Source organism: Streptomyces sp. NPDC104309 (assembly GCF_055584025.1).
On the sequence record NZ_JBVJMV010000006.1, the window covers coordinates 1 to 55,798 of the forward strand.

Genomic DNA, 55,798 nt, shown 5'->3' on the forward strand with positions numbered 1-55,798 from the left:
CTGGCCGACGGGCTGCCGATGGGAAGGGGACTGCCTGGCCCCCTGGGCTCACGCACTCGCCGTTTGACTCTCCAGCTCATGGGATGTCTGTCAAGTCATTGTGTGCAGGTTGCGGGCCGCCGTTACTGGTGGCCTCTGGAGGGGACAGCCCGGCGTGTGACCACGACCGGTGGTTGGCGAGTCGGGCTGCGGCCTACTACTGCCGTACGAATGGAGCGAGGCAGGTGTCACTTTTCGAGATATGCGACACCTGATCTTGGTGGTTGACACCACCCTGAGAAACGCCGAAGCCGTACCGGATTTCGGCTGTGCCCGTTCCCGCGGCCCGCATGGCGCTAGCGTTGGGTCCCATGATCGTATGGCTCAACGGCACCCACGGCGCAGGCAAGACGACGACCAGTGCACTCGTGCAGGCACTCCTCCCTGATTCACGGGTGTTCGACGCCGAGAAGGTCGGTGAGACACTCATGGACATCACGCCGGGGCTGCCCTGGACGGGCAACTTCCAGGACTGGCCGCCGTGGCGGCCGCTCGTGGTCGAGACCGCCCGCCGCGTACTCGACTACACCGGCGGCACCCTGGTGATGCCCATGACTGTTCTGGTCGAGCAGTACTGGCGCGAGATCAGCACGGGGCTCGCCCAACATGCCATTCCGGTAAGGCACTTCGTCCTCCACGCTGACCAGGACACCCTCCGCGGGCGCATCGCGGGCGACACTGTTCTTGGCCCCAACTCCCCGTTCCGTCTCAAATACCTCGAGCCCTACGCCGAGGCGGCCCGCACGTGGCTACACGACGAGGCCGAGGTCGTCGACACCACGCACCTCACGCCCGCCCAGGCCGCCCTGCAGATCGCAGAGGCCGTCAAGAGCTGAGGTCCGCCCGCGACGCGAAAACACGCTCGGACTCCAGGCAGGCACCGACCTGGCGCACTGAGCCGACCGACGTGTAGAAGGTCCGATCGCGCTTCGATCGCGACAGAGCACGGGCCGCCTGGCCGTGGCAGTGGCGTCCCGACCGAAGCGGCCGCAACGGCGCCTCGAACGTCAACATGGCGCCGGCCTCCTGCCGCCGCAGACCCGAGCTCGGCGTTGGCCCGACAAACGAGGTGTTCCGCAGCTCGGTCCGGCCGTCCCAGCCGGGTAGCGGCGCCCTGTCGCGGCCCAGACCCCGCAGGCCCAGGTCCTGCCACAACCCCCACGTCCGTGGAGTCAGCCACGACACCCGCGAACTCCGGGCACTCACCACCCGGTCTCGGTGTCGCCCCACATTCACCGACAGCGGAGTAACCCCCGCCCACCAGTAGAGCTGCATGGGTGAAGGTCGGTCCGTCCCCATTTCCCGGAGTCGGGATCGGGCCCGGACCGGAGCATGGATCTGAGGGCTTCGTCACGGTCGTGCTGGTCGAGGGCAAGGATCTGGTCCGCGGAGTGGGGAACAGCCGCTGAGGCGATGGCCGACGCCGGTGGCCGATCCCAGGTGTGCTGCCGGCGCTCACCAGGGAGGGCGTCGATCTCGCGACGGTGCATGGTCAGGTGATGCTCGACGGCCTTCGCGAACGGTGCGGGATTGAACTCCCTGGCCAGCGGCCAGGTGGCGAGGATGATCGCGGACAGGATCCGCAGGTCGCTGAAGTACTCGCGAGCCGCTTGCAGGACTACTGGCGCCGTCGAGAAGGGCGCCGATGCGGTCCTGCAGGTGCAGCAGGGCCGGCGAGGCGGCCGGCAGCCGGAGGCTTGGAGGAGGAGTGTCCAGGCGGGCGCCGCAGACGAGAGCGAGCACGTCCTGGTCCTCGACGGGATTGCGGCACTGAGCGGGTGGGGGCTGTTCCGCGGCCGGTTTGCCGGGCCGGCAGTCCGGGTGGTGCATGAGCCGCCGGATGGGGCGGCGTTCCACCTCACCTGCGGCATCCCTGAGCACCACGGCGCCGGCCTGCGGCTGAACGTCCTCAACCGTCCGCTCGACACCGTTGAGCCGGATCCCGGCTCCCGGGGCCGATGCCGGCATCCCGGCCGGCATCAGACCGCCCGCCCGGCGCCCGCCCAGACCAGCGTCGCACCGCTCAGCGGCTGGGCCGGCTCGATCGCCCGTCCTTGCCAGATCAGGTGAAAGGCGTGGGCGCGGGCCACCACCGGCAGCCGCGTGGCCTGCACCAGCTCGCCGAAGGCCACCGGGGCATCGGCGGCAATGGCAAGAAGCTCGTCCTGGACCCCGAGCGGTCATCGACAGGCCGGCGCTGGGCCGACAAGGCGTCCCGCACCGACCACACGTGCGGCCGCCGACCAGTCACCACCGCACAACGCCAACCACACGTCATCGCCGGCTCGTTGGACGCGGCGAACTTCAGCTCGCCTCGCCGATCCGCAGCCGTGGCCTCACGTCCAGTAGCCACCGGCCACCGTCAGCCATCACCGCCAGGAAGTCGGGAGTGTGCTCTGCCCGCCTCTCGGCATGCTCGAAGCTCAGCCGGAACGGCTGCGGCAGCACCTCCCTCACGCGCAGGAAGTCCGGTGCGAGCAAAAGGCGTTGCTCCTCCAGCGGTGCGAGCAAAAGGCGTTGCTCCTCCAGCGACTCGAACCCGTGGTGCCGACCCGTGGAGACCACGAACTGCAGCCCCGGCCGGTGCCGCTGCCTGGTCCAAACAGTGGTGGGGTCGTGGGGCTCTCCGATCGCATCGAAACGGATATGCCCGCACAGGCAGCCGCCTGTGGACACGACTGGTGTGGGGTCGTCGGCCATGGGCGTTTCCTCGCCGTCGCAGAGTTGTCGGGGGGGCACGCATCGTCGCGCCGCAGGGGGGCAGGCGTGCGTGCGGGGCGCAGGGCGGATGGGGGCGCCGCGGTGAGCGGCAGCCTGGCACGCCGACTCGGCAGTGGGGGTACGGCCGCACGGAATCGGCCATTGCCGCCACCATGACCCCGCGCGGCGCGCACCGTCGCCGCGCAGTTGCTGCCCAGGACAGCCGGGTTTTCAGGTTGGCCGGAATCTCTCCGAGGAAGCGGCCGAACGGGCGACCATCCCTCGAACGAGGGCGTTTCAAAGGACCCGCCCCAACGGCTCCTGGCATCAGCCAAGACATTCGTACAAACGTCCCGCATTCCCCCCGCCGTCACCCGTTACGGCGAGCAATGAGCCGCGTTTCTAGAGCACCCGTGCCATTCGACGACCTACTGGAGGACACAATGGATCCTGTACCCACCCACGCGCATCAGCCCCTCGGATTCGAACGGCGGCGGCCCCTCCCCGCTCTTCCCACCCCCGTAGTGCAGCAGGTTGACACCGTCGCCAGCCGCTCAGGACGACCGGATACGGGGTGGGCGGCATGAACGAGCCCACCGATGCATCAGCCGACAGCGTCCCGGGGCCGCGCACCACCCCGCCGCCGCCCGCGACGGTGAATTCCGGACCGACGAACGGACCGGGCGTCCCGCCCGAAACCATGCCGGGCGCCACCGGGGAGGCGACCGCTCCCGGGCCGCAGATGCGGTACGTGGACGTGACCGGCAGCCGTGAAGCGGCCGGCCGCTCGATCCGGATGAGCGACATGGCCAGGCGCCTCCCGCAGTTGGTGCGCCGGTCGCTGGCTCTCGCCTGGCGGGTCGACCGAGCGGCGACCGTCGGCCTTCTGCTGTGCCAGGCGGCAGCCGGCGTGATGCAGGCCGTGGGCCTGGTCGCGATCAGCGGCACCCTGACCGCGCTGCTGACCAGCGGGGACGTCTACCACCGGCTCCTGCAGGCGTGGCCGTCCGTGGCCCTGCTGGCCGGCGCATCCGGCGTGCGATCACTTCTGGGGATCACCGTCAACTGGCTCTCCTCCCGGCTGGGTCCGCTGATGTCGCGCGAAGCCGAGCAGATGCTGCTCATCGGCTGCGCGGAGGCGGAGCTGTGCGCCTACGACGAACCCGACTTCAACCGCGACCGCGAGGCCGCCGACCGCGGAGCGCAGGTCACCGGAGACCTGATCAACGAAGGTCAGGACCTGATCGCCTCGGCGGCCTCCTTCCTCGCCGGGGCTGTCGTGCTGGCCGGGGTGCACTGGGTACTTCTTCCACTCCTGGTGGCGGCCAGCCTCCCGCAGGCACTGGCCCAGGTCAGCGCCGCACGGGTGCGCTACCTGGCGAACCTTCGCAGCAATGGTGACAACCGGATGCTGTCGGTGCTGCGTTGGCACATTTACACCAAGGACGCCGCCGACCAGATCCGCGCAGGCACCATGGCCGCCTTTCTCTCCGGCCGGTACCGGCAGACGGTCGCCCGGATCAACCACGAGGACAGGGCCGCAGCCGACAAGGGGGCGCGCATGTCCCTGGTCGGCGCGCTGTGCGGAGGCGTGGGGTCGGCGGTCGTGTGGGCGGCGGTCGTGTGGCTTCTGGCAACCAGCCGCATCAGCGTCGGGCACGCCGGGACGGCCGTTTTCGCCTTGCAGACAGTCGGGCAGTCGGTACGGGGACTCGTGGCCGCCGGGGCGCGAGCCGTGCGCACGGGGCTGTACATGGACGACTGGAGCGGTTTCCTGGACAAGGCCGGCGGGTTCCGGATGCGCCGGGGCGCGCGCCGGCCCGAGCCGCCGAAGAAGATCGAAATCAAGTCGGTCTCTCACCGCTACGCGGGCAAGGACCAGAACGCTCTGTCCGACGTCTCGCTGACACTGCGCAGGGGTGAGGTCACCGCCCTGGTCGGTTTCAACGGCTCGGGCAAGTCGACGCTGTCGAAGCTGGTCGGCGGCCTGTACCTGCCCACTGACGGGCAGGTGCTGTGGGACGGCACCCCCACCGGCGACGCTGACCCGCAGGCGCTGTGGCAGCAGGTGGCCCTGGTGCCACAGGACTACGCGCACTGGCCCCTGACGGTGCGCGAGAACGTGACCCTGGGGCAGCCCACGGCGCGCGGCGACGCGGCGGTACGTGAGGCGTGCGAGGCCGCCGGCGCCGACGAGGTCGTTGACAAGCTCGGTGCCGGGCTGGACACGCTCCTCGCTCGCGAGTGGCTCAACGGGGAGGAATTGAGCGGCGGCCAGTGGCAGCGCATCGCCCTGGCAAGGGCGTTCTTTCGCGAGGCCGGACTGCTGGTTCTCGACGAGCCGACCGCGAACCTCGATCCCCGCGCCGAGTACCGGATCTTCCAGCGGCTGCGAGAACTGGCCCGGGAGCGGGTGGTGCTGCTCGTGACCCACCGCATCACCAACGTCGCCGTGGCCGACCGGATCGTGGTCCTCGACGAGGGCCGGATCGTGCAGGAGGGCACCTACCAAGAACTCGCCGGGCAAGAGGGCTTGTTCCAGCAGCTGCTGTCCTACCAGGTCACGTCCGGGCCGGACGGCGAGAAGCACGGGACCCGCACATGAGCCGCCCCGATGCCACTTCAGATGCCCCAGCCGCCGTGGGCGCGCCCACGGCGCCGTACTTCTTCGGCCGTCCCTCCGCCCTCCCGAGGCGATGACGTGCCGCCCACCCGCTCCCGCATCCGTGCGACCGCCGAGGCGTATCCGGCTCGGCGTCCGCATGAGCGGGATGTCGCTCGTCAGGACGCCGCACGACGGGACCCCACCGGCGGCATGGTGTGCAGCAGTTCCAGTCGGTGCTGAACGGCTTCCACCGCCCCGGCGCGCCGGCCAGGTACATGGCGGCGCAATGAGGCCAGGGGCGGGCCGAGTTCCCGGGCCCGCTGCGGGTCGCGAAGTTCCTGCCACTGGTGGTGGGCGCGGTCTACGGCGCCTTCTACCGCGGGGTCGTCCGGGGCCTGCTGCCGGGCGAGGCGGGCGTTGGCGGCAGCCATCCACACCTCGCAGCTGCGTGCCGGATCGCCGGCCAGGCGGGCGAGGTCGGCCCGGACCTCCAGCCAGTGGATCGCCTGCACGGAGCCCGCGCCGTAGGTACGCAGAGCCCATCCCTCCCACGTGGCTGCGAGCGTCGCGGCCTCGCCGTGCCGCCCGGCGTGGGCGGTGGCAAAGATCGCAGGCAGTGGATCCTCTTCGGCCACCTCGGTGTTTTCCGGAATCGGGGCAGGTGCCGTCGGATCGGGTGCAGGTTTCTGGTGTGGCAGGTTCGGTACCTGGACAATCGACGCTGCAGGAGAGGGGGCGGCTGTGTCGTCGACGGCGAGGAACAGCGCGTCGTCGGGGCCGGTCTGGGCGGCGACCTGTTGGTGGAGCTGGGCGAGCGGCGGTTTGATGCCGCTGCGCCAGGTGGTGGCGAGGGCCTTCAGGTAGACCGGTTCTACGATCCGGTGGCGGGGCGGCGGCGGGGCGATCCGGCCGAATACGCGGATCCCATAGCCGAGGACGAGACTCTCGGTACGGAGCTGCTGCCAGGCGTCCGGGGAAGCGACCAGATCGATGACGACGGTGGTGGTGCCCGGTCGGCGCAGCTTGAGTTCGCTGGCCAGCCAGTGCCAGGGCAATGCGGTGTAGCGCAGGGTGGTCGACGTGGTCCGGGCGAGTGCGAGGTGGATCAGGCGCTGTTTACGGTCGAGGTGGAGTTGTCCGGTGATGTAGAGGGAGAGTGGGCCTGGTTCGACGGCTGCGGCGCGGATGCGGGTGAGGACGGTCTGCGGGTGGGTCGGGTCGGCGAGTTCAACGATGGTGGCTGCCGTCGTGCTGGTCAGGGTGCTGGGCGGAACCGCCGCGAGCGTGGGCAGGACGCTGGTTGCGTCGATGAGACAGCCCTTGCCCGCCGGAGCTGCCGCGATCAACACCGCGGTACCGGATGCCGTGTCCTCCCTGTTGATCATCACAACTGCACCGTAGCGGCTGCCCGGCTTGTGCATGTAACCGGCGGCCAACTCCCGTCCGATGAGCAGGGCGTAGACCTACCCGGCAGGCGTTCGACCCCGGCGCGCGAGGAACGCCTGCCTCCCTTTCTGCTCGGGGAACGGCGCTCCGGGCTCCCTGAACACGGACGACCGTATCCGTGCCGTCCCCGGTACGGGATGCCACCGAGTACGACGCGATCGTTGCAGATGTGCCGATGATCCGGGTGCTGGGCGTTGTTGCGTCTGGTCGGGTGGTTCGAAGATACTGCCGGACCGGCGACGCTGAAGGTCCTTTGCTCGGATGGGCAGGATTCCTCTTGCGGCAAACGGAGTTCTTGTGTCGCGCAAGCGAGGCATCGCATGGAACTCATCGTCCAGACCGGGCTTGCTGCAGCAGTGGCGGTCGGAGCCGTCGCAGCGGCTGTCGCGCCCGCCTCCGCCGCTGTCAGTACCGAGAACGCCCGCGTGGTGGCCAGTACGCACGTAGTCGCGGCGGACCCGAAGGCGATCAGGCCGGCCGCGAACAACCAGGCCCGGAGCACCCTGGCCGACGCCGGGAGCCAGACGGGCGCAAAGTCCGCGGGCATCGCCCGCCAGGAGATCCCACCCGCGACCAGGTAGCGGATCCCATCGATCATCTGGCGGTGGCAGCATCCTTCGGGCTGCTCGCCCCTGCCCTGAAGGCAGGCAGGCACCGGCAGCAACGGCCGCACGGTCGCCCACACCGTGTCCGTCATGTCCGACGGATACTGGCGAACCCGGTCCAGGTGATGGGCCGCATTCTCGTACACGTGCGCGAGACAATCGCACGACACGGCAGCCGAGTTGAAGTCAACGGGCGCGGGCGCGTACAACCAGGACAACATGGCCTCCCGGCGTTGCTCGGTTCGGATTCGCATCCCCGAGCTACCAAGCGGCCCTGCCTTCATGCGCGCACAGCCGCAAGATCACCCGATCAGGCACCCTGTTCGACCCTCATGTCCCGTGATCGGTTGAGATACGGCTTCTCAGCTTGTTCTCCATCCTCCGGCCTCGAATGGTGTCTGGAACTGAGTCGCTCACCGGGGGATTCGCCTGGGGACCGCAGCCCGCCCGGCTGCGGCTTGCCTGCCGCGGCGCCGACCGTTCCGTCGCACGTCGTTCTCTTCTGTCAAACGGGCGGCAGGTCGAGCTCGGTGCGGGTTTCACCGATGAGGCGGTGTGAGCCGAGAACGACGATCAGGCCGCCGGGACCGGCGAGTTCGGTGGCCGAGCGCAGTGCCGAGGGGGTGCTGTCGGTGGTCAGGCATGGGCCTCTGCCCGCGGACGTGAGTTGGTCGCGCAGGGCGGTGGGCGCGGCGGCCTGGTGCCAGTTGGTGCGGGTGAGGATCAGCGGCCAGTGGGCGGGCAGCGGGGCGAGCATCCCGGAAATGTCTTTGCCCTGTGTTGCGGAGAAGACCAGCGCGGGCGGCGGACCTGTGCGGCCGTGGATGCGGGCGAGGCGCAGGATTTCCGGGGCGACCGTGGTGACGCCTTGCGGGTTGGTGGCTCCGTCGAGAAGGACACGACCGGTCCAGCCGTCCAGCCCGGCGTCGGTGATGAGTTCGAGGCGGCCGGGCCATCGGGTGGCGGCCAGTCGTGCGCGCAGCGGTTCGCTCTCCGGCTCGCGGATGTGGCCGCGTTCGACCATCGCGTCCACCGCGGCGATGGCGACGGCGAGGTTGTGGTGCTGGTGTACGCCGGGCAGTGGGCAGGGGAGGTCGCGGTGCACCGCGTGCGGAGTGGTGACGTCGACCAGGGTGGTCGGGGCGCGGTCGCCGGCGCCGCCGACGGTGCGCGCGGCGTAGTGGATTTCGTGGTCCATGCGCCACACGGACGTTCCGGCGCGCTCCTTGAGGACCTGCTCCGCAGCGGTGGCCGCTTCAGGGCCGAGCCGCCCCAGGACAACGTGGTCCCCGTCCTGCGCGGCCGAGATCTTGGCCCGGGTGATCTCCGCGAGGGAGCCTCCGAGCAGTCTGGTGTGGTCGAGACCGATGCCCGTGACGACCTTCACGTCCATGCCGAGTTCCCTGGCGGCGGCCCTGCTGCCGCCGATGCTCGCTTCGGCCACCGCCAGGCGCGCTCCGGCCCGCCGGAAGTGGACGGCGGCCGTGGTCGCGAAGATGCCCTGGGCCAGGACGGGCAGTCCGTGCCGTTCGACGGCCCGCCACACCTCGGTGAATGCCGCGGTGTACTCGGCGCGCGTGACGGGAACGCCGTCGATCCGGATCCGCTCCCTCGGCTCCTGCAGATGCGGGCTGGGCATGCTGCCCACCCGAGCGCCGGTGCAGGCCACCGCTGACACCGCGAACGCGCAGGTCGATCCCTTGCCGTTCGTCCCGACCACCAGCATCCCGCGCAGGTCACGCTCCGGTCGCCCCAGCGCCTCCAGCAGCTTGGCGACGTTCGCCTGCCGTACCCGCCGCGGTAACCGCTGTGGGTTCTCGTGCATTTTCTCAAGGATGTTCACGCAGTCCTGATAATCCACCCCACGATGATGCCTCGGCGGACACCACTCAGGTGCGCCGGTGCTCAACCTTCACGCTCCCGTGTCAGGGCACGTTGTCGAAGCCTGTGCTGCCGTGCACGGCTTCCTTCGTCGTCCGCCGGGAACTCGCCGTCGTCCACGGCTTGATGGCCGGGCCGCGCAGGCGTGCAACGGGACATCGGGGGCTGTGGCCGCCACCGCGCCCACGGCATGTGAGGGGTTCGCGTGGCGGCAGGCCGACCGCCGCTCTCGGCCATGAGGAGTGCCGCACCGATGTGTGCGACGAGTCAGGCGCCCCGCCGCTGGAGTTGAGCGGTGCAATCGAGTGGGGCCGCGTCCGGGCCGGACGTCCGGGCGCGGGCACGGCTGCCTGCGGACGGAACGACCGGCCCGGGACGCGTGGTTACTGCGCGGACGTGGTCGGGGACTGCGCCGCCGGCTGCCGGATCAGCAGCGAAGCGAGCAGGGCGAGCAACGTGACGCCCACAGCCAGGCCGAGCGCCGTGCGGTAGCCGCCGAGCGTGCCCGCGCCTGCCAGCGGGCCGACCAGGGCGATGCCGACCGAGGCGCCGATGCCGAAGCAGGCGCCGTTCAGACCGGGCAGCGCGCCGGGGCTCTCCTTGGGGGAGAGCACGACACCGAGGCCGTTGAGCATCGTCAGCGTCAGCCCGTTGTAGAAGACGCCGAGCGCGCAGCAGACCGCGAGCACGATCCAGCGGTCCCCGGCGAACATCGCGGCCACGGCGAGCGCCAGCGCCGAGGCGAGCAGTCCCGTACGCAGCATGGGCAGCCAGCCCTTGCGTGGCGCCAGCCAGCCGGCGACCGGGGCCGCGAGCAGCCCGATCGCCGCCGGGGGCGTGAGGAACAGCAAGGCGGCGAGCGTCGCCGACATACCGAACCCGACCTGCTCGTCCTGGCTCAGCAGCACGACCGTGAAGTTCATGGCGGCGAAGACGCCGATGAGGGTCAGCAGCGTCGTGGCCATCAGCGGCCACACCTGGCGGGAGCGCAGATCACGCACCGCGATCAGCGGGGTGCTTCCGCGCTTCTCGATCTGCCAGAAGGAGACGAACAGTGCCGCGCCGGCCACGGTGAGAACAGGCGGCCACAGGGAACCCCAGCCGTGCGCGGCGCCCTGGCTGATCGCCTGGTTGACGCAGACGATCGCGGCGGACAACGAGGCCGCGCCCCACCAGTCCATCCGCCCGGCGTCCTTCGCGGGCGGAGTCTCCGGCACGGCGCGCGCCACGCAGACCAGCGCGAACAGGCCGGTGACGAGGATCGTGCCGAAGATCCACCGGAAGCCGAGCCGGTCGGAGACGAAACCGCCGAGGAAGCCGTCCACACCGCCGACCCCGCCGTTGAGGGCGGTGATCACGCCGAGCGCGGTGCCGAAACGCTTCGGGGACATCGAGTCGCGCAGCAGCAGGTAGGTCAGCTGGAACGTGGCCCCCGACGCCCCTTGCAACACCCGCCCGGCGATGAGGAGTTCCACGTTCGGAGCGAGCATCGTCAGCACGGTGCCGACGCACATCACGAAGAGTGAGGCGAGCAGGATCACGCGCCGGCCGAGATGGTCGCTCAGCCGGGACAGCACGACGCCCGCGACACCGCCGACCAGGAAGAAGAGATTCTGCGAGAGCGCGACCGTACTCGGCGCGGCATCGAGCTCGCGTGCGATCTCCGGCAGCGCGGGCGTCACCATCGACGCGTTCAGCTGGAAGGCGACGACGCCGGCGATCAGCGCGGGCAGCACGAAGCGGTGCGTACGGATCCCGGTCGCGGCGCCCTGCAGCGGGACGCGGCTCATGCGGTGGTACCCCGACTCGTACGGATCCGCTCGACGAGCTGTTCGGGGAAGCGGCCGTCGGTCGCCAGGACGACCCGGGCGTTGGCGTCGGCCTGTTCGGGGTACGACAAGTACATCCCGCGGGTGTCGGCGACGAGGGCCCCGCGCGCCGGACCGTCGCCGGTCTCGACGCCGACGTGCAGCCGGGGAGCGAGCAGCGGGGTGACATGGCCGGCGGCTATCGCGGCGGCCAGCGGATCGTGGCAGGCCGAGCCCCGGAAGGGCAGCGCGACCTCCTCGTGGAAGTCGAAGTAGACGTCGAGCACCTGGGCGGCGAAGACGCTCGCCGGGGAACCGTGGGCGAGGAGGTCCCGCTGGGTGGTGGTGGTGAGGTTCTCCCGCATGGTGACGTCGAGCGGGACGATCGTCAGGTCCCAGCCCGCGTCCAGGACGAGCGCGGCGGCCTCCGGGTCGTTGCCGATGTTCGCCTCGGCGAGCGGCGTGATGTTGCCGGGGTGGTGGACGGCGCCGCCCATCACGGTGACATGGCGGATCAGTTCGGGCAGCCGGGGCTCGCGGCGCAGCGCGAGGGCGAGATTGGTGAGCGGTGCCGTGGCGAGCAGCGACAACTCCCCCTCCGCCTGCCGGGCGGTCTCGATGATCAGATCGACGGCGTCCTCGCTCACCACGGAGGCGGACGGGGCGGGCAGCCGGACGTTGCCGATCCCGTTGTCGCCGTGCACATGGGTGGCGTAGTCGGGCAACGAGCCGCGCAGGGTCCGGTCCGCTCCCACTGCCACGGGGATGTCCGTACGGCCCACCAGTTCGAGGACCTGGAGTGTGTTGACCGCGGCCTGCCGGGCGTCGGTGTTGCCGCCGACGGTGGTGACCGCCCGCAGATCGACATCGGGGGAAAGCGCGAGATAGAGGAGCGCGAGGGCGTCGTCGACGCCGGTGTCGCAGTCCATCAGCAGGGGTTGGCTTGTCGTCATGTCACATCGTCCTTGAGGTGCTCGGGTGGTTCTGTGCCGGGAAGCGGTACGCAGGAGTGGTACGGGAGACGGGGCTCGGGCAGCGGGCGCCGCGCCTCGCCTCCCCCGGCTCTGGCGGGATGGTTCAGCGGGCTTCGGCCGTCTCCTCGAAGCTCCGTCCCTGGGCGCCGCGCCAGGTCGTCGCGCGGGCACCCGCTGTGACGGCCGCCCGCAGGGCGTCGGCCGAGGAGTCCCCGGCGGCGAGCCGGGCGGCGAGGGTGCCGGCGAAGCAGTCGCCGGCCCCGGTGGTGTCGACGGCGTCCACCGTCGGCGGCACGGCCTCGTGCCCGCCCCAGCGGGCGCCCCGGGCGCCGAGGGTCACGCACACCGACCGGGCGCCCTCGCCGAGTGCCTCGCACTCGTGCTCGTTGACGACCACGGGGTCGGCCGACCGCAGCAGCTCCGGGGGCACCGCGGCGGCGGGTGAGGCGTTGAGTACGACCCGTACACCGGCCTGGTCGGCGAGCCGGGCAGCTCGTACGACGGCGGGCAGCGGGGTCTCCAACTGGAGCAGGAGCACTTGGGCCCCTTCCAGGGCTTCGGCGGCCTGGTCGACGTCGGCCTCGGTGACGGCCCCGTTGGCGCCGGGAATCACCACGATCGTGTTCTCGCCGAAGTCGTCGACGGCTATGTGGGCCCGCCCCGTGGGTTCGCCCGGGGTGGGGGCCACGCCTCCGGTGTCGACGCCATCGGCAGCCAGCACCGCGAGGTAGCGGCGGCCTCCGTCGTCGTGGCCGATCCGGCCGAGCATCCTCACCCGCGCCCCGGCGCGTGCCGCGGCCACCGCCTGGTTGGCGCCCTTGCCGCCGGGCAGCGCGGTCAGGCCGCGGCCGAGCACGGTCTCACCGGAGCCGGGATGCCGGGCCACGCGGGTCACCAGGTCGATGTTGAGTGACCCGAGCACCACAACAGTGGGCCGCTGGTCGTGCATTGTCAGACCTTTCACAAAGGAAGAACGAGCCATTTCTGATGATTCAGGCAGCAGAGATGATGGCCAGAATTCAAGTTGTCTTACATCTCGGCCGTTGACTGGAGGGACAGTAACTCCACAGAAGGCCTGCGACAAGGGGGGAAGGTCGAGCAGGCGGCGCGGCGAGTATGCTCAACGGAGTCGAAAGACGTCCGACAACTGGGTGGGACGCCGGCCGAGGAGAGGGGAATCGGGGTGGCTCAGGGCCGTACGCGACGCCGTCAGCCGAGGGTCGAGCTCTATGAGCGGATCGTCGCCGCGATCCATGACGGCACCTATCCGCCCGGCACGAAACTCCCCTCCGAACCGGTCCTCGCCTCAGAGCTGGGGGTCGGGCGCCCCGCCCTGCGAGAGGTGCTCATCCTGCTTCAGGAGGACGGGGTCATTACCCGCAAGCACGGCGTCGGAAGCCGGGTGAACCAGCCCCCCACCACCCGCGGGATCGAACGGCTGGCCCCTGTCGAAGCGCTGCTCGGACCCGGGACCGCGGTCTGCCGCCGACTCGCCGCCGAACTCGACGAGCCGACCGACTTCTCCGGTTTCCACCTTCGCCTCCCACCCACCAGCCGCGCCTGGTTCTGGGAGACCCTGATCGAAATCGACGGCGTACCCGCCGGCTTCGCCCACGAATGGGCGGCCGACGCGTCGACGCTCGCCGAACTCGCCCCCGATTTCCTCGACTCGATCGACGAGCCGGCCCCACGGACGCCGTCCACCAGCATGCTCGCGCTCCTGCTCGCCACCGCCGACGACCTGACGCTCGGAGCCAAGAGCACCCTGGGCGCGACGATCCTCGGCAAGGAGCGGGGCAAGGCCATGGACCGACCGCCGGAGACCCCCGCGATCCTGATCACCCAGGTCGTGACCGCGGACGCCCGCCCGGTCCTTGCCGCGAAGTACCTGCTCCCCGCCGGCGCCCCACTGATCCACCTGACTCAGCGTCACTGACGGGTCTGTCGGCGACCGGTACGCTCCCCCCATGGGACTGGACATCAGCGTGCTGATCGCCGACTGGTCATGGCTGGGCGAGGTTCCTCCCCGCGAGCGGCTGGCCCGGCTGAGGGATGCCTGGTACGCCGATGAGACGGGGCTGTGGTGCGGCGAAGAGTCCGCCACAGAGGGCGAATGGGAGCGGCCGAAAGGACCCGACGGCGCGTTCTTCGACAGCTACGAGTTCCGTGGCACCTGCGGCTCGTTCAAGGCGCACTTCTGGGCCGGGCACCGCTGGGAACAGTTCCGCCAGCATGCCGATCCGGAGGTCCGGACCGGGCTGGACGCCTTGCTGTGCGGGCTGATCTGGGACGGGCCGGACGGTGAGGCACCGCACACGGACGCGGGCTTCTTCACCGACGATCCCGCCCTCTTCTACGGCGTGCTGCTCGCGCGATCGCCCGACAGCGTGCGGGAGCTGGCCGCGACCTGGGAGCGGGTACGACCCCGGCTCGGCGGGCTGTGCGGGCTCTTCGCCGAGTACGCGGCCGTACCCGGTGCGCGGATCGGGCACTTCGAGGAGTTCACCGACCTCCTGGAGGACTGGGGTCGCGTTCTGACCGAGGCCACCCGGCGGGGCTGGGGCGTCGTGGGGCTGAGCGAGTAGCGCGGAGCCGGGCGCCTCGCACGGCGGTGGCGGTCCCACGGCGTCTGCCGCGTACGCGGAGCGGTGGCGGTCCCACGGCGTATGCCGCGTACGCGTCGCCACAGCCATGTCCACGTCCGCCGCGCCGTAGCGCGCGTACGCGGGAAGCAGGGGCACGCATCGGCCACGCCCGGCGGTCCGGGCTCCGGACGACCGGACCGCGGGAATGCGTCCATGCGGGATGATCCCCTCATGGAGAGAGTTGTCGATCTCGACGAGGCGGCTGCCGTTCCGGTCGAGCGGGTGGCGGGCCGGCGATCGGCCGGCCTCGACGTGGGCGAGGTGACCTGGAGGGACGCAGCGGCGTCACGGCCTCAGCCACTGGAGATCGACAGGGACCGGGTGCACGACCCCCGGATCGTTCAGGGGGTCGCCGCGGACACGACGTAGACGACCGGGTTCATCGGATCGGTCATGTTCACGGTGATGTCCTGGGTGGGGCGCGGGCGCTCGTTGGTGTGCGTGGTGCTCGCCCACTCGACGCCGGGCCCGAAGCTCCAGCCCGAGATCTTCTGGTCGCGGGCGCTGATGCCGACCTTTCCGGCCTCCAGGGCGGCGCGGCCGCTGCCCATTCGGCTCAGGAACCGGTCGAGCCCGGCGGACGTGGTGCGGAACTCCACGTACAGCCGGCTGGCCTTCCAGTTGTTGGTCTCGTAGTACTGCACGTCCAGGGAGTTGCCGGGCATCGGCAGCTCGAAGATCCGGCGCTGCAACCGGGACGGCCAGCCCTCGCGCAGTCCCTGCACGGAGGCCTCGGCCTCCTTGTTCTGGCCGGAGCGGCGGCTCTGTCCGGCGGAGATCAGCAGATAGCCGGCCGGGATGCCGATGAGCAGCACGATGATGGTCGCCGTGATCAGACGGCGGCGGATCATCCGGCGCCGGTCCTGCGGCCGCTTGTCGTCGTCGGGCGGCGAGGACGGGCGCGGCAGGACGGGGTGCTCGGCTGCGGTCATGTCTCTGGGGATCCCTAGGAGGTGCGAGTGTTGCGCGTGTTTCGGATGGTGCTGGCGGCCTGGTCGTAGATCTGGGCGTACCGCTCGTACCGCTCGACGCGGCGACGGTTGGCACGGCGGAATCTGCGGGCCACCAGCCGGGCCAGGTCGGCGGCGCCGACCATACCTGCCTCCGGGCCCAGCTGGGCCTTCGCGATCCGGGCCTCGGGGCGGTAGCCGCGACCGGTGAGGTGGCGTTTGAAGGCGTCCCTGGCGGGACCGATCAGCAGGTCGTCGGCGGCGCTGACGCCGCCTCCGATGACGAAACAGGAGGGGTCGAGCGCGGCGGCGAGGTTGGCGATGCCGACACCGAGCCACTGGCCGATGTCCTGGAGGAGCTCGATGCACATCGCGTCGCCCTCACGGGCCAGTTCGGTGATGAGCGGCCCGGTGATGTCGGGAATGTTCCCCTTGACCCGCTCGATGATGCCGTGGGCCACCGGGGAATCGGCCGCGGCCAGTTCCTTGGCCTCGCGGACGAGCGCGTTGCCGGAGCTGTACTGCTCCCAGCAGCCGCGGTTCCCGCACGGACAGCGATGCCCTCCGGGAACCACCTGCATGTGACCGAACTCACCGGCGACGCCGTACTTGCCGCGCTTGACCTGACCGTCCTCCAGGATCGCGCCGCCGATGCCGGTACCGAGTGTGATCATGACGAGGTGGTCCTCGCCGCGGCCGGCTCCGAAGCGCCACTCCGCCCAGGCGGCGGTGTTGGCGTCGTTGTCGACCATGACGGGGACGACGAGGCGGGAGGCGAGGGCGTCGCGCAGCGGTTCGTCGCGCCAGGCGAGGTGCGGGGCGAACAGCACCTTGGAGCGGTCCGCGTCGACCCAGCCCGCCGCCCCGATGCCGACGGCGTGCACATCGTGCCGGTCGGAGAGGTCCAGCACCAGTTCGACGATGGTGTCCTCGACGACCTTGGGGCTCTTGGACTTGTCCGGCGTCTCGGTGCGCAACTGCTCCAGGATGTTGCCGTCGGCGTCGACGACGCCGGCCATCACCTTCGTGCCCCCGATGTCGATGCCGACGGTGGGTACCCGTGGCGCCGTGAGGTGCGAGCGCCGCTCCCGGGTGCCCACGGTCCGCAGGACGGTGGCGCGGGCGGAGCCGCGGTGTGTGAAGTCGCGGTACGTGCTCATCGTCCCTGCGGGGTCTGGAGGGCCGGAGGCGGTGCTCCCGGCGGCGGACGGCGCCCGTCGGACTCGATTCTGCCACTGCTGGGGCGCCGCGGCGGGCGGACCTGTGGGGGGAGCGTGGGTATCGGTCCGGGCTACCGCAGGTCGTCGCTGCCGCGGTGACCGCCGAGACGGGTCGGCCCCGGGGCCCGTTCCAGCTCGTGGCTGAGCTCCTCCAGCTCGCTGCCGCCCGCCATTTGCCGGGTCAGCTCGTCCAGGGTGATGTTCGCCCTGGTGTGGCTGCCGGACATGGCGCCCCGCTTGAGGAGGACGAAACGGTCGCCGACGAGAAACGCGTGGTGCGGGTTGTGCGTGATGAGGACCACGCCGAGACCCGCGTCGCGGGCGGCCGCGACGTACTTGAGGACGACCCCGGACTGCTTGACGCCGAGCGCGGCGGTGGGCTCGTCCAGGACGAGGACCTTGGCGCCGAAGTAGACGGCCCGCGCGATGGCGACGCACTGGCGCTCGCCGCCGGAGAGCGTGCCGATCGGCTGGTCGACGTCGCGCAGGTCGATACCCATGCGCAGCAGCTCGGAACGGGTCGTCTCACGCATCAGCCGCACGTCGAGCCGTTTGAACGGGCCCGCACCGGTGGTCGGCTCGGAGCCGAGGAAGAAGTTGCGCCAGACCGGCATCAGGGGGACGACGGCCAGATCCTGGTAGACCGTGGCGATGCCGCGGTCGAGGGCGTCGCGCGGGTTGGCGAGGGTGGTCTCCTCGCCGTCGATGAGAAAGGTTCCGGCATCGTGCCGGTGCAGCCCCGCGATGATCTTGATCAGGGTGGACTTGCCGGCTCCGTTGTCACCCAGCACGCAGGAGATCTCCCCCGCGTGGACCTCCAGCGAGACGTCCTGGAGTGCCTTGATGTTGCCGTAGAACTTGCTGACGCGGTCCAGCTCGACGAGCGCCCGCCGGGGCGTCTCCTGGTCGGCCGGTGCCTGGGGGGCCGTCACTTCGTCGCCTCCGCGCGCTTGCGTACCCATGCGTTGAGCAGGGTGGCCAGGAGCAGCATGGCTCCGAGGAAGAACTTGAACCAGTCCGGGTTCCACTCCGCGTACACGATGCCCTTGCTGGTCATGCCGAAGATGAAGGCACCGACCGCGGAGCCGATCGCGGAGCCGTAGCCGCCGGTGATCAGACAGCCGCCGATGACGGCCGCGATGATGTAGATCAGTTCGTTGCCGACGCCCTCGCCGGACTGCACCACGTCGTACGAGAACAGCAGATGCTGCCCCGAGACCCAGGCGGCGAAGGCGACCCCGAAGTAGAGCCCGATCTTGGTACGGATCACCGGGACGCCGACCGCGCGGGCCGCGTCGGCCTCGCCGCCGACCGCGAAGATCCAGTTGCCGAAACGGGTGCGGAGCAGGATCCAGGTGGCGATCGCGACGAGCACCGCCCACCACAGGATGGTGACCTTGAACTCGACGCCGCCGATGGTCCACTGCGAGGCGAAGACCTGACGGGCCGAGTCGAAACCCTCCATGTCGCCGATGGTCTTGGTCGACACGGTCCCGCTGATCAGCTTGGTGAAGCCCAGATTGAGGCCGGTCAGCATCAGGAACGTACCGAGCGTGATGATGAAGCTCGGCAGTTTGGTCCGGGTCAGCATGAAGCCGTTGAAGGCCCCGATGGCCAGTGTGACCAGCAGCGACACGAAGACGCCGACCCAGACGTTGGCCGTCATCTGGTAGCTGAACATCGACGAGATCAGCGCGGAGCTGGTGACCAGCACACCGGCGGAGAGGTCGAACTCGCCGCCGATCATCAGCAGCGCCACCGGCGCGGCCATGATTCCGATGGTGGAGGCCGCGTAGAGCACCGTGCCGAGGCTGGAGGCGCGCAGGAAGCTGTCGGCGACGATCGAGAAGAAGATGAAGACGGCCGCGGCGCCGACCACCGAGCCCAGCTCGGGGCGGCCGAGCAGCTTGCGCAGCGGCGAGGTGCGCAGCAGCCGCTCGTCGGCCGCGACCGGGACGGATGGACCGGTCACCGTGCTCATCGGGTGCCCCGCTTCGTGTACTCGGCGAGTTCGGCGGCGTCCTTCGAGGTGATGATCTGCGGGCCGGTGAGAACCGGCCGGCCGCCGCCGAGCACATTGCCGTTGTAGCGGTAGAGCCAGAGCAGGTCCACGGCCTCGTACCCCTGGAGGTAGGGCTGCTGGTCGACCGCGAAGCCGAGAGTCTTGTCCTGGAGGGCGGTGGCGACCTTGGCGTTCAGGTCGAAGGTGTCGATCTCGGCCTTGCTGCCGGCGGTCTCCTTCGCCTTGACGGCGGCGTCCGCGAACGGCGCGCCGAGCGTGACGACCGCGTCGATGTTCTTGTCGGCCTGGAGCTTGGCCTCGATGGACGCCTGGACGTCGGGCATGTTGGTGCCTTCGACGTACAGGTTCTGCATCTGCCCGTCGAAGGTCTTCTTCGCCCCGGCGCAGCGCTGCTCGTGGCCGACGTTGCCCTGCTCGTGCAGGATGCACAGGGCCTTCTTGCGGCCCCGCGCGTTGAGCTCGTCGCCGACCGCCTCACCCGCGATGGACTCGTCCTGGCCGATATGGGTGAGCGCACCGAACCGCTTGGACTCCGCGGAGCCCGAGTTCACCGTGATCACCGGGATACCGGCCTTGGTGGCCTTGGCGACGACGTCCTTCATCGCGTCGGGCTTGGCGAGCGTGACGATCAGCCCGTCGACCTTCTGGTCGATGGCCGCCTGGACGAGCTGGGCCTGCTGCTGTGCCTCGTCGTTGTGCGAGTACAGGAACTTGATGTTGTCCTTGACGGCCGCCTGCTCGGCGCCCCGCTGGACGATGTCCCAGAACGTGTCGCCGTCGCCCGAGTGGGTGACCATGGCGAAGGTCCAGCGGGGCGTGTTCACCGCGGACCGGCCCTCGGCGGCAGCCCGCGCCGCGCGCTCCTCCGCACGCTTGCCGCCCGTGCTGCTGCATCCCGCGAGGGAAGCCCCGAGCACCACCGCAAGCACGGCGCCCATCGCACGTACCCCTGTCCGAACCCTTGCCACGACGCCATGCCCTTCTTGTGCTGCTCGCTGTGCTGCCTGATGGGACCGGGGACGGTTCACGCCCTGCCCGGTCGGCCAAGTATCCCCGAGCCGCCGACGGCTCCGCCCGGCAGGGCGGAGGTCGACGTTCCGGTTGGTGCCCCTCCGGACGGGCGGGGCCCGTTCCCCGTCTGCCCCGTTCCCCGTTCCCCGGGCGGGAGAACGCGATGCCCGCCCCGGCCGCCGTCTCTTTCACACCGCCGCGCACGATGTCCCGCGAGCCACCGCCCTCCCCCGGGTCCGTATCCGTCGCGGGTCCGGGTGACCCCCGTCACCGTACGAGCAACTGGAAGTCGAAGGAATAGCGCGAGGCCCGGTAGATGTGGGAACCGAACTCGACCGCGCGCCCGGTGTCGTCGAAGGTGGCGCGCTCCATCGTCAGCAGCGCGGCCCCCTCGGTCTCGGCGAGTGCGGCCGCCTCCTCCGCGGTGGCGAGCCGGGCGCCGACGGTCTGACGGGCGCTGTGCAGGGTGATGCCGGCGCCGCGCATCATCCGGTAGAGGCCGGTGGTCTCCAGCCGTTCGGTCTCCAGGCCGACGATCCCGAGGGGCAGGTGGTTGCGCAGGAGTGCCAGCGGCTCGTCGTGCGCGTACCGCAGTCGCTCGACGAGGTGCACGTCGGTGCCCTCGGCGACCCCGAGCGCGTCGGCGACCCCGGTACCGGCGGGCTCGACGGTGTTGCGCAGGACGCGGGTCGTGGGGTGCCCGCCCGCCGCCTCCAGGTCGTCGTACAGGCTGCTCAGTTCGAGGGGGCGCCGGACCCGGCTGTGCACGACCTGGGTGCCGACGCCTCGGCGACGGACCATCAGCCCCTTGTCGACCAGTGACTGAATGGCCTGGCGGACGGTGGGGCGGGACAGGCCGAGCCGGGCCGCGAGCTCGATCTCGTTGCCGAGGAGGCTGCCGGGGGCAAGCCGGCCCTGCTCGACGGCCGCTTCCAGCTGCTGGGCCAGCTGGTAGTACAGCGGAACCGGACTGGTGCGGTCCACACCGAGTTCGAGTGCGGCGGGGTCGGTGGTGGGTTTGGGCACGCGTGGAGGGTATCCCTCACGTCAGAACCTCCGATAGTCCGGTCGTCCTGTTGTCCGGACAGCATGAACACCGAACAAGCCTCGCCTTGTCAGGACATATGGTTGACAGCGCAGTCGGTGGGCGGCACGTTGGGTCCATGCGCATCGGACTCATCGGCACCGGCCGGATCGGTTCCTTCCACGCGGGCGTGCTGGCCCGCCATCCCGCGGTCGACACCCTGGTGGTGACGGACACCGACAGGGCACGGGCGGCCGAGGTCGCGGACCGCCTCGGCGCGCGGGCCGCGGACAGCGCCGCCGAGGTGTTCGGCGCGGGCGTGGACGCCGTGGTGATCGCCTCGGCCACCTCGGCGCACGCGGATCTGATCGGGCAGGCCGCACGCGCGGGGCTGCCCGCGTTCTGCGAGAAGCCGATCGCCCTGGACCTGCCGGGGACGCTGGGCGCGCTGCGCGAGGTCGACCGGGCGGGCAGCGTCCTCCAGCTGGGCTTCATGCGCCGATTCGACGCCGGATACGAGGCGGCCCGCACCGCGGTGCGGGCCGGGGCGCTGGGCAGGCTGCACACCGTCCGGGCCATGACCATGGACCCCGCACCGCCGCCCGCCTCCTATCTGCCGCTCTCCGGAGGGCTGTACCGGGACTGCCTGGTCCATGACTTCGACATGCTGCGGTGGGTGACGGGCCGCGAGGTGACCGAGGTGTACGCCACCGGGTCGGACGCCGGACCGGGGATGTTCCGGGCGGCCGGTGACGTCGACACGGCGGCGGCCCTGCTGACCCTCGACGACGGCACGCTGGCCACGGCGACGGCCACCCGCTGCAACGGTGCCGGATACGACGTGCGGATGGAGCTGGCGGGCGAGCTCGGCCAGCTCACGGTCGGCCTGGACGACCGCACTCCGGTCACCTCGGCGGAGCCTCGGGGCCCCGCCGCGCCGCGCCGCCCCTGGCCGGGCTTCCTGGAGCGCTTCGCTCCGGCGTACGCGGCGGAACTGGACGCGTTCGTACGGGTGGTGCGGGGCGAGCTGCCCAATCCGTGCGACGGCCGGGAGGCGTGGTACGCGCTGCTGATCGCGGAGGCGTGCGAGGTGTCCCGACGGGAGCGGCGCCCCGTGGCGATCGCCGAGATCGCCGAGGGGGCGGCCGCCCTGTCCGGGGCTCACGCCGCGGGGTGAATCCGGCCCCGCCCCGCCCCCCGGTGGCCGGGAGCGGGGCGGAGGCGTGTCAGGACGGTGTGGCGGACAGTACGGTCCCCTGGGCGACCGCGCAGAGGGTCCGCGTCCCCTCCTCCCCCGTGGCGAACAGCTCGCAGCGGACCACGGCCTGGCGGCGGCCGGTGTGCACGACTTCGGCACGGGCGACGAGTGTGCGGCCGGTGGCGGGCCGGACGTACTGGATGGAGAAACCGCCGGTCAGCACGGCCGGGCCGAGGGTCGTCCCGGCAGCGAAGGTGATCGAGTTGTCGGCGGCGTAGGCCAGGACCCCGCCGTGCACGAAACCGTTCTGCTGCTGGAGCTCCTGACGGATGTCCACCTCCAGGGTGGCCGCGCCGTCCCCGAAGGCGGTGATCCTGGCCCCGACCAGCCCGCTGAACGGCTGGCTGTCGAGCACCTTCTGCGCCATCTGCAAATCAAGTCCCGTCATGGCAGAGCTTTTTACCTCACCAGCGGACGGGCAGCCCGCGCACCCCACGGATCAGCATGCCGGGGAGCCAGTCCGGCTCCCCGCCGTCCGTGTCCAGTACCAGACCGGGGCACCGCTCCAGCAACGACCGGATCGCGATCCGGCCCTCCATCCGGGCCAGCGGCGCACCCAGGCAGAAGTGGATGCCGTGCCCGAAGGCCAGATGCCCCTGGGCCTCGCGGCGGATGTCGAAGCGGTCCGGTTCCGGGTAGCGGCCGGGGTCGCGGTCGGCACCCGCCAGGGAGACCAGGACCGGCTCGCCCGCGGGAATGACCCGCTGCCCGACCTCGACCGTTTCGCGGGGGAAGCGGAACGTGGCGGTCTCCACCGGTCCGTCATACCGGAGCATCTCCTCGACCGCGCCGTCGATCAGACCGAAGTCCGCACGGAGATCCGCCAGTTGGTCCGGGTGGTCGAGCAACGCCCGTACCCCGTTGGAGATCAGGTTGACCGTGGTCTCGTGCCCGGCGACGAGCAGCAGGAAGGCCATGCCCACGAGCTCGTCGGGCGACAGCCCGTCCCCCTCCTCGTCACGTGCCCTGACCAGCGCGCTCATCAGGTCGTCACCGGGCGAGCACCGCTTGTCCTCGATGAGTTCGCCGAGGTATGCCCCCATGGCGGCCACGGCCTCGCGCTCCTGCTGCGGCGTGGCCGGGGTGACGATGTTGTTCGACAGCCGGCGGAAGGTGTTGCGGTCCAGGTCCGGCACACCGATCAGTTCGCAGATGACGGTCATCGGCAGCGGGAACGCGAGCGCGTCCACGAGATCGGCACGCCCGGCCGGCACCATCGCGTCGAGGAGTTCGTCGGTGATCTGCTGGACGCGCGGGCGCAGTGCCTCGATCCGGCGTGCGGTGAACTCCCGCGTGACGAGCTTGCGCAGCCGGGTGTGGTGGGGTGCGTCGAGCTCCAGCATGTTGGCGAAGATCGGATCGTTCCCCTCGGGCCGGTCCACCAGCCCCTGCCACGCCTTGCCGAACCGCTGGTCGGCAAGGACGGCGCGGCCCTCGTCGTACCCCACCACGAGCCAGATCCGCTCGAATTCGTCGGTACGGACGGTGTGCACGGGACCCGTGGCCCGCAACTTCTCGTAGTACGGATAGGGATTCGCGGTGAAGTCCTTGGCCCCGCGCAGATCGAAATCGACATGGGCACTGGCATCGGACATGGGATCGCCCCTCCCGGTCTGATCGGCTCGATCGCTGGCGATCGACCGGTTCAGCCTAAGCTGCCGGGCCCGCGCCGTCGTCGTCGAGCAGGCCCGCGTCATGCACCAACAGCGCGATCTGGACACGGTTGTTGAAATCGAATTTGGCCAGGATCCGGGACACCTGGGTCTTCACGGTCGCCACGCTGAGATACAGCGTGGCGGCGATCTCGGCGTTGGAACGGCCCTGTCCGACGGCGATCGCGACCTCGCGTTCCCGTTCGGCGAGGGCCGCGATCCGCTGCCGCGCCCGGTCGGCGCGGTCCACCCGGTCGCCTCGGCCGGACCCGGGGCCGGTCCCGGCGGCGCGGGCCATCAGCCGGCGGGTCACCGCGGGCGACAGCACCGGATCACCGGCCGCCACCCGCCGCACCGAGTCGACGATCTGCGCCGGAGGGGTGTCCTTCAGGACAAATCCCGCGGCTCCGGCGCGGATGGCCCGCAGCACCTGTTCGTCGGCGTGGAACGTCGTCAGGACGATGACCTCCGGTGCGTCGGGGCGGGTCCGCAGCACCTCGGTCGCCGTCAGCCCGTCCATGGCCGGCATCCGGATGTCCATCAGCACCACATCGGGGCGGAGCCGGTCGACGAGATCCACGGCCTCGGAGCCGTCGGCCCCCTCCCCCACGATGTCGATGTCGTCGGCGCCGCCGAGCATGAGGGCGAGCCCGGCCCGTACGAGCGGGTCGTCGTCGACGATGAGCAGCCGGACGGGCTGCGCCACGGGATCCATGGGCGTCGGGGTGGTCATGACGACAACCGTAGCCAGGCCCCGGCCCCTGTCGCGCCCCGGTCCGCGGCGGCCGTCGCGGACCGTGTGCCGCTCAGGCCTGCCAAGGCAGCCAGGCCCGGATGCCGAAGCCGCCGTCCGGCTCCGGCCCGTGATCGAGACGGCCCCCGGCCAGGGTGGCGCGTTCCGTGAGGCCGATGAGCCCCTGGCCGGAGCCGGGGACCTGCTCGAACGGTTCGGTGGGCGCCGGATTGCGTACCTCGATGGTGAGCCCGTCACCCGGACCGCCGGCAACGGTGACACCGACCTCGGTGCCGGGTGCGTGTTTACGGGCGTTGGTCAGGCCCTCCTGGGCGATGCGGTAGACCGTGCGGCCGGTGGCGGCGGGGGCCGCGGCGGGGTCGGTGACGCGGCTGTCGAGGGTGACCTTCATGCCGGCCAGCCGGGACTCGGCGATCAGGGAGTCCAGGGTGGCGAGGGTGGGCTGCGGCCGGTCGTCGTCGCTCTCCCCCGGGCTGCGCAGGACTCCGATGATCTCCCGGAGGTCCTGGAGCGCCTCGTGCGCGCTGTCCCGGATGACCCCGGCGGCCCGCGCCACCTCGGCCGGGGGTGCGTCGGGGCGGAACTCGAGGGCACCGGCATGGACGCTGAGGAGGGTCAGCCGGTGGGCGAGCACATCGTGCATCTCCCGGGCGATGGCTTCGCGGGCCAGCCGCTGCGCCTGCTCGGCGCGGAGCTCCGCCTCGGTCTCGGCGCGGCGGGCCCGCTCGCGCAGCGTGACGACGAGCTGGCGTCTGGACCGTACGACCATGCCCCAGCTGAGCACCAGCAGGGACAGCAGCACACCGACGATCGTGGACGCGGTGAACGAGGTGCCCGGGTCGGGACGCAGATACGGCTGTACGGGGGCCGTGATCAGAGCGAGTGCCCCGATGACCGCCACGGGGCGGAACGGCCGGTGCACGGCCACGCTGAACAGGGCCACGAGCAGGGCGCCCGCGGCGACCGGTTCGACGCCGGAGATCAGGATCAGGCCCACCGCGAGGCCGACCGGCCACCGCCGCCGCACCCACAGGGCGCAGCAGGCAGCGGCCCCGATCAGGCAGTCGACGAAGACGACGCCGTCCGGGGTGGTGTGGTCGGCGTCGATGGCCGCCGCCGCGAGCAGGCCGATGCCGGCGGCGCAGAGGAAGGCGGTGATGTCGACGATCCAGTCCCGCACGGTGCGGCGTGAGCGGCCGTCCTGGTCACCGGGCAGCTCCGGGTCGGCCATCGCCGAGGGCAGCAGCCAGGGGTACTCCGTACGCGTCATACGACAAAACTACCCAGGTCAGGCACCGGTTCCGACGCTCCCGGGCACAGCGGGACACCAAAGTCACCGAACGCGAGACTTTCGGCGCGGTGCGGCAGTCCGGTGGGCGACGCGGCGGGCGGACGGGAGCCGGGAGGCTCCCGCCATGAAGAAGATCTGCGCGTCGGTCGGCTTTCTCGTCTTGGCCCAGGGGGTCGCCGGACTCATCAGCGAATGGACGGGATGGTTCTGGTTCTGGGCGCTGGTGCGGCGGCTGGACCTCGTCGGTCCTTACGCAACCTTCGTGAACATCGTGCCGGCCGTGGCGGGTGCGGCGGTGATGGTGGCGGCCGACCGGCTCAAGGAGTAGCGGGGTTCACCGCCCGGCGCCCCCAGCCGGTGCCCACCAGGACCAGCAAAGCGCCCACCGCGCCGAGGACGCCGAGCCGCTCCCCGCCGATCGCGATGCCCACGGCGGCGGCCCACAGCGGTTCCGTACCGAGCAGCAGACTGACCCGGGACGGCGAGGTGCGGCGCACCGACCACATCTGCACGAAGAAGGCGAAGAGCGTGCAGAAGACGGAGAGGAAGAGCAGCCCGCCCCATTCCCGGACCCCGAAGCCCGCGGCCACCGTCCACGGCGCCTCCCCCGTGCCGGGCGCGGCCGCGAGCACGGCGAAGACGGCGACGGCGCTGCCGAGCTGGACCGTGGTCAGCGACAGCGAGTCCGCCCCCTGCACCGACTTGATGCGGGCCATGAGCAGCACGTGCACGGTACGGGCGAGGGCGGCCACGAGCATCAGCAGGTCGCCCACCGACGGGCTGGTGAATCCGCCGCCCTGGGTCAGCAGCGCCACACCGGCCACCGAGAGCCCGGCGGCGCCGAGAAAGGCCCTGGGCGGCCGGACACGGGTCACGGCGGCCTCGGCGAGCGGGGTGAAGATCATCGTGAGGCTGATGATGAGCCCGGCGTTGGTGGCCGAGGTGTGCACGACTCCGTATGTCTCCACCAGGAAGATCCCGCTGAGGACCAGGCCCAGCAGACCCGCTCCCCGCCACTGCGCCGCGCTCAGTGCCCGCAGGCCGCGCCGGCCGGCCACGGCCAGCACGGGCAGCACGACGACGAAGCGCAGCACGAGGACGGCGACGACGGTCTGGACGGTCGTGATGCCCTTGGCCGCGAGGTAGCTGGACCCCCAGACGACCGCCACGAGCAGTACGGGCAGATCGGTGAGCCAGGCACGGCGCGGCGGAGCGAGAGAGGGCACGGCGATCGAGGACACCTGGCTGGTTCTCCTGGTTCTCCACAACGGGAAGGGGGCGCGCGTCATGGGGAGACCTCGACGGCTCACACGCGGAGCGCTCACCGTACCGGGCCGCGCCCTACGGCAGGAACACCTGTCTCACCAGCGGGAGTTCCGCTGCGTCGAACCGGCTTCCGCGCACGCGGAGGAGGGGAGATCGCCGTCCGGGGAAGCGGGGTGGAGGCGGACGGCCGCGTCACCTCCGGAAGTGACCTCGGGCCGCGGCCGGCTCCGGAGGTGACCGGGCGCCGTCGGTCCGGCCGACGGCGGCGCGCGCCCCACCTGGATGTCCGTTTCCCGCCGGTGCATGTACGACACAAGGACTTTCCTTGTCCCTGTCGAACCAATGACCCGAGCACAAGGAACCCATCATGACCAGCACCGACAGCAGCACGACCAGGACCGCACTCGTCACCGGAGGCAGCCGGGGCATCGGTGCCGCGACCGCCCTGAGACTGGCCCGGGACGGCGCCGACGTGGCGCTGACGTACGTGCGGGACGAGGACGGCGCGCGGGCGGTCGTCAAGGAGATCCAGTCGTACGGCCGTCGCGGCATCGCCCTGCGAGCCGACTCGGCGGACCCGGATGCCGCCCCGGCGGCCGTGCACCGTACCGCCGAGGAGTTCGGCCGGCTCGACATCCTGGTCAACAACGCGGGCATCGGCGTACTCGGCCCCATCGGCAGCCTCACCCCCGCCGACGCTGACCGGGTACTGGCGGTCAACGTACGGGCGGTATTCCTGGCCTGCCGCGCCGCGGCGGGGCTGATGGAGAGCGGTGGCCGCATCATCTCCGTCGGCACGGCCCTGAGCCGGTACACGGGCGGTCCAGGCTCCACCCTCTACACGATGAGCAAGGCGGCGCTGGCCGGTCTGACCAAGCCGCTCGCCCGTGAACTCGGCCCGCGCGGCATCACGGTCAACCTGGTCCAGCCCGGCCCGGTCGACACGGACCTCAACCCGGCCGACGGCCCGATGGCCGCCGGGCAGCTCGCGGCGACCGCGCTGGACCGGTTCGGCACGGCGGACGAAGTGGCCTCACTGATCGCCTACTTGGCCGGCGCCGAAGCGGCGTACATCACGGGTACGGAGGTGACGGTGGACGGGGGCCACGCGGCCTGACCGGCCGCGTGACGGGGGCATTCCGGCCGGCACGCATGGCCCCGGCCGGATCCCGGGGCCATGCGTGCCACCGGGGAACCCGGGGGTCGGGCCCGTCGGCGTCCGTCCCGTCGGTGGGTCCGTGCCGGGCGACGCGGACGCGCCGACGCGCGGATCACCGCGAGCGCGGGGTGAGCTCCGTCATCCGGGACCAACCCTCGCCCGGCACCTCGACGTTGATGATCTCCGGGGTCGTGGAGACGAGATCCGCCATCCGGTCCATCGCCGCGGCGAAGTGCTGCGACGTCACATGGGCCTGACCGGCCTCGGGGGAGGCGAACGCCTCCAGCAGGACGAACTCGTCCGGGTTCTCGACACTGTAGGACCATTCGAAGAACAGATTGCCGGGCTCCTTCCGGGTGGCGAGGGTGAAGTCCTCGACGGCCGGGAGCCAGTTGTCGCGGTCGGCGCTGTGGACGGTGAACTTGACGGCGATGAAGATCATGCGATCAGAGTCCCACAAGCCCCGAACGCGGACATGTCGGGCACACCGGGACGGGGCCGGCCGGACCGGAACGCGCCCCGGTCCGGCCTCGATCCGCCGGGTGGGTGCTGGGGTCTTTCGTTGGGATCAGGCCGGCGTGATCCCAACGAGAGGCCCTAACCGCCGAGCTCGCGGTGGCGCGCGGCCAGTCGCGCGGCCCCCTCCTCGGTCGGTGATCCGAAGAGCCGCAGCCGGGAGATGCCGCCGTCCGGGAAGATGTCGATCCGGATGTGCGTGGCCCGCACCGCCTCGGGCAGAACGAAACGGTGGTTCGTGTCGGGCTGGAGCCGGGTCCGGGGCAGCACCTCGGTCCAGTCGCCGCTCTCCCCGTCGCGGGCGGAAAGGCTTGCCCAGCCCGCCGAGTTGCCCTTCAGATACGCGGTGTCGATCTCGACGGCGCGGATCTCCGCCTGCTCGACGAGGCGGTAGCGGATCCAGTCGTTGCCCCGGTCGCGCCGTCGGCGGGTCTCCCAGCCGTCGTCCATCTTGCGGGACCTGCCCGGCTGGATGGTGTTGGTGGCCGGCGAGTAGAACCGGTCGGAGGCGTCCTCGACCGTGCCACCGTTCTCCAGGGCGACCAGATCGAAGGTGCCGAGGGCGGCCAGCCAGCCGGGGTCGGGGGTGACCTCGCCGTACACCCGCAGTCGGGCTATCCCGCCGTCGGGGTGCTGATTGACCCGCAGGTGGGTGACGCGCTGCTCGCCCGCGACGACGAAGCCATTGGCGGCGTGTCCGCCGACGGCCGTACGCGGTACGAGCGTTGTCCACTTCACCTCGGGGGCGAGGAGGTCTTCGGGTGACGGGGAGCCGGGGACGCAGGCCGCCTCGACGGAGACCGCCTGCGGGTAGTTGCCGCGGAAGTGGGCCGTGTCGACGACGATGCCGCGTACGACTCCGGGCGCGCCGAGCCGTACCAGCGCCCAGTCGTGGTCCGCGTCCGCGGGGTGCGGCCGGTCGGCGCCCGCACCGCGCCGTCGGCGGGTCTCCCAGCCGTCCATGATCTTGCCCTTGTGGCCGAAGCGCTCGGGGTCGAACTCCGCGGGCTCCGGCTTCAGCAGGTTCTCGCGCTCGGCGAAGAACTCGTCGTTGGCGGCGATGACCCCCGCGCCGAGCCTCCGGTCGGCGAGGTCGACGAGGCCGGTGAAGGGGAAGACGGCCGTGCGGTAGTCGGCGTAGGGGTCACCGCCGCCGTACGGGTTCGCGTCGCCGGTGAAGCGGGCTGTCGCCGTCATGGTCAGTGCTCCCTTTCGAGGAGGCGCCCGGTGGGTTCGGCGACGCTGCCGTCGGCCGCGATCCGTACACCGCGCAGCCAGGTCGACTTCACGACGCCGTGCAGGATCTTGCCCGCGTAGGCGGTGACCTGGTTGCGGTGGAAGAGCTCTGCGGGGTCGACGGTGAAGGTCTCGTCGGGAGCGAGGACCGCGAAGTCGGCGTCCCGGCCGGCCTCGATGGCGCCCTTGCGGGTCAGCCCGGCCAGCTCCGCGGGGGCGGCCGACATCCAGCGGACGACGTCGTCGAGCGAGTGGCCGCGCCTGCGGGCCTCGGTCCAGATGGCGGGAAGGCCCAGCTGGAGGGAGGAGATTCCGCCCCAGGCGGAGGCGAAGTCCGGCGTCTTGAGGTCGGTGGTGCATGGCGAGTGGTCGGAGACGATGCAGTCGATCGTCCCGTCGGCCAGCCCCTGCCACAGCGTGTCCTGGTTGGCGGCCTCCCGGATCGGCGGGCAGCACTTGAACTCCGTCGCGCCGTCCGGGACCTCCTCGGCGGTGAGGGTGAGGAAGTGCGGGCAGGACTCGACGGTGACCCGTACGCCCTCGCGCTTGGCGGCGGCGATCAGCGGCAGGGCGTCGCTGGAGGACAGATGCAGCACATGGACCCGGGCGTTCAGTCGCCTGGCGTGTGCGATGAGTCCCTCGATCGCGGTGTTCTCGGCGTCACGGGGCCGGGAGGCGAGGAAGTCGGCGTACGCGGGCCCGCTGCGCTGCGGGGCGGACGCCAGATGGCGCGGGTCCTCGGCGTGCACGATCAACAGCCCGCCGAAGCCGGCTATCTCGGCCATGGACCGGGCCAGCTGCTCCTGATCGAGCTCCGGGAACTCGTCGACGCCGGAGGGCGAGAGGAAGCACTTGAAACCGAAGACCCCGGCCTCGTACAGCGGTCGCAGGTCCTTGACGTTGGACGGGATCGCACCGCCCCAGAATCCGGTGTCGATGTGCGCCTTGGGGGCCGCCACCTGCTGCTTGGTGCGCAGGTGGTCGACGGTGGTGGTCGGCGGGAGGGAGTTGAGCGGCATGTCGAGCAGAGTGGTGATGCCGCCTGCCGCCGCCGCGCGGGTGGCGGTGTAGAAGCCTTCCCACTCGGTGCGGCCGGGGTCGTTCACATGGACATGGGTGTCGACGAGTCCGGGCAGCAGGACGTCGTCGCCGAAGTCCTCCAGCCGGGCGCCGGCCGGCACCTCGCCGTCGTACGGCAGGACCGCGTCGATTCTCCCGTCGGCGACGGCGACCGCTGCGGGGCGCGTCCCGTCCGGGGTGACGACACGCGTCGAGCGCAGTACCAGATTCACGTCCGCACCGGACACCCGTGCTCCCTCATTTCGGACTTTCGACCACTACGAATTCAACGAACTGTTGAAGGAGTCTTCACTCGGGATTCGGACCCGTCAAGACCCCACTCTCCTCGTGGGACGACCGGTGGACCACCCGCACCCACAACTGGAGATTTCCACAAAGTAAAAGACCTATTCCGGAGAGCGGAACGTAACATGGAACCAGTGCGGCACCGCAGAACCGTCCCCCGGACTGCAGACACCAGGACAAACGGGCTCTGACCGGCCAGGACGCCGCACCCGGAGCAGTGGGCCGATCGGGAACCGCCCGGTAGGCTGCGGGGTGCCTCGCCGGGCGGGGCACCCGCACTTCCGCCTCGAAAGGACCGTTGACGTGCCGCCGTCCCACGCCAGCACATCCGACTCCAAGCCCGCCGCTTCGAGCGGTGGTGTGCAGTCCCTTGAGCGCGCATTCGATCTGCTGGAACGGATGGCGGACGCCGGGGGCGAGGTCGGGCTCAGTGAACTCGCCGCGAGCAGCGGGCTCCCGCTGCCGACCATTCACCGTCTGATGCGCACGCTGGTGATCTGCGGATACGTACGCCAGCAGCCGAACCGCCGCTATGCGCTCGGCCCGCGCCTGATCCGGCTCGGCGAGTCCGCGTCGCGGCTGCTCGGCACCTGGGCCCGCCCGTATCTCGCGCGCCTGGTCGAGGAGACCGGCGAGACCGCGAACATGGCGCTGCTCGACGGCGACGAGATCGTGTACGTGGCACAGGTGCCGTCCAAGCACTCGATGCGCATGTTCACCGAGGTGGGCCGACGGGTGCTCCCCCACTCCACGGGGGTCGGCAAGGCGCTGCTCGCGCACACACCGCCGGAGGAGGTACGCGCGCTGCTGGCCCGTACCGGCATGCCGGCCGCCACCGAGAAGACGATCACCACTCCGGACGGCTTCCTCGAAGCGCTGGAACAGGTCCGCAGGGCCGGTTACGCGGTGGACGACAACGAGCAGGAGGTCGGTGTGCGCTGCCTGGCGGTCTCGGTGCCCGACTCCCCCACGTCCGCCGCGATTTCGATCTCGGGTCCGGCCGGCCGGGTGACGGAGGCGGCCACGGAGCGGATCGTGCCGATTCTGCAGCAGGCCGCGAAGGAGCTGTCCGACGCGCTGGCCAGCAGCGGTACCACGGGCTGAGAAACCGGGGGCCGATACGTGTGGAGGGGCGGCCGGGCCGCCCCTCCACACGTGTCTCAGGCCGGTGTGGGCACCGTCAGACGGCCGTCGTCCATCGTGACGGCGCGGTCCGTCCGGTCCAGATGGGCCCGGTCGTGCGTGACCATCACCGTCGCCGTCGACCGCTGCCGGGTCAGCGTGACCAGCAGTTCGAGCACGGCGGCCCCCCGCTCGTGATCGAGCGCGCTGGTCGGTTCGTCGACGAGCAGCACCGCCGGCTCGTTCATCAGGGCCCGGGCGATGTTGATCCGTTGACGCTGCCCGCCCGAGAGCTGATGGGGCCTGCGGTCGGCCTTGTCCGCGAGGCCGACCGCGTCCAGCAGTTCCAGCGCCCGGCCGCGGGCTCCGCGCGCGGCCCCGCCCGACAGATGGGTCATCACCTGGAGCTGTTCGGCCGCGGTGAGGGACGGCAGCAGATTGGGCTGCTGGAAGACGATGCCGACGCTTTCGCGGCGCAGCGCCGCCTTTTCCGCGCGGCCGAGGCCCGCGGTGTCCGTACCGGCGACGACGACCCGCCCCTCGTCCGGTGTGACCAGGGTCGCCGCCACCGCGAGAAGGCTGGACTTGCCGGAGCCCGACGGTCCGACGACCGCGGTGAGCGAACCGGCGGGCACGTCCAGCGAGACCCGGTCCAGGGCGGTGAGCCGGCCGTCGCCGTCGGGGTAGGTGAGGGTGACATCGGCGAGGGTCAGGGTCATCGGGCACTCCCGAGTGCGGTGAGCGGGTCGACGGCGGTGATCCGCCGGATGGACAGCGCCGCCCCGACGGCACCGAGGATGATCATGACGGCGGCCGGAACGAGGACGGTCGCCGCGTCGAGGACGAACGGCACGGCACCGCCGCTGACCACCGCGCCGATGCCGGAGGCGAGCGCGGTGCCCACTCCGGTACCGATGGCGAGCATCACCACGGCCTGCCCGAGCGCGTCGCGCAGCAGATACGGGGTGGAGGCGCCGAGCGCCTTGAGGACGGCGACATCACCGCTGCGCTGGATCGTCCAGACCGTGAAGAAGGCGCCGATGACCAGGGCCGAGATGGCGAAGAGGAAGCCGCGCATCAGCTGGAGCGAGCCGTTCTCGGCCTGATAGGAGCCGATCGCGGTGAGGGAGTCCCCGAGGGAGAGCGTGCTGGTGCCCGCCGCCTTGTCGCCCGCGGCGAGGTCGGCGCCGCCGGTGGTGGTCAGGGCGATCACCGTGGCGTGCGGGGCGCGGCCTGCGCCGTCGGTCCCGAAGCGCTGCCAGTCGTGGAGCGAGGTCCACACCACCGGTGTATGGCTGTACGAGGCGTCCGTCGCGACCGCGGCGACGGTGACTTCGGTGCCGCCGAGGCGCAGCCGGTCTCCGGCCCCGGCATCCAGGTCGTCCGCGGCCCCTCGGGACAGCACCACCTTCCCCGTGCCGACGGACGCGGCACCCTCGGGCGCCAGTCCCGCGCCCGGCTCGATGCCGAACGCCGAGACGGCGGCCGTGCGCTTGCCCTCGACGGCGGCGGCGTTGAGGGTGCGGATGCCGAGCGGCTCCGCGTCGCTCACACCGGGCCGCTCCGCCCAGCTCCGCCAGGCACTCTCCTCGACGGTCGAATCGGTGAAGGACACCGTCTGGCCGTCGGGCGGGGCGGCGAACGCGAGGTGGTCGGCGTTCAGCCCCGTGACGGCCGAGGTGTTCTCCCTGGCCAGACCGGCCGTGAGACCGGACAACAGGCCCACGAGCAGCGTGATCAGGACCACGACCGTGCCCATGAGCGCGAACCGGCCCTTGGCGAACCGGAGATCTCTCCATGCGACGAACATGCTTCCAGCCTGGGGCGCCGACCCTCCGGAAACATCGCGCGGCGGTGGGGCTCGACATCAAACTTTCGATTGACCGGGCGCGGGCACCGCCCGTCTACGCTGGAGGAATCATGGATTCCCGTGCCCACCCCCCGGTCACCGCCGCGCTGCGGCTCTGTCTGCACGCCCTGCTGGTGGGACTGCTCGCTCTCGCGGCGGTACGGGCCGTCGGTGAGGGGACGCCGCACGCCACCGCCGTCGTCGTGGTCACCTGCGTGATGGCCGCCGGGTACGCGGCGGGCGCGCTCGCTCCCGTCGTGCGGCCGCACAGCCGCGCGGCCGCCCTGTGGCTGGGGCTGTTGTGCGCCCTGTGGCTGGTGCTGCTCGTGCTGTCGCCCGACGCCCTGTGGGTGGCCTTCCCGCTCTACTTCCTGCAGCTGCATCTGCTGCCGACGCGCTGGGCCCTGCCGACCGTCGCGGTCACCGCTGTCGCGGCCATCGCGAGCTTCGTGCTGCACGGCCAGCCCGTCAACCCCGGCACCTTCATCGGTCCGCTGCTCGGTGCGGCGGTCGCGGTCGCCACGGTTCTCGGGTACGAAGCGCTGTTCCGGGAGAGCGAACGGCGCCGCGAACTCATCGAGGAGCTGATGTCGACCAGGGCGGAGCTGGCCGAGGCGGAACGCACGGCGGGCACGCTCGCCGAGCGTGAGCGGCTGGCCCGTGAGATCCACGACACCCTGGCGCAGGGCCTGTCCAGCATCCAGCTGCTGCTGCGTGCCGCCGAACGCACCCTGTCCGCCGACGCTCCCGCCACCGCGCACGTCCGCCGGGCCCGGGAGGCCGCACAGGAGAATCTCGCCGAGGCCCGCCGCTTCGTCCGTGCCCTGTCACCGCCCGACCTGGAGAACGGCTCTCTGTCAGCCGCCCTGGAACGGCTCTCCTCCCGCACGACGGCCCCCGGCCTCGTGGTGCAGTTCGCGGTCAGCGGCAGCCCGGTGGAGCTGCCGACCCCGTACGAGGTGGCGCTGCTGCGCACCGCCCAGTCCGCGCTGGCCAACACGGTGCGGCACGCCGGGGCGCGGCGCGCGGAGATCACTCTCAGCTTCATGGACACCTCGGTGTCGCTGGACGTCGTCGACGACGGCCGCGGGTTCGCCCCCGGGAGCGGGCCGGTCGCCACGGACACCGACACCGGTGGCTTCGGCCTGCCCGCGATGCGTTCACGGGCCCGTTCGCTGGGCGGCACGCTCAGTGTCGAGTCGGCGCCCGGTCAGGGCACGGCCGTCGCCCTGACCCTTCCGCTCCCGCTGCCCGACGGCCGGCCAGGACAGGACGCCGCATGACCGACCCCATCAGGCTGCTGCTCGCCGACGACCACCCGGTGGTACGGGCGGGGCTGCGGGCCGTGCTCGACGCCGAACCCGACTTCCAGGTGGTCGCCGAGGCGGCCACCGCCGAGCGGGCCGTCGCGCTCGCCGCGACCGGCGGGTTCGATGTCGTCCTCATGGATCTGCAGTTCGGCACGGGCATGCACGGCTCCCGCGCCACCGCGGCCATCACGGCGGAAGAGGGCGCGCCCAGGGTGCTGATCCTCACCACGTACGACTCGGACGCGGACATCCTTGCCGCGGTCGAGGCGGGCGCCACCGGCTATCTGCTGAAGGACGCCCCGCCGGAGGAGCTGGCGGCGGCGGTACGCACGGCCGCGGGCGGCCGGTCGGCGCTCGCCCCGGCCGTCGCCCACCGTCTGATGGACCGCATGCGGACCCCGGCGCAGGCCCTGACCAAGCGGGAACTGGAAGTCCTGCAACTGGTCGGCGAGGGCCTGTCGAACCTGCAGATCAGCAAGAAGCTCTTTCTCAGCCAGGCGACGGTGAAGTCCCACCTGGTGCACATCTACGCCAAGCTGGGCGTCGACTCCCGGACCTCGGCGGTGGCGGCGGCGACGGCCCGTCGGCTGATCCGCCGCTGATCCGCCGCTCGCCCCGCCCGTCAGCCGCGCGGCGGCTCGCCGAAGAGATCCACGGCGACCCGTACGTCCCGGAGCGCGGAGGCCAGTGCGCTGACCGAGCCGATCGCCCCCGCGATCAGCAGCAGCGAACGGCGCAGGCGCGGAATCTCGGGTGCGCCGCTGGTCGCCATCTCGTCCAGCGCGGCCAACTCGTCCTCGGCGATCCCCCGGTCCGGGAACTCCGCGGGGTGCCCCGCGAGCTCACGGCGGAGTCGGGAGACGGCCGTACGCAGCTCCGTCACCCTCGGATCCTCACCACTGCTGGTCACTCGCGTCTGCCCCACGCTTCGCAACAAAGCACTCCCCCTCGCACATCTTTGTGCCAGTGTTCCGACCGGTTCCCGGACCGTGGTCAAGTGTCCGGAGATGCCCGCAAGTTAACGCCATGAAAGGTGTCGAGCGCCACTCCGCGGAGGGAAATCAGAGGGTCCCGTACGAGTGATGCGCGGATCGTTCCGTGGACGTCACCGCCCGGCCGTACGCCCGCTCCCGCCGGTTCCCGCTTGCGCGAACGGGGCGTGTCTGAGGTATCCAGTCCGCATGACTCGAACAACACAGGCACCGGAGGTCGCCGGGCTGCTGCTCGCCGCGGGCGGCGGGCGGCGGCTCGGCGGGCAGCCGAAGGCACTGCTCGAACACCGCGGCCGGCCGCTGGTGGAGCACGCGGTACGCATGCTGCGGGAGGGCGGCTGCCACCGCGTCCACGTGGTCCTGGGAGCCGCGGCCGAGGAGGTGGCGGCACGTGCCGACCTCGTCGGCTGCACGGTGACCGTCAACCCCGAGTGGACCGAGGGCATGGGCTCTTCGCTGCGGGCGGGACTGGGGGCGCTCTCCGGTACGGGGGCGGACGCGGCGCTCGTCCTCCTGGTCGACCAGCCCGGCATCGGCGCGGACGCGGTGGCGCGGGTGCGATCGGCGTACCGCTCCCGGACGAGTCTGGTGGCCGCCTCGTACGACGGGGAACGCGGCCATCCGGTGCTCTTCGGCGCGGACCGGTGGTCGGACATCGCGGCGGGAGCGGTGGGCGACCAGGGCGCTCGGGCGTATCTGCGGGCGCACCGCGATGCGATCACGCTCGTCGAGTGTTCCGATGTGGCTCAGGCGTACGACATCGACACGGTGGAGGACCTGAAGCACCTTGAGTGAACGGGCTGGCACGCTGCGCCAGCATCACCCCATTTCTGTCGACCCGGAGAATCTCGACATCAACAAACCATTGAACTTCCACCATGAGGAAACTACTATCCACTGGCCAGAAGCCCTTTGCACCTCAGACGGCGCCCACGGCCGTATCTCGGAGCCCTGGCACGCCGTGCCATTTCAGGCGACCCGGCGGCTGTGAGACGCCGCCCGCACCGCCCGCTGAAGGAGTGACAGCTCATGTCCGCACCAGCGCCGTCCCCGCTGGCCATCGTCGATGCCGAGCCCCTGCCCCGGCAGGAGGAGGTCCTGACCGACGCGGCCCTCGCGTTCGTGGCCGAGCTGCACCGGCAGTTCACGCCCCGCCGTGACGAACTGCTCGCCCGCCGTGCCGAGCGCCGCGCCGAGATCGCCCGCACGTCCACGCTGGACTTCCTGCCCGAGACGGCAGCGATCCGCGCGGACGACTCCTGGAAGGTCGCGCCGGCCCCGGCCGCGCTCAACGACCGCCGGGTGGAGATCACCGGTCCGACCGACCGCAAGATGACCATCAACGCCCTGAACTCGGGCGCCAGGGTCTGGCTCGCCGACTTCGAGGACGCGTCCGCCCCCACGTGGGAGAACGTGATCCTCGGCCAGCTCAATCTGATCGACGCCTACACCCGGAACATCGACTTCACCGACCCCAGGTCCGGCAAGTCGTACGCCCTCAAGCCCGCCGACGAGCTCGCGACGGTCGTCACCCGCCCCCGCGGCTGGCACCTGAACGAGCGTCACCTCCAGTTCGACGGCACTCCGGTGCCGGGCGCGCTGGTCGACTTCGGCCTCTACTTCTTCCACAACGCCCAGCGCCTCATCGACCTCGGCAAGGGCCCTTACTTCTACCTGCCCAAGACGGAGTCGCACCTGGAGGCCCGCCTCTGGAACGACATCTTCGTCTTCGCCCAGGACCGCCTCGGCATCCCGCGGGGCACGGTCCGCGCGACCGTCCTCATCGAGACGATCACCGCCGCGTACGAGATGGAGGAGATCCTCTACGAGCTCCGTGACCACGCCTCCGGGCTGAACGCGGGCCGTTGGGACTACCTCTTCTCCATCGTCAAGAACTTCCGTGACGGCGGCGCCAAGTTCGTCCTCCCGGACCGCAACGCGGTGACGATGACGGCGCCGTTCATGCGCGCGTACACCGAACTCCTCGTCCGCACCTGCCACAAGCGCGGCGCGCACGCCATCGGCGGCATGGCGGCCTTCATCCCGTCCCGCCGCGACGCCGAGGTCAACAAGGTCGCCTTCGAGAAGGTCAAGGCCGACAAGGACCGCGAGGCCCACGACGGCTTCGACGGCTCCTGGGTCGCCCACCCGGACCTGGTCCCGATCGCCATGGCCTCCTTCGACGCGGTCCTCGGCGAGAAGCCGAACCAGAAGGAACGCCTGCGCGAGGACGTCTCGGTGGCCGCGGGCGACCTGATCGCCATCGACACCCTGGACGCGACGCCCACGTACGACGGCCTGCGCAACGCCGTCGCGGTCGGCATCCGCTACATCGAGGCCTGGCTGCGCGGCATGGGCGCGGTCGCCATCTTCAATCTGATGGAGGACGCGGCCACCGCGGAGATCTCGCGCTCGCAGATCTGGCAGTGGATCAACGCGGACGTGGTCTTCGAGAACGGCGAGCACGCCACGGCGGACCTGGCCCGCACGGTCGCCGCCGAGGAACTCGCCGCGATCCGTGCCGAGCTCGGCGACGAGGCCTTCACGTCGGGCAAGTGGCAGCAGGCCCACGACCTCCTGCTCCAGGTCTCCCTGGACCAGGACTACGCGGACTTCCTGACACTGCCCGCGTACGAGCAGCTGGCCTGAGTCCCGCTCCGGCCCGCCGACGAGCTCCGCCCCCGGTATCGCACAGCACCGGGGGCGGAGGTGCGCCCACCATCGACGCAGGCCGGCCGGGAGCCGGCTGCCGCGCGAGGTCGGGCGCGGTCGGGGCGGGTGTCAGGCGGTCGCCGCGTCCCTGTCCGCCTTGACCGCCGACTCGTCCAGCGACTTGAGAACGGCGCCGGGGTCGCCGCCCTTCAGCACGGCCTGGCCCACATCGGTGCGTATCACGCCCCTGACGGCCGGCCAGGACTGCATGTTCACCGGCGCGAACTGCGCGTCCGCCAGCTGATCGATGAACGGCCACAACGGTCGCCCGGCGGACCTCGCGCGCGCCGCGTCGGACGCGGAGTACGTCACGGGAAGCGCGGACTGACCGCCCTCGTAGGTCAAGGCGGACTTCCCGCTGTAGAGGAAGGCGAGGAACGCGCCGCACTCCTTGCGGTGGCCGCCGCGCTTGAACGCCATCAGCCAGTCGCTGAGCCCCAGCGGCGCGGCGGCTCCGCCGTTCTTCTTGGGGAACGCGGCATGCGCGTAGGGGACCTTGGCCTGATCCGCCGCACCCATCAGCACGGGGTGGGCGATCAGCATCCCGATCTCGCCCTGCAGGAACTGTGCGTACGCGGCCGTCCTGTTGAGCTCCGCAGGGGCGGGGCCCGCCAGCCCTCCGGCGACGAGCTCGTCGCGCAGCCAGGTCAGGGCCTCGATGTTGGCCGAGGTCTCGAATTCGTACCCCGCGAGGTCCCCCGTATAGCCGCCTCCGGCCGCCAGCAACCAGGACAGGGCCTCGTCGTCGGCCGCCTCGGGGCCGAACTGGAGCCCGTACGGTGTCTTCACGCCGATCCCCTTCAGGGCCTCGGCAGCCGCTCGCAGCCCGTCCCACGACGTGGGGGCGCCACCGACGCCGGCCCGCCGGAAGAGCTTCTTGTTGTAGAAGAGCCGGGGCGTGCTGGCCAGGAAGGGGACCCCGTACGAGGCGTTGTCGACCGTGCCCACGTCCGTGAAGGACTGGATGAAGTCGGCCTGAGTGGCGATGTCGAGCAGCTGGGACATGTCGTACAGCCGGCCGTCCTCGGCATAGGGCGCGAAGACGTTCGACTGCGCGATGTCGGGCGCCCGGCCCTCCTCGACCCGCCGGGCGAGCGTCCTGTCGATCTTGCTGTACGGGACCCGCTCCAGGTTGATCCTGATACCGGCGTGCTGCTTCTCGAACGCGGAGACGGCGTTGTCCCACTGGTCGCCGAGCGAGGCGCCCACGCTCTTGTCGTAACTGGCCACGAGGACATCGAGTTTCACGTCCCGGTCTGCGGCGCATCCGGTGAGCCCGAACGCGGCCGTGGTGCCGGCGAGGCCGGCCGTCTGGAGAAGGAACTGCCGCCGACGCACCGCTCTTGCCACCCCTTGTTCGTACCGCACCTATCATTGGTGGCAGATTCTGCCACACGGGCATATTGCGCCTTTCTGAAGAGGTGTCTTGAGGGCATAACCTGATCCGTATGCAAGGTGGCTCTCTGACGGAACGGCGCAAGGCCGCGACCCGACTGGACATCGCCCGTACGGCGGCGGCGCTCTTCGTGGAACACGGCCTGCGAACCACGCGCGCCGAGGACATCGCACGTGCCGCGGGCGTCGCCCCACGCACCTTCTACCGCTACTTCGCGACCAAGGAGGAGGCCATCACCCCCCTGCTCACCACCGGGGCCTGGCAGTGGGTGGAGGCGGTGCGGGACGCTCCGGGCGCCCTGTCCGTGCCCGATGCGCTGCGGCGCGCGGCAGCCCGCACACTGACTCCGGACCCGGACGACGCGGCGGCCTCGGAGTCCTTGGACTGGGTGCGGTCCCTCCTGAGGATGGCGGTGGACAGCCCCGCCCTCCAGTCGGTCTGGAACGACGCGTGCCGCGACTCGGAGGTCACCCTGGCAGCGGTGCTCACCGCGCGTGCCGGACTCCCGGACGGAGCGGACCTGCTGGACATCCGGCTGACGGCCGGGGTCGCCGGCGCGGCGGTCCGGGTGGCGGTGGAGACCTGGGCGGCGAGCGACGCCCCGGCGGCGGGTCCCCTGGGACCCGCGGCGCTGGCCGAGCGTTGCCTCACCGCCGCCGAAGGCGCGCTGAAGAGCGCCTGATCCCACCGGTTCGCGGGCCCGCCCGGGTTCCGCGAACCGGCGACCGACGACCTGCCGCGTCGATTACTTCAGACCGGTGTCCAGCGCGTTGAGCAGCGTGCCTTGTGCCGTGTCACCCGACATCTCCCAGACCATCACCCCCAGCAGCCCCTTGGACTTCACGTACGCGGTCTTCCTGCCGATGGACCAGGTGTCGTCGAAGGACCACCACTGGTTGCCGGTGTAGCCGTACGTGGACACCGACTGCTCATCGTGATGGACCGTCATGGTCGGGTAGGCGCCGATCAGGTTGGCGTAGCCGCGGGTGCCGGCCTCCTCCGCGAACTGGCCGGGGGCCGCGCCGCCCGCGGGCTGCCATTCACCGGCGACGCCGCCGTCGGTGACGTTCTGCCAGCCGCGGCCGTAGAAGGGGATGCCGAGGGTCAGCTTGCGGGGTTCGACGCCCGCGTCCGTGTACGCCTCGATGGCGGCGTCGGCGCTGAAGTGGAAGCCGTAGGGGTCCTGGTCGTCGGTGTAGAGGTTGGCCTGGTGTCCGGTGCGGTTCGGTTCCCAGGAGTTGTCGCTGCCGGAGCCGTGGAAGTCGTAGCCCTGGACGTTGGCCACGTCGAGGGAGTCGAAGACCTTGCCCAGGTCCCAGCCGTCGCCGATCTTCTGCGGGTCGGCGGGGGTGAAGGCGGTGAGCAGGCGGTGGCCGCCGCCGAGGGCGTCCATCTGCTTACGGAACTCGGCGAGCAGGAGGATCAGGTTGTCCTTGTCGTTCGGCGAGTAGTGGTTGCCGGGGTGTCCGGTGCCGGTGCCCGGCCATTCCCAGTCGATGTCGAAGCCGTCGAAGATCCCCGCCGCGGTGCCGGGGCCGCCCGCGCCGTTGTACTCGGGCAGATTGCCCTTGATGTACATGTCCACGCAGGAGGAGACGAACTTCTTGCGGGAGGCGTCGGTGGCGGCCACGTCGGAGAAGTACTTCGAGTACGTCCAGCCGCCGAGCGAGACCACGATCTTCAGGTTCGGGTGGAGCTTCTTGAGCTTCTTCAACTGGTTGAAGTTTCCGCGCAGTGTGCCCCAGCCGTCGCCCGCGACGCCGTCGACGGACTGGGAGGCGCTGAACGGCCGGGCGTAGTCGGCGTCGGCGTCGCCGGCCCCGGTGCCCTGATCGGGGTCCTCGGGGTCGGCGGTGGTGCCCTTGGTGACGCCGTTCAGGCAGGTGAGGTTGTTGGGGTCGATATTGGCGAAGGCGTAGTTGACGATGTCGAGTTTGCCCGCGGCGCCGGAGTCCTGGAGGTTCTTGACGAAGTACTGGCGGCCGTAGATGCCCCACTGGACGAAGTAGCCGACCTTGGCGTAGTTGCCCGCGCCGACGATGTCGTCGGTCTTCACCGTGAGCATGTTGCTGGCCGGGGAGGCGTTGTCCGCCGCGTCACGGGCCTTGACGGTGAAGGTGTACGAGGTCGAGGGCGAGAGCCCGCCGATGGTGGCGGTGGTCGTCGTACCGGAGACCGTGGTGGCGAGCTGACCGCCCCGGTAGATGTCGTACGCGGCGACCCGCTGGTTGTCCGTCGCGGCGGTCCAGGCCAGGGTGACGGACGAGGAGTCGGCCGCCGTGGAGTGGAGCGAGCCCGGTGCGGTGGGCGGGGAGGTGTCGGTGGCCGGGTCGACGGTGGTGACCGTCAGCGGGGCGCTCTCGGCCGAGGTGTTGCCGCGGGTGTCCCTGGCCCGGACGGTGAAGGAGTAGGCGGTGGCCGGGGTCAGCCCGGTGACCGTGGCCGAGGTCGCCGCGGTGGCCGTGCCGACCACCTTGCCGCCGGCCAGGATGTCGTACGACGCCACGGGGAAGTCGCCCGCGGTGGCCGCCGTCCAGGACAGCGAGGCGGTGCGGGCGGTGACATCGGTCTGCTTCAGCCCGCTCGGCGCGCCCGGCGGCACGTCCGCGGAGCCGTCGCACTTGTCGCCGTTGATCCGGCAGCCGGTCGGTGCGGTGATCGGTCCGGTGGCCACGAACCAGAAGCTGTACGGCTCGGTGGTGCCGTGCGCGGCGACCGTGCCGTTGTAGTGGGCGTTGACCGCGGTGACGTGGCTGCCCCGAGTGGTGACGGTGCCGTTGTAGGAGGTGTCGATCGCGACCCCGGCAGGCAGGTCGAATTCGAGGCTCCAGCCGGTGACGGCGGTGTCGGTGTCGTTGTGCAGGACGTAGGTCCCCTTCCACCACGAGCCGTTGTCGGCGGAGGTGAACGAGGCGGTGAGCTTGCCCGCCGCGTGTGCGGGGGCGGCCTGCAAGGACAACAGCGCGAGGAGGAGTCCGAGGACGGCGACAAGGGCGGTCGCCGTTCTCCTTGTGAAGGTCATGTGCTCGAACATGGTTCTCCCTTGAGGCAGGGACCGGTGAGGCGGTCCTGAGGGGGAGCGGGATTCCTTGGTGCCATGGAGCACAGGGGAAACTAAATGGTCTGGACCAACTCGTCAATAGGTACAGACCACTTGTCGATTACCCGCAGTCCGCCGGCGCTGTCCGGGCCGGGCGTCGGCCGCACGCCGACCCGGCCGCGAAGCCGCCACCCGGGAGAGCAACCACGGTACTGGTGTGCGAATTTGATGCCGGTGCGACTATGATCACGCGCGGCAAGGCTGTAGCGCAGAGGTCGTCGCGCCCTAGCATCAAGCTGGAGGACGTCGGTTCGAATCCGACCGGTCTTGCCGCCTTTTCGTGGAGGAGAGTCGATGGCGTCGGTTCGTCCTGAGCGGGCGGACGCGGTCGTCCCCTCCCGGCCGGGTGCCGACGGGGGACCTGGGGAGTAGTGATGTTGCAGCCGATGCCCGTGCGCTGTCCCGCGATCGAGCACCCGGACATTCCGCTCGCCGACGCGGCCCTGCTGGATCCGCTGCTGGAGCGACTGGGAGCGGCGCACCCCGTCGAGTCCGACGAGACCTTCGCGCTCGGCGCGCTGCGGGCGGACGGACGGGTCGATCTCTGCAAGCAGGGACTCGGCGCGGTCGGCGCGGTCCGGGTGATGCCCGCGGTCGCCCGCTCCCCGCACGCCACGCATGTGCTGCTCGGCACCAACTCGCTGAGCGACGAGGGGGCGCGGGCCGTCGCCGCAGCACTGAGCCGGGGCGGCCACGGGCTGCGGACGGTCTATCTCGGCTGCAACCGCATCGGCACCGACGGGGTCACGGCACTCGCCGAGGCGCTGAGCGAGGACGACACCGTCAGGGCGTTGTGGCTGAAACGCAATCCCGTGACGGACGCCGGTGTCCGGGCGCTCGCCTTGATGCTGCGCCGCAACACCGTGCTGCGCACCCTCGATCTGGTGAACACCGGGCTCACCGCCGACGGGCTCGGCGCACTGCTCGCCGTGCTCACCGAGCGGCCCCGGCCGGTCGAGCGGCTGTTCCTCGGGGGCAACGGCCTCGGCGCCGACGCCGCCCCGCTGCTGGCCGCGCTGATCCGGGACGCGGGAGTGCGGGAGCTGTACCTGCCCTCCAACCACCTCGGCGACACGGGGGCAGCCGTGCTCGCGGCCGCCGCCGACCCCGCCCGCCCGATCCGGCTCGGTCTCGGCGGCAACGGGATCGGGCCCGTCGGCGCACGCGCGCTGGCCGACGCGCTCGACGGGATCGAGGCGCTCGATCTGGGGCGGCCGCCCTCGGAGCGCAGCCTCGGGGCCCGGTCCAATGTCACCGGTGACATCGGGGCCGACGCGCTGGCCGGTGCGCTGCGCGGCAGTCCGCTGCGGCGGCTGGAGCTGCGCCACACCGGGCTCACCGGGCGGGGCGCGAAGACCCTCCTCGCCGCCGTCGGCGCCGACTCCCGCCTGGAGTACGTGGGGTTGGGCCCCGGGCTGCCCCGCAAGGTGAAGCGGTCCTTCGCGGCGCGGTTGCGCCCGGACCACGGAACCCATGCGGACCTGCGCGCGGTCAGGAGCCTCTACCGATGAGCCGGGAGGCGATGGCGGAACTCTTCGATCCGGAGGAGACGGCGAGCCTGCGGCAGGTCCGCCGGTACGCGGTGCCCCGGTGGATGATCGAGGCGTCCGCCGAGCGGCGCGCGTCCGGGGACTGGCGGGGCGCCTGCGAGGCGGCCCGGTTCGATGTGGCGTTCGATCGCGCGGAGGTCACCGCGCGCTACGGTCCGGACGTGGCCGGAGCTCTTGAGTCCGATCTCCTCCACCTGGTGCCGGACCTGGTGCGCTGGCATCTGCCGCGCGTGCTGGGCGGGCGCTCGACGCTCGCCACCGACCTGACCGTGGTCCTGGCGGGTTACGGCGTCACGGCGGACGTGCCCGGGGCAACCGCCCCGTATCTGTATGTGCGCACTCCCGCGATGGTCGACGGCCCGCAGCGGGTCTCGCTCCGGTTCGGACCGCTGCGCCACGGTGACTCGCCCGGTACCTTCCGCGCGAGGGTCACGGACTGGCGGGCCTGCCGGTACCTGTGGGATGCCCGCCGCAGCGACGAACTGCGCGTGCGGGCCGGCGGGGCGGACCGGTTGCCCTTCCTCCGCGCCGACGGCACCCCGCTCGGGCCGGACGAACTGCCCGACGCGGACCCGGGCACCGGTGACCCGGTGGCCCGTGACGAGTGGGTGACGCTGCTGTACCAGCGGGGCCGGGTGGCCGACGCCCTGGCGGCAGTGGGCATCGAACTGGATCCGGCCGAGCCGGCCACGCCGCGGTGGTACCGGGGGGAACCGCAAGCGGTGCTGGCCCGGCTGGGTCTCGATGTTCCCCGGCTGGAGTCGGAGGCCCGGCGGTTCGCGGAGCTGTACCCGGCGGCGCGTGTCCAGATCGGTGAGGACTGGAGTGCCCGCGTCCTGCTGGAGTTCACGGGCAGCGACAGCGGGCTGCGGATCAGGCTCGTCGAGCGGAACGCCGCAGGGGACACCCCCTTCCTTCCCCCCGCGTTCCGGCAGCGGCTGCCGGACCTCGACCTGCTGCGGGCCGGTGCGGTGTCTCCCGCGCACCTGCACCCGCTGGTCGCCGGGGCCCTCTTCCCCGGCCTCGGCACGGCGGCGGGACCGCCGGGGCCGACGCCTCCCGCGCCGGTACGGGTCAGGTGCCGGGGTGAATGGCATGAGGTCGTCTTCCGTGACGGGAGGCTCGACTCCCCGCACAGCCCTCAGGAGCGACAGCGCGAGAACGCGCTGCGGGCCTTCGGCGGCGCCGTCACCGGCTGCTTCGCCGTGGAACACTCCTGCACCTCCGGCACCGGCCGACTACCCAAGGCCCTGCGGGCGCAGCGACGGGATCTCTTCCTGCGCGCCCAGCACGGGGACACACCGGCGGTCCTGGAACTCCTGGACGCGGGCGTCGACCCCCGGGTGCGGGAAGGCGGGCAGCGCAGTCTGCTCCATGTACTGCACCTCCTCGATCACGAGCCGCTGCTTCCCCGGCTCCTGGCGGCCGGTCTCGATCTGGAAGCCCTGGACCACCGGCAACGCACCCCGCTCTGCGTGGCGGTCGGCGACGGCGGCTCGGCGGAACTGGTGTCGGCGCTGGTCGAGGCCGGGGCCCGGATCGACGTCGTCGACCAGATGGAACTCTCGCTGGACCAGCTGATCCGCAGGTACCGCCGGACGGACCTGGACTTTCTCCGGGAACGGGTGGAGAAGGAGCATCCGGATATCGGGGCCGACTGGTGGGACGAGTGGGAGGAGGAGCGGGACGACGAGAACGAGGAGGATGAGGACGGGTGAGCACCATCGCGCCGGACACACCGGGACAGCCCCTTGTACCGCCGCCTCCCGCCGTACCGGGACAGCCGACCGTGCCGCCGTCCCCCGGCTCCGCGGCGGGGCCGCTGGACGCCGCCGACGAGCTGAACCGCAGGCTGCGCACCACGCGGACCGAAGCCGCCGTCAACCCTCAACTGGAGGCGCTTGCACTGGCGGTGACGGCCAATCAGCCGGTGCTGCTGTGGGGTGAGCCGGGCATCGGCAAGTCGGCCGGCATGGAGCAGCTCGCCGCCGGGCTCGGCCTCGGTCTCGAAACGGTCATCGCCAGTGTGCACGAGCCCTCCGACTTCGCCGGGCTGCCCGTCGTCGGTGAGGACCCGGCCGTGACCGGGGTGCCGATGGCCCCGCCGGACTGGGCGGTCAGGCTCGCGCGAACGGGCCGGGGGCTGCTGTTCTTCGACGAGTTGTCCTCCGCTCCCCCGGCCGTGCAGGCGGCCCTGCTGCGCGTCGTGCTCGAACGCCGCGTGGGCAGCCTGACGTTGCCGGATTCCGTACGCATCGTGGCGGCGGCGAACCCGCCGTCGAGCGCGGCGGACGGCTGGCACCTCAGCCCGCCGCTCGCCAACCGCTTCGTGCACCTCCAGTGGACGCACGATCCGCGCACCGTCGCGCGCGGCATGGCCGGTACATGGCCAAAGGTGGCCGTCCCCGTCGTCGATGCCACCAGGGTCGCGGGTTCGGCGGCGCGGGCCCGCGGCGCGGTATCCGGCTTCCTGACCGCGCGGCCGGGGCTCGTCCATCACATTCCGGCCGACGCGGAGAGCCGGGGCCGGGCCTGGCCGTCCCCCCGGACCTGGGACATGGCGCTGCGGCTGCTCGCCACCGGGTACGCGACGAACGCCGGACGGGAGGCACTGGCCGCCGCGCTGACCGGGGCCGTGGGGGACGGCGCGGGCATCGAGCTGCTGTCCTACCTGGAGAACCTCGACCTGCCCGACCCCGACCGCGTACTGGCGAACCCCGCCGCGTTCGCCCTGCCCGAACGCGGCGACCGGCAGCTGGCCTTCCTCATCGCGGTCGTCGCGGCCGTCCAGGGCGATCTCACCAGGCCTCGCTGGGAGGCGGGCTGGACGGTGCTGGCGAAGGCCGTCGACGCGGGTGTGCCCGACGTGGCGGCCAGGGCGGCGGTAGACCTGGCGACGATGCGGGACACCGACTGGCCGGTGCCGGAGGGCATCGACGCCTTCGTGGAACTGCTGCAGCTGTCCGGCGCACTGCCGCAGAGCGGCTGAGTCGGTAACACCGGTGCCGGAACCGGAAACCGCCCCGGAGCGGCCCCAGTTGGACATGACCAAGCTGCTCGCCGCCCGCTACCGGGCGGCGACCGACCGCCCCTACCTGGCGTCGGCCCTCTACGCCCTGACGGTGGTGGCGAGCACCGGGGTCCCGACCATGGGCGTGGACCGGCACTGGCGCTGCTATGTGTCACCCGGCTTCGTCGACGCGACACCGGTGGCGGAGCTCGCGGCGGTGTGGCTGCACGAGGTGGCGCATCTGCTGCGCGACCATCACGGACGCGCCGAACGGCTGCCCGCCGCCGACCAGCGCGACCACCACCGCCTCAACGTGGCCCAGGACTGCGAGATCAACGACGACCTGATCTCCGACGGGCTGCCGCTGCCGGCCGGCCGGATGGAGCCCCGGCTCTTCGGGCTGCCGACCGGGCAGCTCTTCGAGGCGTATCTCCCCGGTCTGCCCCTGGGCCCTCCCTCCCTCGACTGCGGTTCGGGCGCCCATGCGCAACCGGCGCCCTGGGAAGTGACCGGGGCCGACGGGCCGACCCGTCTCGGTCCGGTCGAGGCGGAGGCACTGCGCCGCCACACCGCGGAGGCCATGCGCGCGCACCGGCGCGGCCGGGGCACCCTCCCGGCGGGCTGGGAACGCTGGGCGGACCAGATCCTGGAGCCGACCGTCGACTGGCGGCAGGCACTCGCGGGCGCGGTCCGGGAGGCCGCCGCGTGGGCGGCCGGGGCGATCGACTACACCTACCGTCGCCCGTCCCGCCGCAGTGCGGCGCTGAAGGGCGTCGTGCTGCCCAGCCTGCGTCGTCCGCTGCCCCGGGTCGCCGTCGTCATCGACACCTCGGGGTCGATGGGTGACGAGGAGCTCGCCTCGGCTCTGGCGGAGGTCACCGGGGTGCTGCGGGAGGTGGGCGTCCGGGGCAATCGCGTCACCGTCCTGGCCTGCGATGCCGATGTGCGGAGCGTGTCCCGGGTGACGGCCGCCGAACAGATCACCCTGGGCGGGGGCGGCGGCACCGACATGCGTGTGGGCATCGCCGCCGCCCTCGCGGCACGGGACCGTCCGAACATCGTCGTCGTCCTGACCGACGGCTACACCCCCTGGCCGGACGAGGCCCCCTCGTGCCGGCTCGTCGCGGCGCTCATCGGCACGGACGCCCCGCAGCCCCCGAGGTGGGTGGAGACCGTTCGCGTCACCGGCTGAGCTTCCCGTCACCGGCTGAGAGCCTGTCGGGTGACCTCTGATCGGGCGGCCACGCCCTGGCACGCACGCTTCCCGTGTTGCCGAAACGCCCTGGTCGCTCCTTCCCCAAGCTCCCAAGGAGCAGGGGAGACCATATCCGAGGACATCTCGGCGCCTCGGAATCGCACGCACCGGACCGCGTCCGCTGTCCGATCGAAGGCCACCCGACAGGCTCTGAGCCGGGAGGGGAGCTCTCCTCCTCGCCGCCCGCGCCCCCGGGACCGATGGACCGTCCACGGGCTCAGTCGCCGAGCACGACCGTGCGCCGGGCGGAGAAGTCCCCCCACTTCCCGTCCGGGAGCTTGGCGCGGATCTTCATGGAGTAGCGGGTGCCGCGCGGGTCGCCGACGGTGAGCCGGTAACTCGCCCGGCCTGCGGGCGGGGTGGCGCCCCACACGATCGTGGTGGTCAGCCGGCCGTCCATGAAGAGCTGGTACGCGGAGATCTCGCCGCCTGTCTCGGGCTGCTTCCAGTCCAGGTCGACGGCGTACTCCTTGCCCTGCACATGGTTGCTGATCCGCAGGTCGGTGGGGGCGGTGCCGGCAGGTGCGCCCGGAGCGGACACGGTGGTGAGGTCGATGGCGTTGCTGTCCGGCGAGGAGGTGTCTGCGGCGTCGCGGGCGCGGACGGTGAAGGTGTAGACGGTGCCGGGGCGCAGTCCGGTCAGATGTGCCGTCGTCCGGGTGCCGGGCACGCTGTGGATCCGGGAGTCCTCCTGGTAGATGTCGTACGAGGTGACGCCGACGTCGTCCGTCGAGCCGCCCCAGGAGAGGTCCGCCGCCGTGCCGCCGTCCGCCGTGCCGCGCAGCTTCACCGGGCGTGTCGGCGGCTCGTGGTCGGCGGGGGTCGGGGCGGGTGTGGTGACGGTCGCGGCGGCGCTCGGGGCGGAGAGGTTCCCGGCGGCGTCACGGGCCCGGACGGTGAAGGTGTAGGCGGTGGAGGCGGTCAGCCCGTCGACGTCGGTCATCACCTTGGCCGCCGGGACGGATGTGACCCTCTCGCCCTTGCTGTAGACCTCGTAGCCGGTGACCGCCTTGTCGTCAAAGGCCCGCTCCCACATGACATGCACGGAGGTGGCGCTGCCGGCCTGCGCCGTCACATGGCCCGGCACCGTGGGCGTGCGGGTGTCCGCCTCGGAAGTGGAGCCGCAGGCGGTGAGCGCGGCGAGGAGCAGGGCGGCGGAGCAGACCGACGCGGGGGTTGCGTGGGGGCGTTGCACGGTCGAGCCTTCCATCCGGCAGCAATGGTCCAGACCTGTATCGCATGGCGTGGGGGTCGCCGACAAGAGGGTGGATCGGAACGTTCCGCAATGTGCCGGTGTGTGTGGGCGGTTCGTCGGCCGCCGTGGGCGCCGGGTGCCGGTGCGTGCCGCGGTCCGTCGCCGGGACCGGGTGTGACGTACCGTCGGCTGATGTTGTGCATACGTGGGGTCGTGCTGCCGGAACGCGAGGAACGGGTCTTCTGGATCGATGGCGAGGTGCTCCGCACGGGCAGTCCGCCGGGCGGCCTCGCGGGCCGGGACGCGGAGACGGTCGTCGACGGCGGCTGGCTGCTGCCCGGACTCGTCGACGTGCACACCCATCCCGGCGCACCGGAGCCCTGTGCGCCCTTCGACGAGGAGCTGCTGCGCAGGCAGTTGGGCGAGCACCGGGACGCCGGGGTGCTCGCGGTGCGCACCCCGGGCACCGCGCAGCGGATGCCCGCGTGGGTGGAGAAGGACCCCGACCTGCCGCACGTGACGTCGGCGGGGCGATGGCTGGCCACACCCGGCCGCTTCTTCCCGGGCTTCGGACGTGATGTGAGCGAGGCCGGGTTGGTACGGGCGGCCGTGGAGGAGGCGGCGGCCTCGTCGGGGTGGTGCAAGGTCGTCGGCGACTGGGCCCTGGACGAACCCGCCGTTCCGCAGGCCCTGTTGACCTCCGTGGTGGAGGCGGTGCACGCGGCCGGTGGCAAGGCGGCGGTGCACTGCCAGACCGCCGAGGGCACCCGCAACGCCGTACTGGCCGGGGCCGACAGCCTGGAGCACGGTATGCATCTGGACCCGGCGCTGCTGGACCGGATGGCCGCACAGGGCACGGCGTTCGTCCCGACGCTGAGCGTCTTCGGCGCGCAGGCGGACGCGATGCGGGCGCGGGAGCCGAGCGTGCGCCGTGATCTGTGGCTGGCCGGCTGGGACACCATGCTCGGCACGGTGCGCGCGGCCCACGAAGCAGGGGTGACGGTGCTGGCGGGAACGGACTCCTTCCCGTGCGGAACGGTCGCGGGCGAGATGGACTGGCTGGTACGGGCCGGTCTGCCGGCCCACGCGGCGCTGGGCGCGGCGTCCTGGACGGCGCGGACCTGGCTGGGCCTGCCGGGCCTCGTCGACGGCGCACCCGCCGATCTCGTCGCGTACGACACCGACCCGACCCTGGACCCGGCCGTACTGAATCATCCCGGCCGGATCGTGCTCCGGGGACGCGTCGTGCGCTGAGCGATCAGTTCCTGGCACCGGAGCGGTCTGCACTGTATGAACAAGCACACGGAGACGACCCCGACGATTCCCACGGTCGACCTGGAGCCCGCGGCCCGGCAGATCACCGATCTGCTCCCCGGCATCCATGAGCGGCAGCTGACCGGCCCCACGCCCTGTCCCGACTACACGGTACGGGAGCTGCTCGCCCATGTGGTCGGGCTGACCACGGCCTTCCGCGACGCGGCACGCAAGGAACTCGGACCGACGACCGACACCGTCCCGGACACCGCGCTCCCGGTCCTCGCCGAGGGCTGGCGCGAGGTGTTGCCGACGCTGCTGGACGAGCTGGTGACGGCCTGGCGCGACCCCGCTGCCCGGCAGGGGATGACCAGGGCAGGCGGCGTGGACCTGCCGGGCGACGTGGCCGCGGTGATCGCGCTGGACGAGCTGGTCATCCACGGCTGGGACCTGGCCCGGTCCACCGGCCAGAAGTACGAGCCCGACGAGGGGAGCCTGCGAGTCACGCTGGCCATGCTGACCCCCAGCGACACCGTCCCCCGGTCCGAGAGCATCTTCGGTCCGCCGGTTCCGGTGGCGGCCGACGCCCCGCTGGTCGACCGGGCCGTCGCCATGAGCGGCCGCCGTCCGGACTGGCAGCCGGGCGACTGACGGGCGGGCCACCGACGGGCGGGCGGCGGAGGCCGGCCGCTCGCCGAGGCCGATGGGCCGGAATGGAGGCGCCGTGCACCCGAAGCGGCAGGCCGGGACGGGCCGCCGCGCACCCGAGGTGGATGGGGCCGGGACAAGGCCGGTGCGCACACCTGAGGCAGGTTGCGGCGTCCGGTGACGCACGCCTGAGGCGGTGGGCCGCGACGCCGCCGGGGGCTTCCGAGGCCAGGAGCCCGGCCGATGGCGGCCGCCCCGCACACGGCTTCGTCCGTGTCGCCCCGGTCGTCGCCGCTCTGCTCTATTGTCCCGAGCAGGGCCAGGAGATCCTCCGTGCGGTGCCCGGCCCCGGCGAGCTGTGCCGGATACGGCACGGCGTGCGTCGTGGCCCCGTAGACCGACCCCTGGTGCAGGATGCTGCCGTACAGCTCGGAGACCGCCTCGGACGCGGCCTCCCCGTCCTCCCCGGCGAGCGCCCGCAGACAGTCGGGCACGTCGGCGGCGCTGCCGTAGGCATGCTGCAGTTCGGCCCACGGCCGGGCGTCGACATCGGCGAAGAACAGTGCGAGTTCCATGAAACGGATCATGGCGCCGGCACTGACAACGCCCCCGGCCGCTGTCGAAGGACCCGCAGGACGGCGCTCGGCGGCCGGGGCCCGTCAGCTGGTGAAGAACTCCGTGATCTGCTGGGCCACCTGGTCGGGGTGGACCTCGTGCACCCGATGACCACCCCCGATCGTGATCAGCCGGCAGTCGGGGATCAGCGAGGCCATGTCCTGCAGACGTCCCTGGGGCATGGTGGACTCCGGGCCGCCGGCGATCAGCAGCGTCGGCGCGACGATCTCTCCGAGTCCCGCCGCCCACTCCGGATCGGGGTCGGACACCTGGGCCCGGATGGGGGCGACGACGGCCCAGTCGTAGTCCACCGGCCCCTCCGGCTCGGCGGCCGGCTTCGGCTCGCTCGGGAACGGCGGCGGGGTCTCCACCAGCACCAGCCGCTCCACCCGGTCCGCGTGCTCCTGGGCGAGCAGATGGGCGACGACGCCGCCCATCGAGTGGCCGACCAGGCCCACCCGGTCGAGTTCGCACTCGTCGAGGAAGCCGAGTACGTCGTCCCGCATCAGCTCGAAGGAGTACTCGTCCGGCCAGTCGCTCTCGCCGTGGCCCCGCAGGTCGAGGGCGTACACCCGCCACTCCTCGCCGAGCAGGGCCCCGGCCGCCTGCCAGCTCGCGGCGGAGCCGCCGAGGCCGTGCAGCAGGACCACCGGCGAACCGAAGGGGTCGCCCCAGGTCCGATACGCCAGCCGTACATCGCCGACATCCACAACAGACTGATCTTCCATGGCCATGACGCTACAGCCGAATCGGTGCGGGCCGTTCCGCGCGGCCTGGCAGGGTGGGGGCATGAAGATCGTTCCGCGCCCGCTGGCCGCCGCCCGTACCGCCGCAGTCATAGCCGCAGTCATAGCCGTCTCCATGCTCTCCGGATGCTCGGCGGGCAGGTCCGCCGACGGGGGATCCGGCGCCGGGCTCGACGATCCGGCCAAGAAGGAGATCGCCATGCAGTTGGTCTCCAGCGCCGAGAACTCCTCGCTCGACTGGAAGGCCCAGTACAAGTACATCGAGGACATCGACGACGGCCGCGGCTACACCGCGGGCATCATCGGCTTCTGCTCCGGCACCGGCGACATGCTGAAGGTCGTCGAGCGGTATGTGAAGGCACGTCCGGGCAACCCGCTGGCACGGTTCGTGCCCGCCCTGCGGGCCGTGCGGGGCAGTGACGCGCACGACGGCCTCGGCCGCCCGTTCACCGAGGCCTGGGCCGAGGCCGCCGCCGACCCCGCCTTCCGGTCGGCGCAGGACGCCGAGCGCGACCGGTCGTACTTCGACCCCGCGGTCGCCCGCGCCGAAGCGGATGGACTCGGTGCTCTGGGGCAGTTCGTCTACTACGACGCGTATGTGATGCACGGGTACGGCGACTCGGACGGCGCGGCCGGCTTCCGTACGATCCGGCGCGAGGCGCTCTCCGCGGCCGCTCCCCCGGCGCGCGGCGGGGACGAGAGGGCCTATCTGAACGCCTTTCTCGACGCCCGTGTCGCGGCGATGCGGAAGGAGGCCGCGCACTCCGACACCAGCCGGGTCGAGACGGCCCAGCGGGTGTTCGTGAAGGAGGGCAGGCTCGGGCTTCAGACGCCGCTGCGGTGGCGGGTGTACGGCGACAGCTACCGGATCGACGCCCGTTAAACCCATGATCGACGGGCGCCGGAAGCATTCGGCCCGTTGACTGCGCACGCCGGTGCGCATGCCGTATGACCTGCGCTTTCACTCCCGCACAGAGGATGATCCGGACCCGTGACCCAAGGGTCGGCAGCGCCGTTGAGACCGACGAACGGCACACGCGGATGTGGGCCGGAGAACGGAGGAGAGATCCGCATGATGAAGAAGACGACGCTGGTCGCGTTGGTGCTGACCGCCGGTCTCGGGTTGGCCGTGAGCCCCGCCGCCCACGCCGTGCAGAGCCCCGCGGCCGCACCGGCCGCGAAGGCACCGGCCGCGGTCTGCACCGTCAACGACAACGGGGTGAACTTCCGCGGCGGGCCGGGCGACAACTACCCGGTCCTCGGCAAGGTGAACCGGGGCCAGAACCTCAACTACCGTGGCCAGCAGGGCAACTGGGTCATGGGCGACCTGTGGGGCGGTCCCACGGGCGTCTGGATCCACGTGGCGTACCTGAACTGCTGAGGCCCGCGCGTCTCGGCCCCGCACCGCGCCTGCCGCGCGGTGCGGGGCCTTCCCGCGTTCCGGCCGGATGTTCTCAACTCCCTTGTGCCGTAGGGGTGTACGGCACTCGCTCCATCCTGATAGGAAAGCTTCCTAACAGATGATGGAACGACGAACTCCCTTTGGAGGACTGGTGCACACCCCCCATAAGCGCACCGCACGTCGCAACACCCGCTCGGTACACATCGCGGTCATC

At 71.4% G+C, this 55,798-nt stretch carries 52 protein-coding genes and 1 pseudogene (1 of these 53 cut by a window edge); 24 read left to right on the plus strand and 29 right to left on the minus strand.

Going from position 1 to position 55,798, the window contains the following annotated elements; genetic code table 11:
- The first annotated feature begins 350 nt into the window (after nt 1–350).
- Complete coding sequence (locus ACZ68L_RS10510; protein ID WP_469575913.1) at nt 351–875, plus strand: P-loop nucleotide/nucleoside kinase family protein; 525 nt, start codon at nt 351–353, stop codon at nt 873–875.
- A gap of 1,143 nt (nt 876–2,018) precedes the next feature.
- Here ACZ68L_RS10510 and ACZ68L_RS10515 read toward each other — a convergent pair.
- Nucleotides 2,019–2,171, minus strand: coding sequence for a hypothetical protein (locus tag ACZ68L_RS10515; RefSeq protein ID WP_469575915.1), 153 nt, complete (start codon nt 2,169–2,171; stop codon nt 2,019–2,021).
- A 172-nt stretch (nt 2,172–2,343) separates the two neighbouring features.
- Nucleotides 2,344–2,739 carry a hypothetical protein gene (locus tag ACZ68L_RS10520; protein WP_469575917.1) on the minus strand — a complete coding sequence of 132 codons (396 nt, stop codon included), beginning with the start codon at nt 2,737–2,739 and terminating at the stop codon, nt 2,344–2,346.
- 742 nt (nt 2,740–3,481) lie between these two features.
- On the opposite strand from ACZ68L_RS10520, the gene ACZ68L_RS10525 reads away from it, so the two are divergent.
- Complete coding sequence (locus tag ACZ68L_RS10525) at nt 3,482–5,344, plus strand: ABC transporter ATP-binding protein (protein ID WP_469576400.1); 1,863 nt, start codon at nt 3,482–3,484, stop codon at nt 5,342–5,344.
- A gap of 176 nt (nt 5,345–5,520) precedes the next feature.
- On the opposite strand, the gene ACZ68L_RS10530 is transcribed toward ACZ68L_RS10525, so the two are convergent.
- Nucleotides 5,521–6,729 carry a hypothetical protein gene (locus tag ACZ68L_RS10530; protein ID WP_469576401.1) on the minus strand — a complete coding sequence of 403 codons (1,209 nt, stop codon included), beginning with the start codon at nt 6,727–6,729 and terminating at the stop codon, nt 5,521–5,523.
- 381 nt (nt 6,730–7,110) lie between these two features.
- On the opposite strand from ACZ68L_RS10530, the gene ACZ68L_RS10535 reads away from it, so the two are divergent.
- Entirely contained in the window at nt 7,111–7,371 is a 261-nt protein-coding gene (locus tag ACZ68L_RS10535; protein WP_469576431.1) for a hypothetical protein, read from the plus strand.
- A 5-nt stretch (nt 7,372–7,376) separates the two neighbouring features.
- On the opposite strand, the pseudogene ACZ68L_RS10540 reads toward ACZ68L_RS10535, so the two are convergent.
- The 5 genes and pseudogenes from ACZ68L_RS10540 to ACZ68L_RS10560 form a co-directional block, all read right to left on the minus strand.
- Nucleotides 7,377–7,679: pseudogene (locus ACZ68L_RS10540) on the minus strand (transposase); the annotation flags it as partial.
- Nucleotides 7,680–7,900: 221 nt separating this feature from the next.
- Complete coding sequence (locus ACZ68L_RS10545; RefSeq protein WP_469575919.1) at nt 7,901–9,220, minus strand: bifunctional folylpolyglutamate synthase/dihydrofolate synthase; 1,320 nt, start codon at nt 9,218–9,220, stop codon at nt 7,901–7,903.
- 439 nt (nt 9,221–9,659) lie between these two features.
- Complete coding sequence (locus tag ACZ68L_RS10550) at nt 9,660–11,066, minus strand: MFS transporter (RefSeq protein WP_469575922.1); 1,407 nt, start codon at nt 11,064–11,066, stop codon at nt 9,660–9,662.
- Complete coding sequence (locus tag ACZ68L_RS10555; protein ID WP_469575924.1) at nt 11,063–12,037, minus strand: nucleoside hydrolase; 975 nt, start codon at nt 12,035–12,037, stop codon at nt 11,063–11,065. The genes ACZ68L_RS10550 and ACZ68L_RS10555 overlap by 4 nt, the downstream gene beginning before the upstream one ends.
- Before the next feature lie 124 nt (nt 12,038–12,161).
- Entirely contained in the window at nt 12,162–13,007 is an 846-nt protein-coding gene (locus ACZ68L_RS10560; protein ID WP_469575926.1) for a ribokinase, read from the minus strand.
- Between the two features lie 234 nt (nt 13,008–13,241).
- Here ACZ68L_RS10560 and ACZ68L_RS10565 point away from each other — a divergent pair, with 234 nt between their 5' ends.
- From ACZ68L_RS10565 to ACZ68L_RS10575, 3 genes are all read left to right on the plus strand, one after another.
- Nucleotides 13,242–13,994, plus strand: coding sequence for a GntR family transcriptional regulator (locus tag ACZ68L_RS10565; RefSeq protein WP_469575927.1), 753 nt, complete (start codon nt 13,242–13,244; stop codon nt 13,992–13,994).
- Between the two features lie 31 nt (nt 13,995–14,025).
- Nucleotides 14,026–14,643 (plus strand): hypothetical protein, encoded by a 618-nt coding sequence (locus ACZ68L_RS10570; protein ID WP_469575930.1) that lies wholly within the window; start codon nt 14,026–14,028, stop codon nt 14,641–14,643.
- Nucleotides 14,644–14,874: 231 nt separating this feature from the next.
- Nucleotides 14,875–15,072 (plus strand): hypothetical protein, encoded by a 198-nt coding sequence (locus ACZ68L_RS10575; RefSeq protein ID WP_469575931.1) that lies wholly within the window; start codon nt 14,875–14,877, stop codon nt 15,070–15,072.
- Here the strand turns inward: ACZ68L_RS10575 and ACZ68L_RS10580 are convergent.
- The 6 genes from ACZ68L_RS10580 to ACZ68L_RS10605 all read right to left on the minus strand — a co-directional run bounded on the left by ACZ68L_RS10580 (nt 15,045) and on the right by ACZ68L_RS10605 (nt 20,933).
- Nucleotides 15,045–15,635: a hypothetical protein gene (locus ACZ68L_RS10580; RefSeq protein ID WP_469575933.1), complete on the minus strand. Its 591-nt coding sequence runs from the start codon at nt 15,633–15,635 to the stop codon at nt 15,045–15,047. The two genes, ACZ68L_RS10575 and ACZ68L_RS10580, sit on opposite strands and share 28 nt — an antisense overlap.
- 14 nt (nt 15,636–15,649) lie before the next feature.
- Nucleotides 15,650–16,813: an ROK family glucokinase gene (locus ACZ68L_RS10585; RefSeq protein ID WP_469575935.1), complete on the minus strand. Its 1,164-nt coding sequence runs from the start codon at nt 16,811–16,813 to the stop codon at nt 15,650–15,652.
- Nucleotides 16,814–16,944: 131 nt separating this feature from the next.
- Nucleotides 16,945–17,805, minus strand: coding sequence for an ATP-binding cassette domain-containing protein (locus tag ACZ68L_RS10590; RefSeq protein ID WP_469575937.1), 861 nt, complete (start codon nt 17,803–17,805; stop codon nt 16,945–16,947).
- On the minus strand, nt 17,802–18,854 hold the full coding sequence (locus tag ACZ68L_RS10595) for an ABC transporter permease (RefSeq protein ID WP_469575938.1): 1,053 nt from the start codon (nt 18,852–18,854) through the stop codon (nt 17,802–17,804). Before ACZ68L_RS10595 ends, ACZ68L_RS10590 begins: the two co-directional genes overlap by 4 nt.
- Nucleotides 18,851–19,864 carry a sugar ABC transporter substrate-binding protein gene (locus ACZ68L_RS10600; RefSeq protein ID WP_469575940.1) on the minus strand — a complete coding sequence of 338 codons (1,014 nt, stop codon included), beginning with the start codon at nt 19,862–19,864 and terminating at the stop codon, nt 18,851–18,853. The genes ACZ68L_RS10595 and ACZ68L_RS10600 overlap by 4 nt, the downstream gene beginning before the upstream one ends.
- Nucleotides 19,865–20,174: 310 nt before the next feature.
- Complete coding sequence (locus tag ACZ68L_RS10605; RefSeq protein ID WP_469575943.1) at nt 20,175–20,933, minus strand: GntR family transcriptional regulator; 759 nt, start codon at nt 20,931–20,933, stop codon at nt 20,175–20,177.
- A gap of 137 nt (nt 20,934–21,070) precedes the next feature.
- On the opposite strand from ACZ68L_RS10605, the gene ACZ68L_RS10610 reads away from it, so the two are divergent.
- On the plus strand, nt 21,071–22,108 hold the full coding sequence (locus ACZ68L_RS10610) for a Gfo/Idh/MocA family protein (protein ID WP_469575944.1): 1,038 nt from the start codon (nt 21,071–21,073) through the stop codon (nt 22,106–22,108).
- 49 nt (nt 22,109–22,157) lie between these two features.
- Here ACZ68L_RS10610 and ACZ68L_RS10615 read toward each other — a convergent pair whose 3' ends face one another.
- The 4 genes from ACZ68L_RS10615 to ACZ68L_RS10630 form a co-directional block, all read right to left on the minus strand.
- The gene (locus tag ACZ68L_RS10615) at nt 22,158–22,577 is read right to left on the minus strand and encodes a PaaI family thioesterase (protein WP_469575945.1); all 420 of its coding nucleotides are present in this window, start codon (nt 22,575–22,577) and stop codon (nt 22,158–22,160) included.
- A gap of 16 nt (nt 22,578–22,593) precedes the next feature.
- A complete protein-coding gene (locus tag ACZ68L_RS10620; protein ID WP_469575947.1) occupies nt 22,594–23,784 on the minus strand; it encodes a cytochrome P450 family protein in 1,191 nt (396 codons plus the stop codon).
- 55 nt (nt 23,785–23,839) lie between these two features.
- Entirely contained in the window at nt 23,840–24,574 is a 735-nt protein-coding gene (locus ACZ68L_RS10625) for a response regulator (protein WP_469575948.1), read from the minus strand.
- Nucleotides 24,575–24,647: 73 nt separating this feature from the next.
- Entirely contained in the window at nt 24,648–25,865 is a 1,218-nt protein-coding gene (locus ACZ68L_RS10630; RefSeq protein WP_469575949.1) for a sensor histidine kinase, read from the minus strand.
- Between the two features lie 145 nt (nt 25,866–26,010).
- Between ACZ68L_RS10630 and ACZ68L_RS10635 the strand changes: the two genes are divergently transcribed.
- Nucleotides 26,011–26,214, plus strand: coding sequence for a hypothetical protein (locus ACZ68L_RS10635; RefSeq protein WP_469575951.1), 204 nt, complete (start codon nt 26,011–26,013; stop codon nt 26,212–26,214).
- On the opposite strand, the gene ACZ68L_RS10640 is transcribed toward ACZ68L_RS10635, so the two are convergent.
- Nucleotides 26,204–27,127: a DMT family transporter gene (locus tag ACZ68L_RS10640; protein ID WP_469576402.1), complete on the minus strand. Its 924-nt coding sequence runs from the start codon at nt 27,125–27,127 to the stop codon at nt 26,204–26,206. The genes ACZ68L_RS10635 and ACZ68L_RS10640 overlap by 11 nt on opposite strands.
- 392 nt (nt 27,128–27,519) lie before the next feature.
- Between ACZ68L_RS10640 and ACZ68L_RS10645 the strand changes: the two genes are divergently transcribed.
- Nucleotides 27,520–28,269 (plus strand): SDR family oxidoreductase, encoded by a 750-nt coding sequence (locus tag ACZ68L_RS10645; protein WP_469575953.1) that lies wholly within the window; start codon nt 27,520–27,522, stop codon nt 28,267–28,269.
- A 154-nt stretch (nt 28,270–28,423) separates the two neighbouring features.
- Here the strand turns inward: ACZ68L_RS10645 and ACZ68L_RS10650 are convergent, their stop codons facing one another.
- The 3 genes from ACZ68L_RS10650 to allB all read right to left on the minus strand — a co-directional run bounded on the left by ACZ68L_RS10650 (nt 28,424) and on the right by allB (nt 31,370).
- Complete coding sequence (locus ACZ68L_RS10650; protein WP_469575955.1) at nt 28,424–28,753, minus strand: putative quinol monooxygenase; 330 nt, start codon at nt 28,751–28,753, stop codon at nt 28,424–28,426.
- Between the two features lie 155 nt (nt 28,754–28,908).
- Nucleotides 28,909–30,024, minus strand: coding sequence for an allantoicase (alc, locus tag ACZ68L_RS10655; protein ID WP_469575957.1), 1,116 nt, complete (start codon nt 30,022–30,024; stop codon nt 28,909–28,911).
- Nucleotides 30,025–30,026: 2 nt separating this feature from the next.
- Entirely contained in the window at nt 30,027–31,370 is a 1,344-nt protein-coding gene (gene allB, locus ACZ68L_RS10660; protein ID WP_469575958.1) for an allantoinase AllB, read from the minus strand.
- 361 nt (nt 31,371–31,731) lie between these two features.
- Between allB and ACZ68L_RS10665 the strand changes: the two genes are divergently transcribed.
- On the plus strand, nt 31,732–32,532 hold the full coding sequence (locus ACZ68L_RS10665) for an IclR family transcriptional regulator (RefSeq protein ID WP_469575960.1): 801 nt from the start codon (nt 31,732–31,734) through the stop codon (nt 32,530–32,532).
- Between the two features lie 56 nt (nt 32,533–32,588).
- Here ACZ68L_RS10665 and ACZ68L_RS10670 read toward each other — a convergent pair whose 3' ends face one another.
- Together ACZ68L_RS10670 and ACZ68L_RS10675 are read right to left on the minus strand one after the other, a co-directional pair.
- The gene (locus ACZ68L_RS10670) at nt 32,589–33,269 is read right to left on the minus strand and encodes an ABC transporter ATP-binding protein (protein WP_469575962.1); all 681 of its coding nucleotides are present in this window, start codon (nt 33,267–33,269) and stop codon (nt 32,589–32,591) included.
- Nucleotides 33,266–34,360 carry an ABC transporter permease gene (locus tag ACZ68L_RS10675; RefSeq protein ID WP_469575964.1) on the minus strand — a complete coding sequence of 365 codons (1,095 nt, stop codon included), beginning with the start codon at nt 34,358–34,360 and terminating at the stop codon, nt 33,266–33,268. Before ACZ68L_RS10675 ends, ACZ68L_RS10670 begins: the two co-directional genes overlap by 4 nt.
- Before the next feature lie 110 nt (nt 34,361–34,470).
- Here ACZ68L_RS10675 and ACZ68L_RS10680 point away from each other — a divergent pair, with 110 nt between their 5' ends.
- Complete coding sequence (locus ACZ68L_RS10680) at nt 34,471–35,682, plus strand: sensor histidine kinase (RefSeq protein WP_469575965.1); 1,212 nt, start codon at nt 34,471–34,473, stop codon at nt 35,680–35,682.
- Nucleotides 35,679–36,311: a response regulator gene (locus tag ACZ68L_RS10685; protein WP_469575966.1), complete on the plus strand. Its 633-nt coding sequence runs from the start codon at nt 35,679–35,681 to the stop codon at nt 36,309–36,311. Before ACZ68L_RS10680 ends, ACZ68L_RS10685 begins: the two co-directional genes overlap by 4 nt.
- Nucleotides 36,312–36,331: 20 nt before the next feature.
- On the opposite strand, the gene ACZ68L_RS10690 is transcribed toward ACZ68L_RS10685, so the two are convergent.
- Nucleotides 36,332–36,646, minus strand: coding sequence for a DUF5955 family protein (locus tag ACZ68L_RS10690; protein WP_469575967.1), 315 nt, complete (start codon nt 36,644–36,646; stop codon nt 36,332–36,334).
- Between the two features lie 244 nt (nt 36,647–36,890).
- Between ACZ68L_RS10690 and ACZ68L_RS10695 the strand changes: the two genes are divergently transcribed.
- Entirely contained in the window at nt 36,891–37,496 is a 606-nt protein-coding gene (locus tag ACZ68L_RS10695) for a nucleotidyltransferase family protein (protein WP_469575968.1), read from the plus strand.
- A 234-nt stretch (nt 37,497–37,730) separates the two neighbouring features.
- Nucleotides 37,731–39,350, plus strand: a complete 1,620-nt coding sequence (gene aceB, locus ACZ68L_RS10700; RefSeq protein ID WP_469575970.1) for a malate synthase A — start codon at nt 37,731–37,733, stop codon at nt 39,348–39,350.
- A gap of 132 nt (nt 39,351–39,482) precedes the next feature.
- Here aceB and ACZ68L_RS10705 read toward each other — a convergent pair whose 3' ends face one another.
- Complete coding sequence (locus ACZ68L_RS10705; protein WP_469575971.1) at nt 39,483–40,763, minus strand: ABC transporter substrate-binding protein; 1,281 nt, start codon at nt 40,761–40,763, stop codon at nt 39,483–39,485.
- A 98-nt stretch (nt 40,764–40,861) separates the two neighbouring features.
- On the opposite strand from ACZ68L_RS10705, the gene ACZ68L_RS10710 reads away from it, so the two are divergent.
- Nucleotides 40,862–41,491 carry a TetR/AcrR family transcriptional regulator gene (locus tag ACZ68L_RS10710; RefSeq protein ID WP_469575973.1) on the plus strand — a complete coding sequence of 210 codons (630 nt, stop codon included), beginning with the start codon at nt 40,862–40,864 and terminating at the stop codon, nt 41,489–41,491.
- 63 nt (nt 41,492–41,554) lie between these two features.
- Here the strand turns inward: ACZ68L_RS10710 and ACZ68L_RS10715 are convergent, their stop codons facing one another.
- Entirely contained in the window at nt 41,555–43,843 is a 2,289-nt protein-coding gene (locus ACZ68L_RS10715; RefSeq protein WP_469575974.1) for a glycosyl hydrolase family 18 protein, read from the minus strand.
- A gap of 440 nt (nt 43,844–44,283) precedes the next feature.
- On the opposite strand from ACZ68L_RS10715, the gene ACZ68L_RS10720 reads away from it, so the two are divergent.
- The 4 genes from ACZ68L_RS10720 (at nt 44,284) to ACZ68L_RS10735 (ending at nt 49,661) form a co-directional block, all read left to right on the plus strand.
- A complete protein-coding gene (locus ACZ68L_RS10720) occupies nt 44,284–45,420 on the plus strand; it encodes a leucine-rich repeat domain-containing protein (protein WP_469575975.1) in 1,137 nt (378 codons plus the stop codon).
- Nucleotides 45,417–47,177, plus strand: a complete 1,761-nt coding sequence (locus ACZ68L_RS10725; protein WP_469575976.1) for an ankyrin repeat domain-containing protein — start codon at nt 45,417–45,419, stop codon at nt 47,175–47,177. The genes ACZ68L_RS10720 and ACZ68L_RS10725 overlap by 4 nt, the downstream gene beginning before the upstream one ends.
- Nucleotides 47,178–47,248: 71 nt before the next feature.
- Complete coding sequence (locus tag ACZ68L_RS10730; RefSeq protein WP_469576403.1) at nt 47,249–48,448, plus strand: AAA family ATPase; 1,200 nt, start codon at nt 47,249–47,251, stop codon at nt 48,446–48,448.
- 55 nt (nt 48,449–48,503) lie between these two features.
- Nucleotides 48,504–49,661 carry a vWA domain-containing protein gene (locus ACZ68L_RS10735; RefSeq protein ID WP_469576404.1) on the plus strand — a complete coding sequence of 386 codons (1,158 nt, stop codon included), beginning with the start codon at nt 48,504–48,506 and terminating at the stop codon, nt 49,659–49,661.
- A 280-nt stretch (nt 49,662–49,941) separates the two neighbouring features.
- Here the strand turns inward: ACZ68L_RS10735 and ACZ68L_RS10740 are convergent, their stop codons facing one another.
- Complete coding sequence (locus tag ACZ68L_RS10740; protein ID WP_469575978.1) at nt 49,942–50,934, minus strand: fibronectin type III domain-containing protein; 993 nt, start codon at nt 50,932–50,934, stop codon at nt 49,942–49,944.
- Between the two features lie 174 nt (nt 50,935–51,108).
- On the opposite strand from ACZ68L_RS10740, the gene ACZ68L_RS10745 reads away from it, so the two are divergent.
- Together ACZ68L_RS10745 and ACZ68L_RS10750 are read left to right on the plus strand one after the other, a co-directional pair.
- A complete protein-coding gene (locus ACZ68L_RS10745) occupies nt 51,109–52,173 on the plus strand; it encodes an amidohydrolase family protein (RefSeq protein ID WP_469576406.1) in 1,065 nt (354 codons plus the stop codon).
- A 36-nt stretch (nt 52,174–52,209) separates the two neighbouring features.
- Nucleotides 52,210–52,824: a TIGR03086 family metal-binding protein gene (locus ACZ68L_RS10750; protein WP_469575979.1), complete on the plus strand. Its 615-nt coding sequence runs from the start codon at nt 52,210–52,212 to the stop codon at nt 52,822–52,824.
- A 656-nt stretch (nt 52,825–53,480) separates the two neighbouring features.
- Here ACZ68L_RS10750 and ACZ68L_RS10755 read toward each other — a convergent pair.
- The gene (locus ACZ68L_RS10755; RefSeq protein ID WP_469575980.1) at nt 53,481–54,164 is read right to left on the minus strand and encodes an alpha/beta fold hydrolase; all 684 of its coding nucleotides are present in this window, start codon (nt 54,162–54,164) and stop codon (nt 53,481–53,483) included.
- Between the two features lie 61 nt (nt 54,165–54,225).
- Here ACZ68L_RS10755 and ACZ68L_RS10760 point away from each other — a divergent pair, with 61 nt between their 5' ends.
- The 3 genes from ACZ68L_RS10760 to ACZ68L_RS10770 all read left to right on the plus strand — a co-directional run.
- Complete coding sequence (locus tag ACZ68L_RS10760) at nt 54,226–55,065, plus strand: chitosanase (protein ID WP_469575982.1); 840 nt, start codon at nt 54,226–54,228, stop codon at nt 55,063–55,065.
- Nucleotides 55,066–55,254: 189 nt separating this feature from the next.
- Nucleotides 55,255–55,563, plus strand: coding sequence for an SH3 domain-containing protein (locus tag ACZ68L_RS10765; RefSeq protein WP_469575984.1), 309 nt, complete (start codon nt 55,255–55,257; stop codon nt 55,561–55,563).
- Between the two features lie 172 nt (nt 55,564–55,735).
- On the plus strand, nt 55,736–55,798 hold the 5' portion of the coding sequence (locus ACZ68L_RS10770) for a chitosanase (RefSeq protein ID WP_469575985.1). It continues 816 nt past the right edge of the window; 63 of the gene's 879 nt are visible here — the first part of the coding sequence; its start codon is at nt 55,736–55,738; its stop codon lies off the right edge, out of view.

Bases quoted from the DNA above. Each gene is read 5' to 3' on its own strand.
- ACZ68L_RS10510 (WP_469575913.1), top strand. From the start codon at position 351: ATGATCGTATGGCTCAACGGCACCCACGGCGCAGGCAAGACGACGACC.
- ACZ68L_RS10520 (WP_469575917.1), bottom strand. From the start codon at position 2,739: ATGGCCGACGACCCCACACCAGTCGTGTCCACAGGCGGCTGCCTGTGC.
- ACZ68L_RS10525 (WP_469576400.1), top strand. From the start codon at position 3,482: ATGCGGTACGTGGACGTGACCGGCAGCCGTGAAGCGGCCGGCCGCTCG.
- ACZ68L_RS10530 (WP_469576401.1), bottom strand. From the start codon at position 6,729: ATGATCAACAGGGAGGACACGGCATCCGGTACCGCGGTGTTGATCGCG.
- ACZ68L_RS10535 (WP_469576431.1), top strand. From the start codon at position 7,111: ATGGAACTCATCGTCCAGACCGGGCTTGCTGCAGCAGTGGCGGTCGGA.
- ACZ68L_RS10545 (WP_469575919.1), bottom strand. From the start codon at position 9,220: ATGCACGAGAACCCACAGCGGTTACCGCGGCGGGTACGGCAGGCGAAC.
- ACZ68L_RS10550 (WP_469575922.1), bottom strand. From the start codon at position 11,066: ATGAGCCGCGTCCCGCTGCAGGGCGCCGCGACCGGGATCCGTACGCAC.
- ACZ68L_RS10555 (WP_469575924.1), bottom strand. From the start codon at position 12,037: ATGACGACAAGCCAACCCCTGCTGATGGACTGCGACACCGGCGTCGAC.
- ACZ68L_RS10560 (WP_469575926.1), bottom strand. From the start codon at position 13,007: ATGCACGACCAGCGGCCCACTGTTGTGGTGCTCGGGTCACTCAACATC.
- ACZ68L_RS10570 (WP_469575930.1), top strand. From the start codon at position 14,026: ATGGGACTGGACATCAGCGTGCTGATCGCCGACTGGTCATGGCTGGGC.
- ACZ68L_RS10575 (WP_469575931.1), top strand. From the start codon at position 14,875: ATGGAGAGAGTTGTCGATCTCGACGAGGCGGCTGCCGTTCCGGTCGAG.
- ACZ68L_RS10580 (WP_469575933.1), bottom strand. From the start codon at position 15,635: ATGACCGCAGCCGAGCACCCCGTCCTGCCGCGCCCGTCCTCGCCGCCC.
- ACZ68L_RS10585 (WP_469575935.1), bottom strand. From the start codon at position 16,813: ATGAGCACGTACCGCGACTTCACACACCGCGGCTCCGCCCGCGCCACC.
- ACZ68L_RS10595 (WP_469575938.1), bottom strand. From the start codon at position 18,854: ATGAGCACGGTGACCGGTCCATCCGTCCCGGTCGCGGCCGACGAGCGG.
- ACZ68L_RS10610 (WP_469575944.1), top strand. From the start codon at position 21,071: ATGCGCATCGGACTCATCGGCACCGGCCGGATCGGTTCCTTCCACGCG.
- ACZ68L_RS10615 (WP_469575945.1), bottom strand. From the start codon at position 22,577: ATGACGGGACTTGATTTGCAGATGGCGCAGAAGGTGCTCGACAGCCAG.
- ACZ68L_RS10620 (WP_469575947.1), bottom strand. From the start codon at position 23,784: ATGTCCGATGCCAGTGCCCATGTCGATTTCGATCTGCGCGGGGCCAAG.
- ACZ68L_RS10625 (WP_469575948.1), bottom strand. From the start codon at position 24,574: ATGACCACCCCGACGCCCATGGATCCCGTGGCGCAGCCCGTCCGGCTG.
- ACZ68L_RS10630 (WP_469575949.1), bottom strand. From the start codon at position 25,865: ATGACGCGTACGGAGTACCCCTGGCTGCTGCCCTCGGCGATGGCCGAC.
- ACZ68L_RS10635 (WP_469575951.1), top strand. From the start codon at position 26,011: ATGAAGAAGATCTGCGCGTCGGTCGGCTTTCTCGTCTTGGCCCAGGGG.
- ACZ68L_RS10645 (WP_469575953.1), top strand. From the start codon at position 27,520: ATGACCAGCACCGACAGCAGCACGACCAGGACCGCACTCGTCACCGGA.
- ACZ68L_RS10650 (WP_469575955.1), bottom strand. From the start codon at position 28,753: ATGATCTTCATCGCCGTCAAGTTCACCGTCCACAGCGCCGACCGCGAC.
- alc (WP_469575957.1), bottom strand. From the start codon at position 30,024: ATGACGGCGACAGCCCGCTTCACCGGCGACGCGAACCCGTACGGCGGC.
- ACZ68L_RS10670 (WP_469575962.1), bottom strand. From the start codon at position 33,269: ATGACCCTGACCCTCGCCGATGTCACCCTCACCTACCCCGACGGCGAC.
- ACZ68L_RS10675 (WP_469575964.1), bottom strand. From the start codon at position 34,360: ATGTTCGTCGCATGGAGAGATCTCCGGTTCGCCAAGGGCCGGTTCGCG.
- ACZ68L_RS10680 (WP_469575965.1), top strand. From the start codon at position 34,471: ATGGATTCCCGTGCCCACCCCCCGGTCACCGCCGCGCTGCGGCTCTGT.
- ACZ68L_RS10685 (WP_469575966.1), top strand. From the start codon at position 35,679: ATGACCGACCCCATCAGGCTGCTGCTCGCCGACGACCACCCGGTGGTA.
- ACZ68L_RS10695 (WP_469575968.1), top strand. From the start codon at position 36,891: ATGACTCGAACAACACAGGCACCGGAGGTCGCCGGGCTGCTGCTCGCC.
- aceB (WP_469575970.1), top strand. From the start codon at position 37,731: ATGTCCGCACCAGCGCCGTCCCCGCTGGCCATCGTCGATGCCGAGCCC.
- ACZ68L_RS10710 (WP_469575973.1), top strand. From the start codon at position 40,862: ATGCAAGGTGGCTCTCTGACGGAACGGCGCAAGGCCGCGACCCGACTG.
- ACZ68L_RS10715 (WP_469575974.1), bottom strand. From the start codon at position 43,843: ATGTTCGAGCACATGACCTTCACAAGGAGAACGGCGACCGCCCTTGTC.
- ACZ68L_RS10720 (WP_469575975.1), top strand. From the start codon at position 44,284: ATGTTGCAGCCGATGCCCGTGCGCTGTCCCGCGATCGAGCACCCGGAC.
- ACZ68L_RS10725 (WP_469575976.1), top strand. From the start codon at position 45,417: ATGAGCCGGGAGGCGATGGCGGAACTCTTCGATCCGGAGGAGACGGCG.
- ACZ68L_RS10735 (WP_469576404.1), top strand. From the start codon at position 48,504: ATGACCAAGCTGCTCGCCGCCCGCTACCGGGCGGCGACCGACCGCCCC.
- ACZ68L_RS10740 (WP_469575978.1), bottom strand. From the start codon at position 50,934: ATGGAAGGCTCGACCGTGCAACGCCCCCACGCAACCCCCGCGTCGGTC.
- ACZ68L_RS10750 (WP_469575979.1), top strand. From the start codon at position 52,210: ATGAACAAGCACACGGAGACGACCCCGACGATTCCCACGGTCGACCTG.
- ACZ68L_RS10755 (WP_469575980.1), bottom strand. From the start codon at position 54,164: ATGGAAGATCAGTCTGTTGTGGATGTCGGCGATGTACGGCTGGCGTAT.
- ACZ68L_RS10760 (WP_469575982.1), top strand. From the start codon at position 54,226: ATGAAGATCGTTCCGCGCCCGCTGGCCGCCGCCCGTACCGCCGCAGTC.
- ACZ68L_RS10765 (WP_469575984.1), top strand. From the start codon at position 55,255: ATGATGAAGAAGACGACGCTGGTCGCGTTGGTGCTGACCGCCGGTCTC.